A 55,635-nucleotide genomic window follows, 5' to 3' on the forward strand; every position below is an offset into this window, starting at 1 on the left:
ACTGAATGAGGCACGGGAAATCACCGGACGCTGGCTGATGGAATATAACAACGAGCGCCCTCATGAATCCCTGAACAACCTGACGCCGGAAGAGTGCCGGCTGATGGCTGAAAAACCGGAACTCTCAAAAAGTGCGTGGAACTAAAACGGGTGTGCTTACAATATAGCACAGGTTTATATAATCGCTTATTTTTCGTATTCTATTTTTTAATAAAATGGTTTTCTGGGGATATTACTGAACTACAAAGTTATGATAAAACAGCATTCGTTGGCAATAATCAACTCTGATTCGGCCCAGAAACAAATACAGCCCCGTTGGGCAGCTTTTTACTTTTGTTAAGGGCAGCAAAATCTGGGGCTGAGAACGACTACTATGAAAAGCCCAGGCGAGCTACAAACAAGAAAGTGTGAAACAGGAGAAAGGAGGGCAAAAATTTCCGGAAAGGTACTATAAGTTTGGATAGCTAAGGTTTGTATATCATAATGAAATTTCTAGCTATTGGTTCACATATCAGAACGAACGGTAATCATCTGATAACAAAACATTTTCTTCGGTGATGTTATTGAGTCTTTGTAAGCCAATACTATATTCAATTCTCCGGTCGTTTGTTGTCTTGGTTCTTATATCTTTTTCAACGGGATCATCCTGTACTTGTACTACTGTCTGGATATTTTTTTTCCCATGGGGCTGATGATTCAACCCAGTATTTAAGCCAGCACTGGTCGTTTTTGGAAACTTTGTATTCATAGCATACACCCTGCCTAATAGTTTACTTATACAGCTAGTATGAGACACTTCTGAGTACATCGCAATGAACAGAAGTGTCACGAATATGTGAGAGAAGGTTCCATATCATAACTGTTTTTGTTACGGGCAAACTTTATTGTCATTTCATAGGAATAAGCGATTAATTCTGCTGGCTAAAGAGCCGCAGCAGCATCTCCACCTGTTCGTCGAGCGGGGCTAAATCCCGTTTGACGATCAAATGCAGCGGCGTGGCGCGGCGTACGCCGTGGCTGAGCGGCAGTGTCTTTAAAATCCCCTGGGCCAGTTCGTTCTGAATTCTCTCCTCCGGCAGCCAGCCGTATCCCACCTGATACATCACCGCATCGATGGCTGCATCAATGGTCGAAAAGGTCCACGCATCGCGTTCGGCCTGTTGGTCAGCGTTGTTATCGGCAATGCGGATTAGCGGCCAGGCGCGAAGCTGCTCATCGTTGAGTGCGCCTTCGCTCTCGAAGAGAGGATGGTCACGATGGGCAACAGCGACAAAATCAATGTTCATCAACCATTCGCCGCGCCCGGTGATGTCCTGACGGCGGGTCAGCACCATCACATCTGCTTCAGCCTGAATGACATCGTTGCTGCTGGCATTCTCCAGCACTTCGGTTAAGCGCACCTGCGTTTGCGGATAGCGCTGCTGAAACTGGCGCAAAATAGCGAACAGCCGCTCGCGCGGGAAAATACTGTCGACCACTAAATCCAGCCGGGTGCGCATGCCCTCACGCAGCGTAGCGGCGCGCGTCTCGACCCAGGCGAAGGCCTTCAGTAGCGGTTTAACCTGAGCCAGCAGCAGTTCACCGGCGGGCGTTAATACCGCGCGGCGGCCTTCCGGAATGAGTAATGCCACCCCCAGACGTTCCTGCAGCAGCGCCAGGTTGTAGCTGACGGATGATTGGCTGCGATGGGTCTCTTCCGCCGCTTTGGCAAAGCTGCCGAGCTCAACTACCTTTTCCAGAAGTGCCCATTGTTCCAGCGTCGTTTTATGCATGATTAATTCAAAAATTAGATGATTTTCATTAAAACATAGCGTTATTCATTTATTTTTTAAAGCATTACTATTTCTGCATCAACACGAGGAGATTTAATCATGAGCAACTTTGATAAACACGATTTGAGCGGTTTCGTTGGCAAACATCTGGTCTATACCTATGACAACGGCTGGAACTACGAAATTTACGTTAAAAATGACAACACCCTGGATTATCGTATTCACAGCGGCATCGTGGCGAATCGTTGGGTGAAAGACCAGCAGGCGTACATTGTCCGCGTAGGTGAAAACATCTACAAAATATCCTGGACCGAGCCAACCGGTACCGACGTGAGCCTGATTGCGAATCTGGGCGACAAACTGTTCCACGGCACTATCTTCTTCCCACGTTGGGTGATGAACAACCCGGAAAAAACCGTCTGCTTCCAGAATGATCACATTCCGCTGATGAATAGCTACCGTGATGCAGGCCCGGCGTACCCAACAGAAGTCATTGATGAATTCGCGACAATTACCTTTGTTCGCGACTGCGGGGCGAATAATGACAGCGTAATTAACTGCGCTGCGAGCGAATTACCAAAAGATTTCCCTGCTAATTTACGCTGAGGTTTATCACCTTTATAAGTATTATTTATTACACTAATATTCAACGAATACTAAAATGTCCAGAAATAAAGGCTTTGTTTAGAAAGTGTTGAATTATGTGAGCCAAAGCCCAGTTGCAATGCAAACTGGGCTTTTTTTTACAAAAATCCAGTGAGAACAATGACCTTTATAAAGTATTGATTTTGTTTATTAATCATTTATTGTGTCAATGCACATTTCTTTCTTAATCTTATCCTAAGATAACACTGATACTTTTACTGCAATTCAATGTTGTAGGTTTAATTATTACGTCTATCTATTCCTGATTTTAACAACACCGCGATAGCACCGTTTTATTCTCGAATCAGGCGTACTCATTTGCGTTATAGGGTAAGGAACATTCATGAGTGATTTTCTGCCGTTTTCACGTCCCTCGATGGGCGAGGCGGAGTTCGCAGCGCTGAAAGAGGTGCTGCAATCGGGTTGGATCACCACCGGACCAAAAAACCAGGCGCTGGAAGAGGCGTTTTGCGCCCTGACGGGAAACCGTTTTTCAATTGCCGTGAGTTCCGCAACCGGCGGTATGCACGTGACGTTGATGGCCCTCGGCATTGGTCCTGGCGATGAAGTGATCACCCCTTCGCAAACCTGGGTTTCCACCCTCAATATGATCGTTCTGCTGGGCGCCAATCCGGTGATGATCGACGTCGATCGCGACAATCTGATGATCGCCCCAGAAGCGGTCGAAGCGGCGATTACGCCGCGCACCAAAGCGATCATTCCTGTGCATTATGCCGGCGCTCCGGCGGATATCGACGGGTTGCGCGCGGTGGCTGAACGCCACGGCATTCCACTGATTGAAGACGCGGCGCATGCGGCAGGCACTTACTACAAAGGCCATCATGTTGGCTGGCAGGGAACGGCGATTTTCTCCTTCCACGCCATCAAGAACATGACCAGCGCGGAAGGCGGGCTGATTGTCACCGATGACGAACAGCTGGCAAACCGCATTCGCAGCCTGAAATTCCACGGTCTTGGCGTTGATGCCTACGATCGCCAGACCCACGGTCGCGCGCCACAGGCGGAAGTGATTAGCCCCGGCTTTAAGTATAACCTGGCCGATATCAATGCCGCGCTGGCGTTGGTGCAGTTGGGCAAGCTGGGTCAGGCCAATCAGCGTCGTCACGATATCGCGCAGCGCTACGTGCAGGAACTGGCGGACACGCCTTTCCAGCCGCTGGCCGTACCGAGCTGGCCGCACCTGCACGCCTGGCATCTGTTTATTATTCGCGTAGATGAGCAGCGCTGCGGTATCAGCCGTGATGCACTGATGGAACAGCTCAAGGCACAGGGTATCGGCACCGGGCTGCACTTCCGTGCGGCGCATACGCAGAAGTATTACCGCGAGCGTTTCCCGGAACTCTCCTTGCCCAATACCGAATGGAACAGCGCGCGTATCTGTTCGCTCCCTCTTTTCCCGGATATGACCGATGACGACACCACCCGCGTCATTACGGCGCTCCATCAGTTAGCAGGCCGTTGATATGTTTGAGTACCCGTTAGTGAAGAAAGTCTCCGTCGTAATACCGGTCTACAACGAGCAGGATAGTCTGCCGGAGTTGATCCGCCGTACCGACGCCGCCTGCGCGACGCTAAATCGTGACTATGAAATTTTGCTGGTTGATGACGGCAGCAGCGATGACTCTGCGCGCATGCTGGTGGAAGCGGCAGAAGCTCCGGACAGCCATATCGTGGCGGTGCTGCTAAACCGTAACTACGGCCAGCACTCGGCGATTATGGCGGGCTTCAGCCACGTCACCGGCGACCTTATCATCACCCTCGATGCTGACCTGCAAAACCCGCCGGAAGAGATTCCGCGTCTGGTCGAAAAGGCAGATGAGGGCTATGACGTGGTCGGCACCGTACGCCAGAACCGTCAGGACAGCATCTTCCGTAAAACGGCGTCGAAGATGATTAACCGTCTGATCCAACGGACCACCGGTAAAGCGATGGGCGACTACGGCTGCATGCTGCGCGCCTATCGCCGCCACATCATCGACGCGATGCTCAACTGCCACGAACGCAGCACCTTTATCCCGATTCTGGCGAACACCTTTGCTCGCCGCGCCGTGGAGATCCCGGTGATGCACGCCGAGCGCGAATTCGGCGACTCGAAATACAGCTTTATGCGCTTGATCAACCTGATGTACGACCTGGTGACCTGTTTGACCACCACGCCGCTGCGTCTTCTGAGTGTGGTCGGCAGCGTCATCGCCGTGCTCGGCTTTGCTTTCTCCATTCTGTTAGTGGTGCTGCGCCTGGCGCTGGGCCCGGAATGGGCGGGTGACGGGGTGTTCATGCTGTTCGCCATTCTGTTCATGTTTATCGGGGCCCAGTTTATCGGCATGGGCCTGCTCGGGGAGTATATCGGCCGCATCTACAACGACGTGCGCGCCCGTCCTCGTTACTTTATTCAACGTGTTGTTCGCCAGGAAAATCTGGAATCTGAAGAGGAAAATCGTTAATGAAAGCTGTTGTATTTGCCTACCACGACATGGGTTGCACCGGTATTCAGGCTCTGCTGGACGCCGGATACGACATTGAGGCGATCTTCACTCACCCGGATAACGTCGGTGAAAACCATTTCTTTGGCTCCGTTGCCCGTCTGGCGGCCGAGCAGGGTATTACCGTCTATGCGCCGGAAGATGTGAACCACCCGCTGTGGGTTGACCGTATTCGTGCGATGGCGCCGGACGTGATTTTCTCCTTCTACTATCGCAACCTGCTGAGCGACGAAATCCTCAATCTGGCGCCGCAGGGGGCTTTCAACTTGCACGGTTCCCTGCTGCCAAAATACCGTGGCCGTGCGCCGCTGAACTGGGTGCTGGTCAACGGTGAGAAAGAGACCGGCGTTACCCTGCACCGCATGACCCATCGCGCTGATGCGGGTGATATTGTGGCGCAGCAGACCGTGGCTATTGCCGACTCTGACGTGGCGCTGTCGCTGCATCGTAAACTGTGTGCGGCTTCTCAGACGCTGCTGGGCGATGCGCTGCCGAAAATTCGCAGTGGTCAGACGCAGGAACGTGCGCAGGACGATACTCAGGCCACCTATGTCGGTCGTCGTACCCCAGAAGATGGTCGCCTGACCTGGGAAAAACCGGCGCAGGAGCTGCATAACCTGGTGCGTGCGGTGAGCGATCCGTGGCCGGGCGCGTTTGGCTATGTTGGCACCAATAAATTCATCGTCTGGAAATCTCGCGTGCGCACCGATATGGCCGCCGCGCAGCCGGGCACCGTACTGTCCGTTGCGCCGCTGGTGGTTGCCTGCGGTGAAGGCGCGCTGGAAATCGTCACCGGTCAGAGCGCCAACGGCGTTTACATGCAGGGCACTCAGCTGGCGCCAGCGATGGGTCTGGTCGCTGGTGCGCTGCTCTCCAGCCGTCCGTTTGTGGCGGTGAAGCGCCGTACCCGCGTGCTGATTCTGGGCGTGAACGGCTTTATCGGTAACCACCTGACCGAACGCCTGCTTGAGGACGATAACTACGAGATTTACGGTCTGGATATTGGCTCTGACGCCATCAGCCGTTTCCTCGACTGCCCGCGTTTCCACTTTGTGGAAGGCGACATCAGCATCCACTCCGAGTGGATTGAGTACCACATTAAGAAATGTGACGTGGTGCTGCCGCTGGTGGCGATTGCGACGCCTATCGAATACACCCGTAACCCGCTGCGCGTGTTCGAGCTGGACTTCGAAGAGAACCTGAAGATCATTCGTGACTGCGTGAAGTACAACAAGCGCATCATCTTCCCGTCGACTTCCGAAGTGTACGGTATGTGTACCGACGCGAACTTTGACGAAGACACCTCCAATCTGGTGGTGGGGCCAATCAGCAAGCAGCGCTGGATCTACTCGGTTTCCAAACAACTGCTGGACCGCGTGATTTGGGCCTACGGTGATAAAACCGGCCTCAAGTTTACCCTGTTCCGTCCGTTTAACTGGATGGGCCCGCGTCTGGATAACCTGAACGCCGCACGTATCGGTAGTTCCCGTGCGATCACCCAGCTGATCCTCAACCTGGTGGAAGGTTCGCCGATCAAACTAATCGAAGGCGGCAAACAGAAACGTTGCTTCACCGATATCAGTGACGGTATCGAAGCGCTGTTCCGTATCATCGAAAACAAAGATGGCCGCTGCGATGGGCAGATCATCAACATCGGTAACCCGGAGAACGAAGCGAGCATCAAAGAGCTGGCAGAAATGCTGCTCGACTGCTTCGAGCGTCACCCGCTGCGCGACCGCTTCCCGCCGTTTGCTGGCTTCCGTGAAGTGGAAAGCAGCGACTACTACGGTAAAGGCTATCAGGACGTGGAGCACCGTAAGCCAAGTATCCGTAACGCCAAACGTTGCCTTGACTGGCAGCCAACGGTAGAAATGCAGCAGACTGTTGAAGAGACGCTGGACTTCTTCCTGCGCACGGTTGAACTGACGGATGAAAAATCATCATGAAAAAAGTAGGTTTGCGCGTTGATGTGGACACCTTTCGCGGTACTCGCGAAGGCGTGCCACGGCTGATGGCGGTGCTCAAAAAGCACCGCGTACAGGCCAGTTTTTTCTTCAGCGTCGGGCCGGATAACATGGGGCGCCACCTGTGGCGCCTGGTAAAACCGAAGTTCTTGTGGAAGATGCTGCGCTCACGCGCGGCATCGCTGTATGGCTGGGATATTCTTCTCGCCGGTACGGCCTGGCCTGGACGACGCATTGGTGCGGCGAACGCGGACATCATCCGCAGCGTTGCGCAGGTACATGAAGTCGGTCTGCACGCCTGGGATCATCACCGCTGGCAGCAGTGGAGCGGCGTGTGGAAAGAGGAGCAGTTGGTCGCAGAAATCGGTCGAGGTCTACGGGAGCTGGAAGCGATTCTTGGTCGCCCGGTCACCTGCTCTGCGGTGGCGGGCTGGCGTGCGGATCAGCGCGTGGTGAAGGCTAAAGAGTCGTTCGATTTTCTCTACAACAGCGATTGTCGCGGCACGCAGCCGTTTCTTCCACAGCTGAGTAATGGGGATACGGCTACCGTGCAGATCCCCGTCACGCTGCCAACCTGGGATGAAGCGGTGGGCACCGTGGTTAGCGCGGAAGGCTATAACCGCTGGTTGCTGGAGCAGATCCGCAAAGATACTGGTACGCCGGTGTATACCATCCATGCAGAAGTTGAAGGCGGTGTCTGCGCCGAACAGTTCGATTATCTGCTGACCCTGGCGGCGCAACAGGAAATTCTGTTTTGCCCGCTGAGCCAGCTTCTTCCGGATGACTTCCGTCAGCTCCCGGTCGGGAAGGTGGTACGGGGAGAATTGGCCGGCCGTGAAGGCTGGCTTGGTCGCCAACAACTATTGAGCCCCGATGTATGAAATCCCTTCGCTACGGTATTTCGCTAGTTGCATTGTTCGTTCTTTACTATCTTTTGCCCCTCAATTTCCGGTTGCTGTGGCAGCCGGATGAAACCCGCTATGCGGAGATAAGCCGCGAAATGCTGGCCACCGGCGACTGGATTGTGCCGCATTTCCTCGGCCTGCGTTATTTTGAAAAGCCGATTGCGGGCTACTGGATCAACAGCATTGGTCAGTGGCTCTTTGGGCATAACAACTTTGGCGTGCGCTTTGGCGCCGTGTTTTCCATCACCGTATCAGCGCTGCTGGTGGCCTGGCTTGCCTGGCGTATCTGGCGCGACAAAAAAGTGGCGGTGCTGTCCGGGGTTATCTTCTTAACGGCGTTCCTGGTTTACGGTATCGGCACCTACACGGTGCTTGATCCGATGATCACCCTGTGGATGACCCTGGCGATGTTCAGCTTCTGGCTGGCGGCATCGGCGAAAACCACCGGTGAACGCTTCTGGGGCTACGTACTGCTCGGCATTGCCTGCGGAATGGGGGTGATGACCAAAGGATTCCTGGCGCTGGCCGTGCCGGTGATTGGCGTACTGCCGTGGGTTATCGTACAGAAACGCTGGCGGGAAGTGCTTATCTGGGGCTGGCTGGCGGTACTGGTATGCGTACTGACCGTGTTGCCTTGGGGGCTGGCGATTGCGCAGCGTGAAGGCGACTTCTGGCGTTATTTCTTCTGGGTTGAGCATATTCAGCGCTTTGCGCAGAGCGACGCCCAGCATAAAGCGCCGTTCTGGTACTATCTGCCGTTCCTGATTGCCGGGAGCCTGCCTTGGCTGGCGCTGCTGCCGGGCGCGTTAAAGCTCGGCTGGCGCGATCGTCAAGGGCAGGGCAGCGCGTTCTATCTGTTGGGCTGGATAGTGATGCCGTTCCTGTTCTTCAGTATCGCCAAAGGCAAGCTGCCAACCTATATTCTGCCGTGCTTTGCACCGCTGGCGATGCTGATGGCGCGCTATGCGCTGGATGCGGCAAAAGTGGGGACGAAGGCGCTGCGGATAAACGGCATCATCAACATCGTATTCGGCGTAATTGGCCTGGTAGCGGTGTTTGTTGTGTCGCCATGGGGGCCGATGAAGCATCCGGTGTGGATGCAGATTGAGCTGTATAAGTGCGTGCTGGCAGCGGTGGCGTTCTTTGTCTGGGCGCTGATGGGGTGGCTGTCAATCAAATCGGATGCGCAGCGTTGGACGTTGGCGGCACTCTGCCCGATAGGGTTAGCGCTGCTGGTAGGCTTTGCCATTCCAGACCGCGTGACCGACAGTAAGCAGCCGCAGTTCCTGGTGGATATCGTGAGTGAATCGCTGACGCCGAGCCGCTACGTGCTGAGCAACAGCGTCGGTATTGCCGCAGGGCTTGCCTGGGAGCTGAATCGCAGCGATATCATCATGTATGGGCAGACGGGTGAACTGAAATACGGTCTCTCCTATCCGGATGCTAAAGGGCGCTTCATCGCCGATAGCGATTTCCCACAGTGGCTGGAAGCACATCGCCAGGAAGGGCCTATCTCCCTGGTGCTGCAGTTGCCGCGCAATGCTAAAGTCGTGGATTTGCCGTTGCCAAAACCTGATGAGGTGTATGTGATGGGTCGTACTGCGTTTATTCAGTATCGTCCACAATGATAACCTGGGCCTGTTTGCTGCTTGCCAGCTTATTGAGCTGTGCCGGGCAGTTGTGCCAGAAACAGGCCACGCGCCCGGCGCCTTCCGGGCGGCGTGGGCGTCATCTGCTGACCTGGCTTGGGCTCGCGCTAGCGATGCTCGGGCTGGGGATGCTGCTGTGGCTGCTGGTTTTGCAGCAAATTCCGGTCAGCGTGGCCTATCCGATGCTGAGCCTTAACTTTGTCTGGGTGACGCTGGCGGCACGCACCATCTGGCGCGAGCCAGTGAGCCGTCGACACTGGGCGGGAGTGGCGCTGATTATTGTCGGTATTATGTTGCTAGGGAGCAGCGCCTGATGGGGCTTATCTGGGCATTAATGAGCGTGGCGCTGGTGAGTGTCGCTCAGTTGACGCTGCGGGTGGCGATGACCACGTTGCCTTCGGCGGAGCAGCCGCTGGTGTTCCTGCTGCATCTGCTGCATTTCGGCGACGGTACGCTGGCGCTTTTCCTCGGGCTGCTGGGCTATGTGGCGTCGATGGCCTGCTGGTTCTTCGCGCTGAAGCGGCTGCCGCTGGCAAAAGCCTACGCACTGCTGAGCCTGAGCTACATGGTGGTGTGGTGTGCCGCTATCTGGCTGCCCGGCTGGCACGAACCCTTCTCCTGGCGAGGCCTGCTGGGCGTCGTCGTCATTATCTCGGGTGTTATCACCATCTTCTGGCCAAACAAACCTCCCCATACCTCGTAGGCCGGATAAGGCAACGCCGCCATCCGGCAATCTGCGCCGTTCCGCCTGATGGCGCTTCGCTTATCAGGCCTACAATCTGTAGCCCGGCCAAGCGCAGCGCAGCGCCCGGGTGATAAAATGTGCAATAATGCCTTTTTCGTTGCATCTATAAGGGATTATCTATGCCTGCGGTCGACGCAGAGGGGCAGCTTAGCGGTCTGCGCCTCAACCTGCGTATTGTCTCCATCGTTATCTTCAACTTCGCCAGCTACCTCACCATTGGCCTGCCGCTGGCGGTGCTGCCCGGCTATGTCCACGACGTGATGGGGTTCAGCGCCTTTTGGGCGGGGCTGGTGATAAGCCTGCAATACTTTGCCACTCTGCTCAGTCGCCCGCACGCCGGGCGTTATGCCGACCTGCTGGGGCCAAAGCGTATCGTGGTGATGGGACTGTGCGGCTGCTTTCTCAGCGGGTTGAGCTATCTGCTGGCGGCAACGGGCAGCGACTGGCCGCTGGTGAGTCTGGTCCTGCTGTGCCTGGGGCGCGTGATCCTCGGCATCGGTCAAAGTTTTGCCGGTACGGGCTCCACGCTCTGGGGCGTTGGCGTGGTGGGCTCGCCGCACATTGGCCGGGTGATCTCATGGAACGGGATTGTCACCTACGGCGCGATGGCGATGGGCGCGCCGCTCGGCGTGGTGTGCTACCGCTATGTGGGCCTGGAGGGGTTGGCATTGGCGATTATGGCCGTGGCCGCCGTCGCTATCCTGTGCGCGCTGCCGCGCGCAGAAGTGAAAGCCCAAAAGGGCAAGCCGATGTCCTTCCGTGCGGTGCTGGGGCGCGTTTGGCCTTACGGCATGGCGCTGGCATTGGCTTCCGCTGGCTTTGGGGTGATCGCCACCTTTATCACCCTATTCTATGACGCAAAAGGCTGGGACGGCGCGGCGTTTGCGCTCACCCTCTTTAGCTGCGCATTTGTAGGCACTCGTCTGCTGTTCCCGAACGGCATTAACCGCCTGGGCGGTCTGAACGTGGCGATGATCTGCTTTTCGGTGGAGATTGTTGGCCTGCTGCTGGTGGGCGTGGCGGATACGCCGCTGATGGCAAAAATCGGTACCTTCTTTGCGGGGGCGGGATTCTCGATGGTGTTCCCGGCGCTGGGCGTGGTGGCGGTGAAGGCCGTACCGCAACAAAACCAAGGGTCGGCGTTGGCTACCTACACCGTGTTTATGGATTTATCACTGGGTATTACCGGGCCGCTCGCCGGGCTGATGATGGCGTGGATGGGGATTTCGACGATTTACATTGCCGCTGCAGGGCTGGTGGCGGTGGCGCTGCTGTTGGGATGGCAGTTAAAAAAACGGCCCCTGGCGTAAGCACGCGAGAGGCCGTTTAGCGGTCAGCAAAACTTAGTTGATGACCAGCGTATTGATGATTTTCTCAGCGTCAGATTGCGCCTGCTGCTGGTTGTCCGCTGGCAGCGTAACCTGCATCGTCAGCAGCTTGCCATCGATTTTACCCAGTACGACGGAAGAGTACGCGGTCTGCCCTTTTGCAGAGATGATGCTGTCGAGCTGTTGCAGCGTGTGGCCTTTCACCTCGATGGATTTATTGGTCACCACCTGCAGCTGAGGATCGCGGCTGCGCTGCTGATCTTCAAGACGTTTTGCCAACACCGCTAAATCTTCGCTGGTGTCGTCGCCAACGATGACGATGACCGCTTTCATGCCGGTGGCGTCAGAGTAGACGTGCATGTTATTGCTCTGGGTGCCCAGCTTACCGCTCTGGTCGGTCATCCCGGCCGGCAGCGTAAAGCTCAGCTTACCGTCTAACAGATTGATTGCCTGACCTGCGGCATCGCTTGCGGCAGCAGAACCTTGTGCAGGGGTGCTGGTGTCGCTGTTGTCACAGGCAGCAAGGCCCATCACTAGCAGGCCAATACCAGCATATTTCACCAATTTGCGCATTGACATCTTCCTTTCGATAAATAGCCATAACGGCTCATCTGCGTATCTTATCACAACCCGTGTAATGAACTCTCAACCTGGCTGCATCGCTGACAAATCAGATTTATCTGCCAGCTTTTTCAATAGCATATTCAGCAGCACGCCGTACATCGGCAGGAAGAAAACAATGCTGATCAGCACTTTAAAGCAGTAGTCGACGAGGGCGATTTCCACCCAGTGCGTGGCCATGAACGGGTCGGTGCTGCGCCAGAAGGCGATAAAGAAGAATGCCAGCGTGTCGCTGATGTTGCCGAACAGCGTGGAGGCCGTGGGTGCGAGCCACCAGTGGCGACTCTGACGCAGGCGGTTGAACACGTGCACGTCAAGGATCTGCCCCAGGGCATAGGCCATAAAGCTGGCGGCGGCGATACGGGCCACGAACAGGTTAAAGTGCGCCAGCGCGCCGAAACCCTGCCATTCGCCCATATAGAACAGTGACGAAATGACGTAGGAGATCATCAGCGCCGGGGCCATTACCGCGAAAACGATACGGCGAGCCAGCGGTGCGCCAAAGATCCGCACGGTCAGGTCGGTTGCGAGGAAGATAAATGGAAAGCTAAACGCGCCCCAGGTGGTGTGGAAGCCGAAAATAGAGACCGGCAACTGAACCAGATAGTTACTGGAGGTGATCACCAGCAGGTGAAATAGCGATAGCCAAACCAGCGCATGACGGCGCTGTATGGATGTAAAGGGAGTCATATTGTACCTTTTTAGTGGTTGGGGTGAGGGAACCCAATAAGTCTGCAAACCCATTGCAGGGGCGGAATGATACTGCTTTCGCGTTTCATTGCAATGGTTGTTTTTCGCGCAATCGTTAACCTGGTTGCGTTGAGGCAAGGTCAGCGTAAACTAAGCGCGTTTTTTCTGATGATGAGATTCTCATGACCGATTTGTTTTCCAGCCCCGACCATACCTTAGACGCGCAAGGGCTGCGCTGCCCGGAACCGGTAATGATGGTGCGTAAAACCGTGCGGACGATGCCCGTGGGGGAAACGCTGCTGGTGATTGCCGACGATCCCGCCACCACGCGCGATATCCCCGGCTTTTGCCGTTTTATGGAACATGAGCTGATTGCTCAGCAAACCGAGTCTTTGCCGTACCAGTATTTGCTGCGTAAGAGTCATTAGTCGATACCATACCCTGTAGCCCGGCCAAGCGCAGCGCCGCCGGGAATGGCATCGAGCCAACCCGGGGTCGGCGTAAACGCCTCGCCCGGGCTACAGGGTTACGCGCTAAACTTCCCGCGCAGCAGTCGCAGCGCGTTCAGCGTCACCAGCACCGTCGCACCGGTATCCGCCAGCACCGCCAGCCACAGTCCGGTCATACCGAGCAGCGTGGTGATAAGGAAAATCCCCTTCAACCCCAGTGCAATGGCGATGTTTTGTCGGACGTTGGCATGAGTCGCGCGCGCCAGACGAATCATCTGCACCAGCCCGGTCAGGCGGTTATGCGTCAGCGCGGCATCGGCGGTTTCCAGCGCCACGTCGGTGCCACTGCCCATCGCGATACCCATCGCCGCAGCCTTCATTGCCGGTGCGTCGTTAATCCCGTCGCCTACCATCGCCAGCGGGCCTTTGGCGTTCAGCGCTGTTACTTCAGTGACCTTATCGGCAGGCAGCAGGTTGGCGCGATAGGCCATGCCTAACTCATCGGCAATGGCGGCGGCAGCGCGCGGGTTATCCCCGGTCAGAATGATGCCCTGAATGCCCAACTCTCGCAGGCCATCGACCGCCTGACGCGCCTCCTGACGTACCGTATCGCGCAGCGCCACAATCCCCAGTAATGTCTCGCCGCGAGTCACCAGCACCACGGTGTTACCCTGGCTTTCCAGTTGCTGGATCTCAGCCTGATGATCGGGTGCCGGGAACTTGCCTGCTGCGCAGATAACTATGCGCTGCCCGTCGACGCTGGCTTCAATACCCGAACCCACAAGCGTACGTTGCTCAGTGGCTTGAGGAATGGTCAACCCATGCTGCTGGGCTTCGCGTACCACGGCTTGCGCCAGCGGGTGGGTCGAACCTTGTTCCACCGCGGCGGCCAGCGCCAGCAGGGTCTCTTCACTCAGCTCAGCCGTTGGGATAACTGTGGTTACCTGCGGTTTGCCGAGCGTCAGGGTGCCTGTTTTATCAAACGCCATCTGGGTAATGCGACCCAGTTGCTCCAGCGCCGCACCGCCTTTAACCAGCGCACCGTGGCGCGCAGCGGTGGCAAGACCTGAGGTAATGGCTGCTGGCGTCGAGATAACCAGCGCGCACGGACACCCAATCAACAGCAGCGTCAGCCCTTTGTAGATCCACTCCTCCCACGAGGCGGCAAACAGCAGCGGCGGCACCAGCGTCACCAGCAGCGCGACGGCCATAATCGCCGGGGTATAGATGCGGCTGAAACGGTCAATAAAGCGCTCGATAGGCGCGCGACGTTCCTCGGCCTCTTCAATCAGGCGCAGAATGCGGTCGATGGCGCTATCGCCAGGCTTTGAAATAACGCTCAGCTGCACCAGGCGGTCGGCGCTGGTAGCGCCTGCTGGCACGCTCTCGCCCGCGCTGCGCTCAACCGGAATGGATTCGCCGGTTAAGGCGCTTTCGTCAAAGCTGGCGAACGGGGTGATGAGCTTGCCATCGGCAGGCAAGCGCCCACCGGCGGCCACTTCAATCACATCGCCCGGCTGAAGATCCTTCTGGGCGACGATTTCTCGCTGGCCATCACGCACGCGCACGGCGGTGTCTGGCTTCAGCGCCATTAATGCACTCACGCCCTGACGCGCGCGGTTAGCCGCCCAGCCTTCAAGGCGTTCGCCGATTAAGAACAGCAGCAGCACCATCGCGGCTTCCGCCGTCGCGCCGATAAACAGCGCGCCGATGGCCGCGACGCTCATCAGCGTTTCAATGGCGAACCAGCTACCGCTTTTCATCAGGCGCAGCGCCTGGCGGGCGATAGGGTAGAGCCCGACAAGCGTGGTGGCGATAAACGCCAGGTTGCCCAGCGGATGGTTGAACTGCTCCAGACCCCAGCTAATCGCCATCATCACGGCGAGTGCGATAAGCGGTAGGTTTTCCCGCCAGCGCGAAGTGCTCTCCTCGGCCTTTGGTTCGCTGTCGCTACGCAGCGTATAGCCCGCGGCGCTCACGGCTTTCTCCACCTGGGTACGAATGTCGTCATCGGCATCAACCAGCAGTTTTTCAGTGGCGAACAGGACTTTAACCTGCTTCACGCCAGCCACCTGGCTTACTGCGGTTTCGACTTTTCGGGCGCAGGCGGCGCAGTCCATGCCGTTGACGACCCAGCTATAGCGGGCGTCCAGCGTTGGTTCTATTACGGGCTCAGCCGTTGCACATTGGCTTTCGCAGCAGCAGTCGTCCTGCGGCTGTGGCGCAGGCGCGAGCTTAAAGGATGAGAATTGGGGGGCTTTATTGTGACGAGTCTCTGGAGTCGACATCGTATCCTCCGATTAATGATCGTTGCTTCATTAAGCGCAGCATACACTCTGGAGTCGACTCCAGAGTCAAGCGGGAAATTACAGGTAAAGCGCGCGAACGATAAAGAAATGCCCGGCAAAATAGCAGGCGGCATAGATTGCCGTATCTGCCCGGAAGCGGCAGCGATATTTGCTCACCAGCCAGACGATATTGCCTAACAGCAGTAAACCTGCGCCGAAGAAGCCTGAAAGTGCCGTATCCGTCGGGCGCAGGAACCAAAGTTCACCCGCGACCCAGACCATCACCAGCGTCATGCCGATAAAGGCCAGCACCGGTAAACGCATCTCTTCGAGGCGCGTCCAGATAACGGCCAGCCACAGCGCGCCGATAACCAGCAGAATGACTGGTAGCGGCCAGAAGAAGGTGAAGGTCAGCTGTCCGGCAAACCAAATGGTGTACAACAAGTGCGAGAGGAAAAACGCGCCCACGGCGTACAGCATGCGCTGGCGCGGTAATAGCGTTAACGCATCGCCTATCAACGACGCACACAGACCCGCGAGTACGAGGTAGCTGATGGCGTTAAACATTGGCGCTTGCCAGGCGAGAAACAGCAGTAAGATTAGGGTGATAGGTTTGAATGCCCAGCGCTGCCAGGCGGGCCCACGATAGGCGGCATCAACGTAGAGCCAGCCTGAGAAGAATACTGCGATAAACGACCAAAGCATAATAAGTCCCTGTATCTGTTATCTTAATGGGTACTGTACCGCCCGTCCGAATGTCCAGTGTAGTAGCCACAGCCGTCAGATGACAATGGCAGACCGCACCGTTTACTATGATTTGCGTAAATTCTTAAGAGAACCTGAAATGAGCAAGATGCCGCTTTTTTTCATTATAGTCGTCGCCGTTATTGTGGTGGCGGCTTCGTTCCGCTTTGTGCAGCAGCGCCGGGAGAAAATGGACAACGACGCCGCCCCGCTGATGCAAAAACGGGTGGTGGTGAGTAACAAACGCGAGAAGGTGCTGAACGATCGCCGTTCGCGTCAGCAGACGGTGACGCCAGCCGGTAGCGAGATGCGTTATGACGTGAGCTTTAAGCCGGAGCAGGGCGGGATGGAGGTGAGTTTCCGCGTAGAAGCAGAGCAGTATCATCAACTGACGGTGGGCGATAAGGGGACGCTGAGCTACAAAGGTTCGCGCTTTGTCGATTTTAAGGCCGAATAGGGAGCGATATCGCCCATTGATGCGGTTGTGTCAAAGGGCGATAGTCTTTTTTATACTGATACTCGTAATACAACATACTCATATATTGAAATTAAATATCAATTCTTTTAGATGCATTATCTCTGACTGATATTTTAATTTGTTTTTTGTTGCAATTTGAAATATAGAGTTAGTCACCATTTGTTTTTTACGCTATAAATATCCTTGTTTTTTATTCGAGTTAAACAGTGCTTTTATTTCGTTTAATTATTATTCGCGCCTATGCATAAGGATATTATATGGCAAATACAATTTGGTTGACACTGAATGGTCAATCTCAGGGATTAATTTCGGCGGGCTGTTCTGCCGTTGATTCAATTGGGAATAAAGCTCAGTTGGTACACTGCGATCAGATTATGGTCATGGCAATTTCACATGGCATTCACCGTGAGCAGAACGTGAATCATCAGTCCATGACGATGGTGAAACCAGTGGATAAAGCTTCGCCATTGCTGGGGAAAGCTATCAATGATAATGAAGAACTCACCTGCGAATTTAGCTTTTACCGAACGAATCGGATGGGGTTTAACGAGCTTTACTACACGGTAAAATTAACGAATGCCAGAATTTCCAGCATTCATCTTAGCGTCCCACATACTATTGATGATAGCGCTGGGCAACCTGAGGAATCTATTGATCTGTGTTATGAGTCAATCAGCTGGGATCACCACATAGCAGGAACCAGTGCATACAGTATTTGGGAAGAACGTATTTTTTAAGGGAATGCAGATGGTTGGTTATGTTGATTGGATTAATCAAAACTCAAAGGACCTGCTTAGAGGAAACAATAGGGAACTTGTCAGGCGCTCTGAGGACGATATTCGGGCATTTAAGCAACGGCTAGATAAAGATGCACAACACGTCATGCTGCTGTCGCTGGAGGAGGCGCAGGGCGTCATTGACGATCTGCTAAAAAGCAACGCCATGTCGCAGGCCACCACCTATGCGGGAAATATTAGAGATGCTGCCGGTGGTGCGGTAAATATTGTAAAACTGATTTCTTATAAAGATGCCGGGAAGATTGTTTTTACGCTTAAAGGATTGGGGGTTAAGGCTGTTCAATACTCTTATGGCGGGAAAATGTATGTGAAAATTACCGGCTATCCTTCCTTGCGGCGAATTCTTAATGGGACCCGCTATCGCATCAATCACCCCAGGCTTCTGGAGTTAGGGATTGGTAAAGCTGGCGTTCAATTCGGCATAATTTCAGGAGCACGGTTTTGCATCTGGTTTTCAGCTTGCTGGCGGCTTGTCGAGTTAATTTTTAGATCTGATCACGATGTCGCGGCCTTTCTGGGAAATATTACTATGGATGTGGCTAAGGTGATTGTGACGGTTTTTGTTACTAAGGTGGTTGTGGGGGGAGTGGCATCACTGGCAACGGCATTTTCTGCAAGTTTGGTTGTGCCTATATGGGGAGAGATTGTTATTGTTGTTGTTCTTGGTTTTTTTATTACAAGTCTGTTAGATGTCTATGATGAAAATAATAAATTATCTAATAAGCTAATTGAGAGTATTCTTTCTGGACTTAAAGAACAAGAGCGTATTGAAGAATGGAATGCTAAACATGTTTCTGATTTTTCGCGTTCTATTTTACGAGGAGGATATTAGTATTGGATATTCATACCCATATAAAAAACAGAGCAAAAATATGTGTTGGGATGGTGGTGTTATCATATATTATCTATTCAACCTATGATATCTGCATTAAAGGTGTTATGGGGGTGGTAAACTTAAGGTGTATTATTTATTTTCGCTGGCAGGATGTGCCATTATTGCTTTTCATTCCGACCTGGATTTATTTTTTCCTTCTTTTTATGTCGGCTGTTTTTTCAAAAAATATAACACCTAATAATATATTGCATCGAGGTATGAATATTGCGCTTGGTTATGGAGGTATTGTTACTGTGCTTGGTTTTGTAACCTCACTTATCATCCCATTTTATCTTCTTAGCTCAGGTTATGTCTATTGCTATGGTGGCGGTCCGTTTTCAGGGATTTATTACACGAAAAACGAGGGCATTTGCGAGCAAACGAAAATTGCCTGGGATAACGGAGGCGTTAAGGAAATTAATAAACTAAACGATAAGCTTGATTTCATAATGTCTTCCGGAAAAAACTGACGAAAGGGATACGAATTTTGACATTTATACGCAGATAACAAACAGATGTATAATATTGACGGGTTCAGCAATTATCTCGCATGTAACTTATTCTATCTATAGTAGTTGTATCGTTGAGGTTATGAGTGCCGTAAACTTACGGTGTATTATATATTGTTGCTTCTAATCCCTGTCGTTATAACTTTTTGTGCCGACTACGGTCTATTTTGTTTTCCTTATTATGTCTGCTTTTTTTAGGGGAAGCTCCCAAAAAGATACTCCATCGAGGGATGAATGTTGCACTGGGTGCTGTTGTCTCAATAATCACTCCATTATTTGCGTAAATTCTTAAAGGCATCTGAAATGTGCAAGATTCCGTTATTTTTCATTATAGTCGTCGCCGTTATTGTGGGGGCCACACCGTTCCGCTTTGTACGGCAGACCGTTCGTATCAGCATGCGGTGACGCCTGCCGGTAGCGAGATGCGCTATGACGTGAGCTTTAAGCCGGAGCAGGGGTGGCTGGAGGTGTGTTTCAGCGTAGAAGTATCATCAGCTGGCGGTGGGCGATAGTATTTTTTATATTGATACGCGTAATACAACGATCACATATATTGAAATTTAATATCAATTAGTTCAAATGTATTATATCTGACTGATACTTTATTTTTTTGTTGATATTTAAAATTTAGAGTTAGTCATCATTTGTTTTTTACGCTATAGATATCCTTGTTTTTTAATGCAAATAATATGGCTTTTATTACGTGGGGTTATTGTTCGCGTTTATGCATAAGGATGTTATATGTTAAATTCAGTGTGGTTAACGCTGAATGGTCAATTTCAGGGGGTAATTTCGGCGGGCTGTTCTACCGTTGATTCTATTGGAAATAAAGCGCAGTTGGTACACGGCGATCAGATTATGGTCATGGTAATTTCACATGGCATTCATCTTCACGTCCCAGATACTATTGATGATAGCGCCGGGCAACCCGAGGAATCAATTGAGCTGTCTTATGAGTCAATCAGTTGGGATCATCATATAGCGGGAACCAGCGCATATAGCTTGTGGGAAGAACGTATCTTTTAAGGGAATGTATATGGTTGGTTATATCGATTGGATTGATCAAAACTCAAAAGACCTGCTTAGAGAAAACAACTGGCAGCTTGCCAGGCGCTTTGAGGACGATATCCGGGCGTTTAAACAGCGGCTAGATAAAGATGCACAACACGTCATGCTGCTGTCGCTGGAGGAGGCGCAGGGCGTTATTGACGATCTGCTAAAAAGCAACGCCATGTCGCAGGCCACCACCTATGCGGGAAATATTAGAGATGCTGCCGGTGGTGCGGCAAATATTGTGAAACTGATCTCATATAGAGATGCCGGGAAGATTGTTTTTACGCTTAAAGGGTTGGGGGTTAAGGCTGTTCAATACTCTTATGGCGGGAAAATGTATGTGAAAATTACCGGCTACCCTTCCTTGCGGCGAATTCTTAATGGGACCCGCTATCGCGTCAATCACCCCAAACTTCTGGAGTTAGGGATTGGTAAAGCAGGTGTCCAAGCCGGCATAATTTCAGGAGCACGGTTTTGCATCTGGTTTTCAGCCTGCTGGAGACTTGTCGAGTTAATTTTTAGATCTGATCACGATGTCGCGGCCTTTCTGGGAAATATCACAATGGATGTGGCTAAGGTGATTATGACGATTTTTGTTACTCAGGTGGTTGTGGGTGGGGGGGTATCACTGGCAACGGCATTTTCTGCGAGTTTAGTTGTTCCTATATGGGGAGGAATTTTTTTGTTGTTGTTCTTGGGGTTATTATTACTCGTCAGTTAGATACTTATGATAGAACTAACCAACTATCTAATAGATTGATTGAGTGTATTCGTTCCGGGCTTAAAGAACGACAACGTATCGAAGAATGGAATCATAAACATTCATCTGATTTCTCGCATTCTTTTTTTCGAGGGGGGTATTAATTTTGAATATTTACACTCATATAAAAAACAGATGTAAAATACTTTTTGGAATGGCGATATTCTCATACTTCATCTACTCAACCTATAAAATCTGTATTGTAGGTGTTATGGCTGTTTTAAATTTACGGAGTATTATTTATTTTTGCTGGCAGGATGTGCCAATATTACTTGTTATTCCTGTGGCTATTTATTTTTTTCTTCTTTTTATGTCTGCCATTTTTTCAAAAAACATAGCGCCTAACAAGATACTCCATCGAGGAATGAATGTTGCGCTGGGTTATGGATGTATTGTCTTCGTACTTGGTTTTGTAATCTCAATTATTATCCCATTTTATCTTCTTAGCTCAGGTTATGTCTACTGTTACGGTGGTGGTCCATTTTCAGGTATTTATTACACGAAAAATGAGTCGATCTGCGAGCAGACGAAAATTGCCTGGGATAATGGAGGCGTTAAGGAAATTAACAAGCTAAACGATAGGCTTGATTTTATGATGTCTTCCGGAAACGACTGACGAAAGGAACATTAATTTGAACGTTTACACCCATATAAAAAACAGATGTGTAATACTGACGGGTTCAGCAATTATCTCGTATGTAACTTATTCTACCTATAGTAGTTGTATCGTTGAGGTTATGAATGTCGTAAACTTGCGTAGTATTATATATTTTTACGTCCAATCCCTATCATTAGTACTTTTTGTGCCGACTGCGGTCTATTTTGTTTTTCTTTTTATGTCTGCTTTTTTTCAAGGAATCTGGCTCCCAACAAGATACTCCATCGAGGGATGAATATTGCACTGGGTTATGGAGGAGTAGCCCTTGTGTTAGGTACTGTTACCTCAATCATCACCCCATTTTATCTACTTAGCTCTGGCTATGTCTACTGCTACAGTGGAGGTCCATTTTCAGGTATTATGTACACAAAAAATGAATCAATTTGCGAGCCGGTGAAAATTATCTGGGATAGCAAGGATAAGGGCGCCAAAGAGATTAAAGAACTTAACGATAAACTTGACTCAATCCAGCCACATCAATAACAGCAACGCCACATTTGAAGCCCGATGAGTAAAATCGCATCGGGCAATTCTATTACTACTTTTTCTTCAAGTTAGCGCCGATTTTTTTCTGCCACACCAGCAGTTCAAACACGCCGAAGAGGAAGATACGCACTTTCTCGCCGCGGCTCATTTGCGGGCCATCTTTTGGCATCGTCGATTGCAGCAGCGCCATCTGCATGCCGTGCATCAGCACCATAAAAATCAGCGCAACGTTAACGAAAATGTTCAGCGGGCGCGGAAACGGGTGAACCAGGTTCAGCACCAGGAAGGCCCATACGCACAGCATCAGCGCGCGTCCAAGATTAATCAGCATCACTTTCTCCCTGCACTTCACGATGATAGAGACGGTAGGCAACCTGACCGGCGATTTTTTCCCGATGCAGATCCCAGCTGACCGGCACTGGAGGCAGACCGTTTTCGACTTCGCTTTCTACATAGATGAGTGCGTTATCGGCCAGCCAACCGTGGGTTTCCAGTAAGTTTAACGTCTCTTCCAGTAATCCCTTCCGGAATGGCGGATCGACAAAAATAATATCATGCGGCGTACCCGGTTGAGCGAGGAATGCGAGGGTGTTCGTATTCACCACTTTGCCCTGCGCGGCGTTTAGCGTCGCGAGGTTTTTTTGTAGCTGCTGCGCAACGGAACGCTCCATCTCCAGCAGCGTTGTGCTGGCAGCATAGCGGGAGAGCGCTTCCAGCCCTAACGCGCCGCTTCCGGCGAAGCAGTCCAGGCAGCGGGCATCCACCATGGAGGGAGCCAGCCAGTTGAAGAGGGTCTCACGCACGCGATCGGTGGTGGGTCTGAGGCCTGGGCTATCAGGAACGGGGAGTTTACGGCCGCGCCACTGACCGCCAATAATGCGGATCTGGCCCATGCCGCCGGAAGTTGGTTTTTTCATTTGCTTGCTCTGGTCGCTCTTTCGGCCTGCTATTCTAGCTTTCTGCCCTGCCGGGTGAAAGCGGTGAAGCCAGGGAAGTTAAGTGGTAGACTAACCGACTAATTTCATCATTATTTTAGCCTTCGCGTCGATTATGGCGAAGTGGCGCCATCAAAAACAGCGGGGAGTGTGGTTGCAAATGGCAAAAGAAAAAAAACGTGGCTTTTTTTCCTGGCTGGGCTTTGGGCAGAAAGAACAGGATCAGGTTGTTGAATCAGAAGAAAAAATTGAAGAGCAGCCGGTAGCTGAAACACCGACTGCTGAGCCTGAAACGGTCGCAGAAGGGACGCCGCGCGTCGAAGAAGCGCAAGCACCTGCTGAAGAAACCACTGAACCACACACCATCGCGGAAAGCGAAGCGTTTGCCGAGGAAGTGGTTGAAGTCACTGAACAGGTTGCTGAACGCGAAATCGCACAGACCGAAGCGGTTGAAGAAATTCAGCCAGAAGTCGTTGAGCCGGTTGCCGAAGTACAGCCAGAAGTGGTTGAAACCGTTGAGCCGGTTGTCGAAGTACAGCCAGAAGTGGTTGAAACCGTTGAGCCGGTTGTCGAAGTACAGCCAGAAGTGGTTGAAACCGTTGAGCCGGTTGTTGAAGCGCAGCCAGAAGTGGTTCAAGAGATTGAACCTGAGGCCGTAGACGAGTTAACCGACGAAGAACTGGAAGCGCAGGCGCTGGCCGCTGAGTCGGAAAATGAAGTGGTTGAAGAAGAGGCGGCCGTTGAAGAATCCGCGGACGATGTGCAGCAGGAGCAGGAAAAACCGACCAAAGAAGGTTTCTTCGCGCGCCTGAAACGCAGCCTGTTAAAAACCAAAGAAAATCTCGGTTCCGGATTTATCAGTCTGTTCCGCGGCAAGAAAATCGACGACGATCTGTTTGAAGAGCTGGAAGAGCAGTTGCTGATTGCCGACGTTGGCGTAGAAACCACCCGTAAAATCATCAATAACCTGACCGAAACCGCCAGCCGTAAACAGCTGCGCGACGCTGAAGCGCTGTACGGTCTGTTAAAAGACGAAATGGGTGAAATTCTCGCAAAAGTGGATGAGCCGCTTAATATTGAAGGCAAAACGCCATTCGTTATTTTGATGGTCGGTGTAAACGGCGTGGGCAAAACCACCACCATCGGCAAGCTGGCGCGTCAGTTCGAGCAGCAGGGCAAAACGGTGATGCTGGCGGCGGGCGATACCTTCCGTGCGGCCGCGGTTGAGCAGTTGCAGGTTTGGGGTCAGCGCAACAACATTCCGGTTATCGCGCAGCATACCGGCGCGGATTCCGCATCGGTCATTTTCGATGCCATCCAGGCGGCGAAAGCGCGTAACGTTGACGTACTGATTGCCGATACCGCAGGGCGCTTGCAGAACAAATCGCACCTGATGGAAGAGCTGAAGAAAATTGTCCGCGTGATGAAAAAGCTCGATGTCGACGCGCCGCATGAAGTCATGCTGACTATCGACGCCAGCACCGGGCAGAACGCTATCAGCCAGGCCAAACTGTTCCATGAGGCCGTTGGCCTGACCGGTATCACGTTGACTAAACTCGACGGTACGGCGAAAGGCGGGGTGATATTCTCCGTGGCGGACCAGTTTGGTATTCCGATTCGTTACATCGGCGTCGGTGAACGCATAGAGGACTTACGTCCGTTTAAAGCGGGCGATTTTATTGAGGCACTTTTTGCCCGAGAGGATTAATGAATGATTCGCTTTGAACACGTCAGCAAAGCCTATCTCGGCGGGAGACAAGCGCTGCAGGGGGTCACCTTCCACCTGCAGCCGGGCGAGATGGCATTCCTGACCGGCCATTCCGGCGCAGGTAAAAGTACCCTGCTGAAGCTTATCTGTGGGATTGAACGGCCGAGCGCGGGGAAAATTTACTTCGGCGGGCATGACATCAGCCGTCTGAAGAACCGAGAAGTGCCGTTCTTACGTCGCCAGATCGGCATGATTTTCCAGGATCACCATCTGCTGATGGACAGAACCGTGTTTGATAACGTGGCGATCCCACTGATCATCGCGGGCGCCAGCGCGGACGATATTCGTCGTCGCGTCTCGGCTGCGTTGGACAAAGTCGGGCTGCTCGATAAGGCGAAGAACTTCCCGATTCAGCTCTCCGGCGGTGAACAACAGCGTGTGGGCATTGCCCGTGCAGTGGTGAATAAGCCTGCGGTACTGCTGGCGGATGAACCGACGGGTAACCTGGATAACGCGCTGTCGGAAGGCATCTTGCGACTGTTTGAAGAGTTTAACCGCGTTGGGGTGACGGTGCTGATGGCGACGCACGACATCGGGCTGATTTCCAGCCGTTCTTACCGCATGCTGACGCTGAGTGAAGGTCACTTGCATGGAGGCCTGACGAGTGAATAAGCGCGACGCAATCAACCAAATTCGCCAGTTTGGCGGGCGGCTCGACCGCTTGCGTAAATCGGTCACCCCGGCGGGTGACGGCGGACGCAATGCGCCGAAGCGCAACAAACCGGCGCCAAAACCGAACTCGCGTAAAACCAACGTGTTCAATGAGCAGGTGCGCTATGCCTGGCAGGGCGCGCTGCAGGATCTGAAAAGCAAACCGCTGGCAACGTTCCTGACGGTGATGGTTATCGCCATCTCCTTGACGCTGCCGAGCGTCTGTTACATGGTCTACAAGAACGTGAATACGGCGGCTTCGCAGTACTATCCGTCCCCGCAGATCACCGTTTATCTGGAAAAAACGCTGGATGACGATGCGGCGGCGAAAGTGGTCGGTCAGCTACAGGCCGAGCAGGGCGTGGATAAGGTGAACTACCTTTCCCGTGACGAAGCGCTGGGCGAGTTCCGCAACTGGTCGGGCTTTGGCGGCGCGCTGGATATGCTGGAAGAAAACCCGCTGCCCGCAGTGGCGGTGGTTATTCCGAAAATCGATTTCCAGACCACGGATGCGCTGAATACGCTGCGTGACCGCGTGGCGCAGATTCAGGGCGTCAACGAAGTGCGCATGGACGATAGCTGGTTTGCGCGTCTGGCCTCGATTACCGGGCTGGTAGGCCGCGTGTCGGCGATGATCGGCGTGCTGATGGTGGCGGCGGTCTTCCTCGTCATCGGTAACAGCGTGCGTCTGAGCATCTTCGCACGCCGTGATACCATCAACGTGCAAAAGCTGATTGGTGCGACCGATGGGTTTATCCTGCGTCCGTTCCTCTACGGCGGTGCGCTGCTCGGTTTCTCCGGCGCGTTTTTGTCGCTGATCCTGTCGGAAATTCTGGTGATGCGACTGTCGTCGGCGGTCACCGAAGTGGCCCGCGTATTCGGTACTCAGTTTGAGCTGAGCGGCCTGTCATTTGACGAGTGCCTGCTGCTGCTGCTGGTGTGCTCGATGATTGGCTGGGTGGCAGCCTGGCTTGCCACGGTACAACATTTACGCCACTTTACTCCCGATTAAAAAAGTTCTGTTATACTCTTCCCCTGCGACGACTTCCGTCCGCAGGGGATGTGTTGTAAACCCCATCTTTCTGCCCTCGCGGCCTATCGCGTGTCACAATTTGTGCGTAATTTATTCACACTGTTGCATTGAACTTGTGGATAAACTCACTGTCTGATAAAAGAGCGGATGATATTCTCGTTGCTCATAGAGCCTGGCATGTTTGTTGCCTTCGGGGACAAGCCACCGCCAGTATGAAGTGAATTGAGAGGATTTGAATGACCAAAGAAATGCAAAATTTAGCGTTAGCCCCTGTCGGTAACCTGGAATCTTATATCCGGGCTGCGAACACATGGCCGATGTTGACGGCTGATGAAGAAAAGGCGCTTGCTGAACGGCTGCATTACCAGGGCGATCTGGAAGCAGCTAAAACGCTGATCCTGTCTCACCTGCGCTTTGTTGTTCATATTGCTCGTAATTACTCGGGCTATGGCCTGCCGCAGGCGGACTTGATTCAGGAAGGCAACATTGGCCTGATGAAAGCCGTACGTCGTTTCAACCCAGAAGTGGGTGTCCGTCTGGTGTCCTTTGCGGTGCATTGGATCAAAGCGGAAATTCACGAATACGTGCTGCGTAACTGGCGTATCGTGAAAGTGGCGACCACCAAAGCACAGCGTAAGCTGTTCTTCAACCTGCGTAAAACCAAGCAGCGTCTGGGCTGGTTCAATCAGGACGAAGTGGAAATGGTTGCCCGCGAGCTGGGTGTTTCCAGCAAAGACGTTCGCGAGATGGAATCCCGTATGGCGGCGCAGGACATGGCGTTTGATATGTCCTCAGACGATGACTCTGAAAGCCACGCGGTTGCTCCGGTGCTCTATCTTCAGGATAAATCGTCCAACTTTGCCGATGGCATTGAAGACGACAACTGGGAAGAGCAGGCAGCGAATAAGCTGACCGACGCAATGCAGGGCCTGGACGAACGTAGCCAGGACATCATTCGCGCCCGCTGGCTGGACGAAGACAACAAGTCCACGCTGCAGGAACTGGCCGACCGTTACGGCGTATCCGCCGAGCGTGTACGTCAGCTTGAAAAGAACGCGATGAAAAAACTGCGCGCGGCTATCGAAGCCTGATTTTTGGCGTCGTACCCAATGAACCCTCGAATGTGAATTCGGGGGTTTTTGTTTTGTAGGCCGGATAAGGCGCATCCGGCAATCTGCGTTGGTCCGCCCGATGGCGCTACGCTTATCGGGCCTACAAGTTCGTCCCTCTGATAATCCCTCCGTCATCACGCTTTCCTCTGCTTATTTGTTGTTTGTCGCTGGCGTTAATTCAGCCGATGGCAAAAACTGAATAGGCGCTACGTATTTTTCCGTCTTTCAACGGCAGGGGGTTTACCGTGAGTAACGAGTCACTGAATCATCGGCGTTTACAGGCCACGCCGCGCGGCGTGGGCGTGATGTGCGGTTTCTACGCAGAACGCGCAGAGAACGCCACGCTGTGGGATATTGAAGGGAATGAGTACATCGATTTTGCCGCCGGCATTGCGGTGCTGAACACTGGGCATCGTCATCCACAGGTGATTGCCGCCGTTGAGAGTCAGCTTAAGGCCTTCACCCATACCGCTTACCAGATTGTTCCCTATGAAAGCTACGTATCATTAGCAGAACGTATTAATAGCGTGGCGCCGATTACCGGGAATGCCAAGACGGCATTTTTCAGCACCGGGGCTGAAGCGGTCGAAAATGCGGTGAAGATAGCTCGCGCTTATACTAAACGTCCGGGACTGATTACCTTCGGCGGCGGCTTCCACGGCCGCACCTTTATGACGATGGCGCTGACCGGTAAAGTTGCGCCGTACAAAATCGGCTTCGGCCCGTTCCCCGGCTCGGTCTATCACGCTCTTTATCCGAATGCGGCGCACGGCGTCACGACCGATATGGCGCTCAAAAGCCTGAACCATATTTTCAAAGCTGATATCGCACCGGATCAAGTGGCGGCAATTATCCTCGAACCCGTACAGGGGGAGGGTGGTTTCAACGTCGCGCCGCCTGATTTTATGCAGGGGCTGCGCCAGCTTTGCGATACCCACGGTATTCTGCTGATTGCCGACGAAGTGCAGACCGGATTTGCCCGTACCGGCAAGCTGTTCGCGATGGAGCATTACAGCGTGAAACCTGACCTTATCACCATGGCGAAGAGCCTGGCGGGGGGCTTCCCGCTCTCTGGCGTCGTGGGGCGTGCTGAGGTGATGGATGCACCGGCCCCTGGCGGCCTGGGGGGAACCTATGCGGGTAACCCGCTGGCGATTGCGGCTGCGCATGCGGTGCTGGATGTCATTGAAGAAGAGGCGCTCTGTACTCGTGCCAATCATCTGGGTCAGCATCTGATTGAAGTGCTGAACAAAGCGCGTGAGAGCTGCCCGGCGATTGCAGACGTGCGCGGCGTAGGGTCGATGGTCGCGGTGGAGTTTGTCGATCCGCAGACGCGCGAACCCTCGCCGGAGTTTACCAAATTAGTCCAGGAACGCGCGCTGGCTGAAGGCGTACTGCTGCTGAGCTGCGGGGTGTATGGCAACGTCATTCGCTTCCTGTACCCGCTCACCATCCCTGAGAAGCAGTTCCAGCAGGCGCTGGAGGTGATTCGTCGGGCGTTAACTGAATAGACCTGAACTCTTCCCGGCGGCGCTTCGCTTGGCCGGCTACAGGACATCGTAGCCCGGCCAAGCGAAGCGCCGCCGGGAGCACACCCAATGCCCAAGCCACTCCGATGAGTGGCTTTTTTTTGTCATTTTTGCGTTACAAATCCGTCAAAATTAACGTTTCAAATCCATAAAAATGGGGTATGTTTTAGCAGAGTATGCTGCAAAAGCACAGGCAGTATCCCTTAATATTAATATCTTATACTTACCATGCGAGTGATATAAGAATAATGCGCTAAATAACAACATCACAACAAATGCAACAACCATAACAATGGGGAACCTCAGGATGAAAATGAAGGGTAAAGCGTTACTGGCAGGATGTATTGCGCTGGCATTCAGTAATATGGCATTAGCAGAAAATATTAAAGTTGCTGTCGTTGGTGCGATGTCCGGCCCGGTTGCGCAATACGGTGACCAGGAGTTCAGCGGTGCGACTCAGGCGGTTGCCGACATTAACGCCAAGGGTGGTATCAAAGGCAATAAGCTGGAAATCGTAAAATACGATGATGCCTGTGACCCGAAACAAGCGGTTGCAGTGGCGAACAAAGTGGTGAATGACGGGATTAAATACGTCATTGGTCACCTCTGCTCCTCCTCTACGCAGCCTGCGTCTGATATCTATGAAGACGAAGGCATTCTGATGATCACCCCAGCAGCAACTGCGCCGGAACTGACCGCGCGTGGCTACAAGCTGATTCTGCGTACCACCGGCCTGGACTCCGACCAGGGCCCAACCGCGGCGAAATACATTCTCGAGAAAGTGAAGCCACAGCGTATTGCCGTTGTTCATGATAAGCAGCAGTACGGTGAAGGTCTGGCGCGTGCGGTACAGGATGGCCTGAAGAAAGGCGGCGCGAACGTGGTCTTCTTCGACGGGATTACCGCCGGTGAGAAAGACTTCTCCACGCTGGTTGCGCGTCTGAAGAAAGAGAACATCGACTTCGTTTACTTCGGCGGCTACCACCCTGAAATGGGCCAGATCCTGCGTCAGGCTCGTGCTGCTGGCCTGAAAACCCAGTTCATGGGGCCGGAAGGCGTAGCGAACGTGTCGCTGTCTAACATCGCGGGCGATTCTGCGGAAGGTCTGCTGGTGACGAAACCTAAGAACTACGACCAGGTTCCAGCGAACAAACCTATCGTAGATGCTATCAAGGCGAAGAAACAGGATCCAAGCGGTGCGTTCGTATGGACTACCTATGCAGCACTGCAGTCCCTGCAGGCGGGTCTGAACCACTCTGACGATCCGGCTGAGATTGCCAAATACCTGAAAGCCAACACCGTGGATACCGTTATGGGTCCGCTGTCGTGGGATGAAAAAGGTGACCTGAAAGGCTTCGAATTCGGCATCTTTAACTGGCACGCTAACGGTACGGCGACCGACGCGAAGTAAGCGGTTATTGCGCTAAATGTAGGCCGGATAAGGCGTATGCCGCCATCCGGCAATGTGTGCAGCGTTGCCTGATGGCGCTGCGCTTATCAGGCCTACACGAGATGTAGCCCCGGTCGAGGCGTTAGCTGGCGCCGGGGCAAGCTCTACCCTCGAACCCAGCCCTCTGCATGCATCGTAAAGCCTAGCGCTTTGGCAAATGCGGCCATTTCCAGGCTCTCTTCCACGCCAGCTTTGCTCAACGTCCAGCGGCCGATCTGTGGGTTATCGCGCATCACTTCTTCAACCAGATACTGTCCCACGCCGCGACGGCGGGTCACTTCGCGTACGCACAAACCGTTAAGCACGCCCTGGCTATTGCCTAGCGTGACTTCTACCGCTGCTAGCAGTCGATCGTTAAAACGGGCGGCGTACAGGCGGTGAGTCTCATCAAGGCGCTGCTCGTCGGGGGACTGCGCAGGCCAGATTTTACCGAGGCAGATGTGGTCCTGGTCGCTCAGGGTTTCTAAACGAATGATGGTCAGCTTCATGGGCAGTTTGCTCAAATCTCGAAAATGGTGGTCAGTGTACTCAATTTATTCTGCCGGAAGCGTTCTCTTTTTTGGCTTGTTCAGTAGGGGATTAATTTTTCGTTATCTATGCAGACAGTCTGAAACATCATGGATCGAAAAATAGTCAGAACTTTAACCTGAAAACTAGCATTTTATTCGGCTTATTGTGTCGTTATTTTATGCTGCTGTGCGGGCTTTTTTTTGTTTATCTATGGCAAAAATCAGAATATTATCTTTTCTTAATAGACTGAAAAATAGAGAATTTAGTCTGTATTTCGCCAAAAAGCTGCGCTAACTCATTAAAGATAATGGCAAAAGTAGCGTTGTATATTAAAAGTACAGAGTGCTTTTTAACCATCAAACAACAAAATATATACACGCCACGACGTGTAAACACGACATCACGAATGGGGATCCCGAAGTATGAAAAGGAATACAAAAACAGTAATCGCAGGGATGATCGCGCTGGCTATGTCACACGCGGCGATGGCTGATGATATTAAGGTTGCCGTTGTCGGCGCCATGTCTGGCCCAGTCGCCCAATGGGGCGACATGGAGTTCAACGGTGCGCGTCAGGCTATTAAAGACATCAACGCCAAAGGTGGCATCAAGGGCGACAAACTGGTGGGCGTGGAGTACGACGACGCCTGTGACCCGAAACAAGCGGTGGCGGTCGCCAACAAAATCGTTAACGACGGCATCAAATATGTGATTGGCCATCTCTGCTCTTCCTCCACGCAGCCAGCTTCTGACATCTATGAAGATGAAGGCATTCTGATGATCTCTCCGGGCGCGACCAACCCAGAGCTGACCCAGCGTGGCTACCACTACATCATGCGTACCGCCGGTCTGGACTCCTCTCAGGGCCCAACCGCCGCGAACTACATCCTGAATAAAGTGAAGCCGCAGCGCATCGCCATCATTCACGACAAGCAGCAGTACGGTGAAGGTCTGGCGCGTTCCGTGCAAGAAGGTCTGAAGGCGGGCAAAGCCAATATCGTCTTCTTCGACGGCATTACTGCCGGTGAAAAAGACTTCTCCGCGCTGATTGCCCGTCTGCAAAAAGAGAACATCGACTTCGTTTACTACGGCGGCTACTACCCGGAAATGGGGCAGATGCTGCGCCAGGCGCGCGCTGTCGGCCTGAAAACCCAGTTTATGGGGCCGGAAGGCGTGGGCAACGCTTCGCTGTCGAACATCGCGGGTAACGCGGCGGAAGGCATGCTGGTGACCATGCCAAAACGCTATGACCAGGATCCGACAAATAGCGCTATCGTCGATGCCCTGAAAGCGCAGAAGAAAGATCCAACCGGGCCATACGTCTGGATCACCTACGCCGCCGTACAGTCTCTGGCGACCGCCATGGAGCGTACCGGTAGCGATGACCCGCAAGCGCTGATTAAAGACTTGAAAGCAAACGGTGCGAAAACCGTGATTGGGCCGCTCTCCTGGGATGACAAAGGCGATCTGAAAGGATTTGAGTTCGGGGTCTTCCAGTGGCATGCCGACGGCTCATCCACCGCGGTGAAGTAACCTTCATTTCCCCCTGGCGGGCGTAGATTCGCAGGGGTAGCAAAAGGCTAATATATGTCAGAGCAGGTTCTCTACTTTGTGCAGCAGATGTTTAACGGCGTAACGCTGGGAAGCACCTATGCACTGATCGCCATCGGTTACACCATGGTGTACGGGATTATCGGCATGATCAACTTCGCCCACGGCGAGGTTTACATGATCGGTAGTTATGTCTCCTTTATGATCATCGCCGCGCTGATGATGATGGGCATCGATACCGGCTGGCTGCTGGTCGCAGCCGGCTTCATCGGGGCGATTGTGATTGCCAGCGCCTACGGTTGGAGCATCGAACGGGTGGCCTACCGCCCGGTGCGTAGCTCCAAACGCCTGATTGCGCTGATCTCCGCCATCGGGATGTCCATCTTCCTGCAGAACTACGTCAGCCTGACCGAAGGTTCGCGCGATATCGCGTTGCCGAGCCTGTTTAACGGTCAGTGGATTGTCGGCAGCAGCGAAAACTTCTCCGCGTCTATCACCACCATGCAGTTGGTTATCTGGATTGTGACCTTCGTGGCCATGCTGGCGCTGACGCTGTTTATCCGCTACTCCCGCATGGGCCGCGCCTGTCGCGCCTGCGCGGAAGACCTCAAAATGGCGAGCCTGCTCGGCATTAACACCGACCGCGTGATTGCGCTGACGTTTGTCATCGGCGCGGCGATGGCGGCGGTGGCGGGCGTGCTGCTGGGTCAGTTCTACGGTGTTATCAACCCGTACATTGGCTTTATGGCCGGGATGAAAGCCTTTACCGCCGCGGTTCTCGGCGGTATCGGCAGTATTCCAGGGGCGATGATTGGCGGGCTTATCCTCGGTATCGCCGAAGCGCTCTCCTCTGCTTATCTCAGTACCGAATATAAAGACGTTGTGTCGTTCGCGCTGCTGATTGTGGTGCTGCTGGTGATGCCGACCGGTATCCTGGGCCGCCCGGAGGTAGAGAAAGTATGAAACCGATGCAATTTGCGATGGCGCTGCTGTCGGCGGCGATGTTCTTTGTCCTGGCTGGCGTCTTTATGGGCGTTCAGTTACAGCTCGACGGCACCAAGCTGGTGGTGGGCAGCGCGGCGGATATCCGCTGGCAGTGGATCTTTATCGGCACCGCGGTGGTCTTTTTCTTCCAGCTGCTGCGACCGCTGTTCCAGAAGGGGCTGAAAAGCGTCTCCGGGCCGAAGTTTATTCTGCCCGCGATTGATGGCTCGACGGTTAAGCAGAAGCTGTTCCTGGTGGCGCTGCTGGTTATTGCCGTGGCGTGGCCGTTTATGGTCTCGCGCGGCACGGTCGATATCGCCACGCTGACCATGATTTACATCATCCTTGGCCTCGGCCTGAACGTGGTGGTGGGGCTTTCCGGCCTGCTGGTGCTGGGCTACGGCGGTTTTTATGCCATCGGCGCTTACACCTTCGCGCTGCTGAACCACTACTACGGTCTCGGCTTCTGGACCTGTCTGCCCATTGCGGGTCTGGTCTCGGCGGCAGCAGGCTTCCTGCTCGGCTTCCCGGTACTGCGCCTGCGCGGTGACTATCTGGCGATTGTAACCTTAGGCTTCGGCGAAATTGTCCGTATCCTGCTGCTGAACAATACCGAGATTACCGGCGGCCCGAACGGTATCAGCCAGATCCCGAAACCGACCTTCTTCGGCCTGGAGTTCAGCCGCAGCGCCCGTGAAGGCGGCTGGGATACCTTCAGCAACTTCTTTAACGTTAAGTACGACCCGTCTGACCGCGTTATCTTCCTTTATCTGGTGGCGCTGCTGCTGGTGGTGCTGAGCCTGTTTGTTATCAACCGTCTGCTGCGTATGCCGCTGGGGCGTGCGTGGGAAGCGCTGCGTGAAGATGAAATCGCCTGTCGCTCGCTGGGCCTGAGCCCAACGCGCATCAAGCTGACCGCCTTTACCATCAGCGCCGCGTTTGCCGGTTTTGCCGGTACGCTGTTTGCCGCGCGCCAGGGCTTTGTTAGCCCGGAATCCTTCACCTTTGCCGAGTCGGCCTTCGTGCTGGCGATTGTGGTACTGGGCGGGATGGGCTCGCAGTTTGCGGTTATTCTTGCTGCCGTCCTGCTGGTGGTGTCGCGCGAACTGATGCGTGACTTCAACGAATACAGCATGCTGATGCTGGGTGGTTTGATGGTTCTGATGATGATCTGGCGTCCGCAGGGGCTTCTGCCGATGACCCGTCCGCAGCTCAAGCTGAAAAGCGGGAAAGCGAAAGAAGGAGAGCAGGCATGAGTCAGCCATTATTATCCGTTAACGGCCTGATGATGCGTTTTGGCGGCTTGCTGGCGGTCAACAACGTGGCGCTGGAGCTGCATCCTCAGGAAATCGTCTCCCTGATTGGCCCGAACGGCGCGGGGAAAACCACGGTCTTTAACTGCCTGACCGGCTTCTACAAGCCGACCGGCGGCACCATTATGCTGCGCGACCAGCACCTGGAAGGGCTGCCGGGTCAGCAGATTGCCCGCATGGGCGTGGTGCGTACCTTCCAGCACGTGCGTCTGTTCCGCGAAATGACGGTGATTGAAAACCTGCTGGTGGCGCAGCATCAGCAACTGAAGACCGGCGTCTTCTCCGGCCTGCTGAAAACCCCGTCGTTCCGTCGCGCGCAAAGCGAAGCGCTGGACCGCGCCGCCACCTGGCTTGAGCGTATCGGCCTGTTAGAGCACGCCAACCGTCAGGCCAGTAACCTGGCCTACGGTGACCAGCGTCGTCTGGAGATTGCCCGCTGCATGGTGACGCAGCCGGAAATTCTGATGCTCGACGAACCGGCGGCGGGCCTTAACCCGAAAGAAACCAAAGAGCTGGATGAACTGATTGCTGAGCTGCGTAACCATCACAACACCACTATCCTGCTGATTGAGCACGATATGAAGCTGGTGATGGGCATTTCCGACCGCATCTACGTGGTGAATCAGGGTACGCCGCTGGCGAACGGTACGCCGGAAGAGATCCGCAATAACCCGGACGTGATCCGCGCCTATCTGGGTGAGGCATAAAATGGATAAAGTGATGTTATCGTTTGATAAAGTCAGCGCCCACTACGGCAAGATTCAGGCGCTGCACGACGTCAGCCTGCATATCAATCAGGGCGAAATTGTTACCCTGATTGGCGCGAACGGCGCGGGAAAAACCACGCTGCTCGGCACCTTATGTGGCGACCCGCGCGCCACCAGCGGACGCATTGTCTTTGATGATAAAGACATTACCGACTGGCAAACGGCGAAAATCATGCGTGAAGCGGTAGCGATCGTGCCGGAAGGGCGCCGCGTCTTCTCGCGCATGACGGTGGAAGAAAACCTGGCGATGGGCGGCTTCTTTGCCGACCGCGATCAGTTCCAGGAGCGTATCAAGTGGGTGTATGACCTGTTCCCACGTCTGCTTGAGCGTCGTATCCAGCGTGCGGGTACCATGTCCGGCGGTGAACAACAGATGCTGGCGATTGGCCGCGCGCTGATGAGCCAGCCGCGCCTGCTGCTGCTTGATGAGCCTTCTCTGGGGCTGGCCCCGATTATCATCCAGCAGATTTTCGACACCATCGAGCAACTGCGTAAGCAGGGCATGACCATCTTCCTCGTCGAGCAGAACGCCAACCAGGCGCTGAAGCTCGCCGACCGCGGCTATGTGCTGGAAAACGGCCACGTGGTGCTGGAAGACACTGGTGATGCGCTGCTGGCGAACGAAGCGGTGCGCAGCGCGTACCTCGGCGGTTAATTCGCAGCAACAATGCCGGATGGCGGCGTAAACGCCTTATCCGGCCTACCCTTACCTGTAGGCCGGATAAGATGCGCCAGCATCGCCATCCGGCGTTTCTCTATACGTGTCACAGCTCCCACTTTCCCTTCTTAGAACCGTCACCGCCTTGCCATCCCTTTGTCGCCTTACTATCTTTTTTTTGTAATAAAAAAGTTATTTTTCTGTCATTCGAGCATGTCATGTTACCCCCGCGAACATAAAACGCGTGATATCGCGCATCCCGGCACAAAAAGAGAGATAACCGATGATATCGTTACGACATACAGCTTTAGGATTGGCAATGAGTCTGGCATTCGCAGGTCAGGCTATGGCGGTGACCACTATTCCATTCTGGCATTCCATGGAAGGTGAGCTGGGTAAAGAAGTTGACTCTCTGGCGCAGCGCTTCAACGCCGCCAACCCGGATTACAAAATCCAGCCGGTGTACAAAGGCAACTATGAGCAGAGCCTGAGCGCCGGTATCGCCGCGTTCCGTACCGGCAACGCCCCGGCAATTTTGCAGGTGTATGAAGTCGGCACTGCCACCATGATGGCGTCAAAAGCGATTAAGCCGGTATACCAGGTGTTTGACGATGCTGGTATCAAGTTCGATGAATCTCAGTTTGTGCCGACCGTTTCCGGTTACTACACCGACTCCAAAACCGGGCACCTGCTGTCCCAGCCGTTTAACAGCTCCACCCCGGTGCTGTACTACAACAAAGACGCCTTCAAGAAAGCCGGTTTAGACCCGAACCAACCGCCGAAAACCTGGCAGGATCTGGCGGCCTACACCGCGAAGCTGAAAGCAGCCGGTATGAAGTGCGGCTACGCCAGTGGCTGGCAGGGCTGGATCCAGATTGAAAACTTCAGCGCCTGGCACGGTCTGCCGGTTGCGACCAAAAACAACGGTTTCGACGGCACCGATGCGGTACTGGAGTTCAACAAGCCAGAGCAGGTGAAACACATCGCGCTGCTGGAAGAATTGAACAAGAAGGGTGACTTCAGCTACTTCGGCCGTAAAGACGAGTCTACCGAGAAGTTCTACAACGGTGACTGCGCCATTACCACCGCCTCTTCTGGCTCGCTGGCGGACATTCGTCAGTACGCCAAATTCAACTACGGCGTGGGCATGATGCCTTACGATGCCGACGTGAAGGGCGCGCCGCAGAACGCCATTATCGGCGGGGCGAGCCTGTGGGTGATGCAGGGTAAAGACAAAGAAACCTACACCGGCGTCGCGAAATTCCTCGAGTTCCTGGCGAAGCCTGAAATTGCAGCGGAATGGCATCAGAAAACCGGCTACCTGCCAATTACTACCGCCGCGTACGACCTGACGCGTCAGCAGGGTTTCTATGACAAGAACCCAGGTGCCGACATCGCCACCCGTCAGATGCTGAACAAGCCACCGTTGCCGTTCACCAAAGGGCTGCGTCTGGGCAACATGCCGCAGATTCGTACCATCGTGGATGAAGAACTGGAAAGCGTCTGGACCGGTAAGAAAACGCCTCAGCAGGCGCTGGATTCTGCGGTAGAGCGCGGGAATCAGCTGCTGCGTCGCTTCGAGCAATCGACCAAGTCTTAATCATTGACTAACCCCTCATCCTAACCCTCTCCCCATAGGGGAGAGGGGACTGTTCGGCACCGTCTGGTATTGAGTGCACCGAGCGGTATTTTCTCCCTCGCCCCTTTGGGGAGAGGGCCGGGGTGAGGGGAAACCAACGCAGAGTTTAACTATGTCATCATCCCGTCCGGTGTTTAAATCGCGCTGGCTGCCTTACGCATTGGTCGCTCCGCAGCTGATTATCACCGTTATCTTCTTTATCTGGCCCGCTGGCGAAGCGCTGTGGTATTCACTGCAAAGCGTTGACCCGTTTGGCCTCTCCAGCCAGTTCGTTGGCCTGGACAACTTCGTCACGCTGTTCCACGACAGCTACTACCTCGACGCCTTCTGGACGACGATCAAGTTCAGCGGCCTGGTAACGATAAGCGGCCTGCTGGTCTCGCTGTTCTTCGCCGCCCTGGTGGACTACGTGGTGCGCGGCAGCCGTCTTTACCAGACGCTGATGCTGCTGCCTTATGCCGTCGCTCCCGCCGTTGCCGCCGTACTGTGGATCTTCCTGTTTAACCCCGGACGCGGGCTGATTACCCATTTCCTCGGCGAGTTCGGCTATGACTGGAACCACGCGCAGAACAGCGGTCAGGCCATGTTCCTGGTGGTCTTCGCTTCGGTCTGGAAGCAGATAAGCTACAACTTCCTGTTCTTCTTCGCCGCGCTGCAATCTATTCCGCGCTCGCTGGTCGAGGCTGCCGCCATCGACGGCGCAGGGCCGATTCGCCGCTTCTTCAAGCTGGCGCTGCCGCTGATTGCGCCGGTGAGCTTCTTCCTGCTGGTGGTCAATCTGGTGTACGCCTTCTTCGACACCTTCCCGGTGATCGACGCCGCGACGGCGGGCGGCCCGGTACAGGCCACCACCACGCTGATTTATAAGATTTACCGCGAAGGGTTTGCCGGGCTGGATCTCTCGGCCTCTGCGGCACAGTCGGTGGTGCTGATGTTCCTCGTCATCATCCTGACCGTGGTGCAGTTCCGCTACGTGGAAAGTAAGGTGCGCTACCAATGATTGAGAACCGTCGCGGGCTGACGATATTCAGCCACACCATGCTGATCCTCGGGATTATTGTGATCCTGTTTCCGCTGTACGTCGCCTTTACGGCGGCGACGCTGGACAACAAAGCGGTGTTTGAAACGCCGATGACGCTGATTCCCGGCGGCCATCTGTTCGAGAACATGAAGGCGATTTGGGTCAACGGCGTCGGGGCCAATAGCGCGCCGTTCTGGCTGATGATGCTCAACAGCTTCATCATGGCCTTTGCCATTACCGTCGGCAAAATCGCGGTGTCGATGCTTTCCGCCTTCGCCATCGTCTGGTTCCGCTTTCCGCTGCGTAACCTGTTCTTCTGGATGATCTTTATCACCCTGATGCTGCCGGTGGAAGTGCGTATCTTCCCGACGGTTGAGGTCATTGCCAACCTGAAGATGCTCGACAGCTATGCCGGTTTGACGCTGCCGTTAATGGCGTCGGCGACCGCCACCTTCCTGTTCCGCCAGTTCTTTATGACCCTGCCGGACGAGTTGATTGAAGCGGCGCGTATCGACGGCGCTTCGCCGATGCGCTTTTTCCGCGACATCGTGCTGCCGCTGTCGAAAACCAACCTCGCGGCGCTGTTCGTCATCACCTTTATCTACGGCTGGAACCAGTATCTCTGGCCGTTGCTGATTATTACCGACGTGAACCTCGGCACTGCCGTGGCGGGCATCAAAGGGATGATCGCTACCGGCGAAGGCACCACGCAGTGGAACCAGGTGATGGCGGCGATGCTGCTCACCCTTATTCCCCCCGTTGTTATCGTTTTAGCCATGCAGCGTGCCTTTGTGCGTGGTTTAGTGGACAGTGAGAAATAAAAATGGCTGGTTTAAAACTACAGGCAGTAACCAAAAGCTGGGACGGTAAAACCCAGGTCATTCAACCGCTGACGCTGGATGTGGCAGACGGGGAATTTATTGTGATGGTCGGCCCATCGGGCTGCGGAAAATCGACGCTGCTGCGCATGGTGGCGGGGCTTGAGCGCGTGACCAGCGGTGACATCTGGATTGACCGCAAGCGCGTGACCGAAATGGAGCCGAAGGATCGTGGCATTGCGATGGTGTTCCAGAACTATGCGCTCTATCCGCACATGAGCGTGGAAGAGAACATGGCATGGGGGCTGAAAATTCGTGGCATGGGCAAAGCGCACATTGCCGAAAAAGTGCAGGAAGCGGCACGTATTCTTGAGCTGGATGGCCTGCTGAAGCGCCGCCCGCGCGAGCTCTCTGGCGGCCAGCGCCAGCGCGTGGCGATGGGGCGTGCGATTGTGCGCGACCCGGCGGTATTCCTGTTCGATGAACCGCTCTCCAACCTCGACGCCAAGCTGCGCGTGCAGATGCGACTTGAGCTGCAACAGCTGCATCGTCGTCTGAAAACCACTTCTCTCTACGTCACCCACGATCAGGTCGAAGCGATGACCCTCGCCCAGCGGGTGATGGTGATGAACAAAGGCATTGCCGAGCAGATTGGTACGCCGGTGGAAGTGTATGAGAAGCCGGCCAGCCGCTTTGTGGCGAGCTTTATCGGCAGTCCGGCGATGAACCTGCTGGACGGTCAGATTGATGAGTCCGGCTCGCGCTTCGTGCTGGAAAACGGCATGCAGTTGCCGCTGCCCGCTTCTCAACGTGAATATGCTGGTCGCCGCATGACGCTGGGTATCCGCCCGGAACATATTGCGCTAAGCTCGCAGGCCGAAGGCGGCGTGCCGCTGGTGATGGATACGCTCGAAATTCTGGGCGCTGATAACCTAGCCCACGGCCGCTTTGGTGAACAGAAAATGGTGGTGCGCTTGCCGCACCAGCAGCGTCCACCCGCGGGCACCACGCTGTGGCTGCATCTGCCGGACGATCATTTGCACCTCTTTGAAGGTGAGACAGGATTACGCGTATGAGCAATTGGCCTTACCCCCACATCGTCGCCCACCGTGGCGGCGGTAAGTTAGCCCCGGAAAACACCCTGGCGGCGATTGACGTTGGCGCACGCTACGGTCATACCATGATTGAGTTTGATGCCAAGCTGTCGAAGGACGGGCAGATTTTCCTGCTACATGACGACAACCTTGAACGCACCAGCAACGGCTGGGGGATCGCGGGTGAACTGAGCTGGCAGGATCTGCTGCGCGTGGATGCCGGAAGCTGGTTTAACAGCAGCTTTAAGGACGAGCCGCTGCCGCTGCTGTCGCAGGTGGCGGAACGCTGCCGTCAGCACGGCATGATGGCGAATATCGAAATTAAACCGACCACAGGCAGCGGGCCGCTGACCGGCAAAGCCGTGGCGCTGGCTGCCCGAGAACTGTGGGCCGACATGACCCCACCGCTGTTGTCGTCGTTTGAAATTGATGCGCTGGAAGCCGCCCAGCAAGCTGTGCCGGAACTGCCGCGCGGATTACTGCTGGATGAGTGGCGGGAGGACTGGCGTGAGCTGACGACGCGTCTGGGCTGCGTCTCGATTCACCTCAACCATCGTCTGCTGGATGAAGCGCGGGTAGAGGCGCTGCGTGAAGCGGGGCTGCGGATTCTGGTCTATACCGTGAATAACCCCCAGCGCGCCGCCGAACTGCTGCGCTGGGGTGTTGACTGCATCTGTACCGATGCGATTGATATTATCGGCCCTGATTTCCAGCCTTAATACGGCTTCAGCATGCCGCCGTTGCTATTGGGCAGCGGCTGCTGTTGCTGATTTAACATGCCCGGCTGCGACTGCTGCACGCGCTGCTGGTTGGTTTTGAGCTGGTTTTGCAGATGCTGCTGTTGCTGCTGCGTCTGCACCTGGCGCTGCTGGTTCAGCATGCCTTTTTGCTGCTGCTGTTGGTTGAGCATACGGCTCTGCATCCGCTGCTGGCTTGGGATCTCATAGCCCGGCTTATTCGGGTTGTTGTCGACGTTCAGCGGCGCGGCCAGCGCGGTGAACGGCAGCAACGCCGCCAGAATCAGTAATCGTTTCATCGTCTTTCCTCCTTGTAGGGGATTTCTTAAGTTTACTCCTTTCCCGCCGTAACGAGGATTATTTCAGCATTATGAACCAGGCTTAGTGGGGACCTTACTGCACTCTCTGGAGAATGATGATGATAATAATACCGACGTTTTTACGCCGGGTAGCCCTTGCTGCTCTGCTGTCAGGAAGCTGTTTTAGCGCGATTTCTGCGCCTCCACCGCCGCCGGTTTCTTACGGCGTTGAGGAAGATGTCTTCCATCCCGTTCGTGCCCAGCATGGCATGGTGGCCTCTGTTGATGCGGCAGCCACGCGCGTGGGCGTTGAGATCCTGCGCGAGGGCGGTAACGCCGTGGATGCGGCGGTGGCCGTGGGCTACGCGCTGGCGGTCACGCACCCGCAGGCGGGGAATATCGGTGGCGGCGGGTTTATGATGCTGCGTACCAAAGACGGTAAAACCACGGCGATTGATTTCCGTGAGATGGCGCCTGAGCAGGCGACTCGCGACATGTTCCTCGACGATCAGGGCAACCCAAACAGTAAAAAGTCGCTGACCTCGCACCTGGCATCCGGTACGCCGGGCACGGTAGCGGGCTTCTCGCTGGCGCTGGAGAAGTACGGCACGATGCCGCTCAATAAAGTGATTCACCCGGCGATTAAGCTCGCCAGAGACGGCTTTGTGGTTAACGACGCGCTGGCTGACGATCTCAAAACCTACGGTAGCGAAGTGCTGCCGAATCACGCCAACAGCAAAGCCATTTTCTGGAAAGACGGTGAGCCGCTGAAAAAAGGCGACAAGCTGGTGCAGACGAATCTAGCGAAAAGCCTGGAACGGATCGCTGAAAATGGGCCGGATGCCTTCTACAAAGGGGCGATTGCCGACCAGATTGCCGAAGAGATGCATAAAAACGGCGGCCTGATGAGCAAAGCGGATCTGGCAAACTATAAGGCGGTTGAGCGTACGCCGATTAGCGGCGAGTACCGCGGCTACGAAGTCTTTTCAATGCCGCCGCCGTCTTCCGGCGGAATTCATATTGTGCAGATCCTCAATATTCTTGAAAACTTCGACCTGCATAAATACGGCTTCGGCAGCGCCGACGCAATGCAGCTGATGGCCGAAGCCGAAAAGCACGCCTACGCCGACCGCTCTGAATACCTCGGCGACCCGGACTTCGTGAAGGTGCCGTGGCAGGCGCTGACCAATAAAGCCTACGCCAAATCGATTGCCGACCAGATTGATATCAACAAGGCCAAGCCGTCCAGCCAGATTAAACCGGGCAAACTGGCACCGTATGAAAGTAACCAGACCACGCATTTCTCGGTGGTGGATAAAGACGGTAACGCGGTGGCGGTGACCTACACCCTCAACACCACCTTTGGTACCGGCATCGTGGCGGGCAATACCGGCATTCTGATGAATAACGAGATGGATGACTTCTCCGCCAAGCCGGGCGTGCCAAATGTCTACGGACTGGTGGGCGGCGATGCCAACGCGGTCGGGCCGAAGAAACGCCCGCTGTCGTCGATGTCGCCAACCATTGTGGTGAAAGATGGTAAAACCTGGCTGGTCACCGGCAGCCCGGGCGGCAGCCGGATTATTACTACAGTGCTACAAATGGTGGTCAACTCCATCGACTTCGGTATGAACGTGGCGGAAGCCACCAACGCGCCGCGCTTCCACCACCAGTGGCTGCCGGACGAGCTGCGGGTAGAGAAAGGGTTTAGCCCAGATACGCTGAAGCTGCTGGAAGCGAAGGGACAGAAGGTGGCGGTGAAAGAGGCGATGGGCAGCACGCAGAGCATTATGGTAGATCCGGATGGCACGCTGTATGGGGCGTCGGACCCGCGTTCGCCGGATGATTTGACGGCGGGGTATTAATATCAATAATGGCCCAATAGTTTATTATTGGGCCATATTCACCACTTAAATATTAAGAACATTATTATTTGTTTTATCTAATTCTTTGTTCTCTTATTTTCTGATAAGCAATAATTAACCCCTTTATTTTGACGAGCAGCAGGAATGCATATCTTTTTTTTCATTACCTTTCGTACTTATCATGGAATGCATGGAGTGGGGTATGAGTGATATTGTCTATTTAACGCTTAGCGGGGAGTTCCAGGGTAATATATCTACCGGGTGCGGAACCCAAAAATCTGTCGGAAACCGATATCAACTCGGACATGAAGATCAGATCTTCATCTTTAGCCTGATGCAAAGCACCACAAGCACCGGTGCTGGCGCAAACCCTCAGGGAATTCGGTTTTGCAAAACGCTGGATAAAAGTTCGCCGCTGTTATCTAACACAATTAATAACAATGAATCGCTGAATATGGTTTTTGATATTTATCGCGTCAATCGTTATGGTCGAATGGAAAAATATTATGTGATTGAAGTTCGTGGCGCAAGATTAAATAGCATTCAGTCCCAGATAAAGGAGAATGCCATAGACTACGAATACATTTCTGCTGATTATGATTATATTCGCTGCAGCCACCTTGCGGCAGGCACGGAGTTTTACCATTTAGTGACGCCGGAAAACTACCAGCGGCTATTCCCACCTGCGCCTGTTCTGCCTGAATCCAAACCACCTGAGGAGCCTGTTGTGCGGCGCGTGACATTGGTGCTGGGGATCTTTTTTGATGGGACGGGAAATAATGCGGTGAATACGGCGAATATGCTGGCGGCGTGTTCGGCGGAGCACTTCAGGATTGATAGCCCGGATGCAGAAAGTATTCTTGAGCGAAATGCGGCTGAAAAGATGGGGATCAGTGGGATAGGAGCGGCGAGTTATTCGGGGTATTACACGAATGTTTATTGGTTGAGTGAATTGTATAGTCAGGCATTTTTGGCGACCGATGATTATCTACAAAAGGCTATTTACATTGAAGGGATTGGAACTCAAGCCGGTAAACCGGATAGCGTGATTGGTAAAGGACTCGGTATTGCCGACAGTGGGGTAATTGCGAAAACGGATGATGCAGTCCAGAAACTGAAGGCGGCAATAGTGTCATCATTGGACTCTCTGGACGAAAAATATAGTGTTAAAGCTCTACTTATCGATATCTTTGGTTTTAGCCGTGGAGCGGCGGCTGCGCGCCATTTCGCCAATCGTATTCAATCTGAGGATAGCGCTATTGTTAATGCGATTAAGGCTGGAATGGGAAGCCATACCTATAGTGGTTCACCCGCAGGTAAAACCCGTTTTATCGGCATCTTTGATACCGTTGCGGCTATTGGTACGCCCGCTAATGGGCTCAACCCACATAGCGCCGACACGGGTGAGGTCAATCTTTCTCTGCGCCCCGGCGTGGCCCAGAAGGTATTCCATATCACCGCGCAGCACGAGTGCCGTTATAACTTTGCGCTTAATAGCATCTCTCCTGCCTGGCCGGAGTTATCGCTGCCAGGCGTACACTCTGATATTGGCGGCGGCTACCTGCCGCAGACCCGCGAAGATCTCTTTCTCACTCGCCCGCTGGTGGAAAGACTGCCTGCCGACCAACCGAAAGGGCGTTCACGCGTCTATCGACAAACGATGGCGCAACTGCCGATATTAGAGCGCTCAGCCACTATTGCGCCCCTTATTCGCACCAACAACATTACGCCTGAGGTCTGGGAAGATGAGTTAGCACCGAGCGATCGCTACGGACAGATGCAAAAACGCAGTTTTGCTGCCCTGACGCTGCGCCAGCGAATCGTAAAGCATGATTGGTCGATGGTTACGCTACGGGTGATGATCGATGCGGCGAGGGAGGCGGGTGTTTTATTCGATGATGTTGAGCGCAAAAAAGGGACGGAACTGCCTGCTGCGCTTGATGATTTTTGTCAGAAAGCTATTGCAATGGGTAAAGCGGCTCGAACCAAAGCACCTACTCCGCAGTTTAGCCCTGAGGAAATAGACATTATTGCTGAGTTATATACCCACTGTTCTGCGAACTGGAATGCCGTTGCTGTCAATCAGGATGGGAATATAACAGGGGGTGCTGCAGTCTCTGAGAGCGTGAGCTTTGTTAATCGACCTGACGAAGAGTGGATCCGAACGGTGTATAACATGGATGGAGTAAAACAATGAGCCTCGCAAAAACTTTAATACTAGTACTGCTTCTGATTGCAGGCTGCAGCCAGCCGAAAATTCACCCTTTACAATCAAAACAGGCGGCTACTGGTGATTGGTCTTTGCCCTACGGAAAATGGAGTTTTTCTTTTATCACCCCCTGGCAACTTCCCGCAGATGTGACTCATGTCAGAGTACTTGATACTGACGGCTATCTATACATTTTCCGTATGCTAGATCCAACATCCCGGGATCCCAATTCGGCTACCGCCTGGACAACAACGCCACATGGCGGCGGCGTTAATTTTAATAAAGTGAAAATGCCGCCTCAGTACATGATCTTCTGCTGGGACTCCTTTATCGACAAGAAAACCTACGAAACCAGCGTGCTATTTTCCCCTGCCACGTGGCAGCGTATGAAGACACCTGCCGAGCACTTGTTCCGGGGCAAGGTTCTCTGGTACGACAATATGCTATTCGGCCTGTCACCTGGCGGCAACGTGAGGATCTGGTTGCCGGATGGGGGAGCTTATCCAGCTCCGGTTGTCACTCCGCAAAAAATCAGCACCGTTTCAGGCGCTGATCTCACCCTCTGCAAACAGGAAGGTGCAGACGGAGAGTTCCTACGCAAGTACCGCTACTCCCAGGAGATAGAAGACGGGATGAAGGGGAAAACGTACCCCTATGGTGAGTGGTGATGACAAGGATGGAAAAACAATGAACCTGGCAAGAATGCTGATACTGGTGCTGCTTCTGATTGCAGGCTGCAGCCAGCCCAAAACGCGACCTTTACAGTCTGAAGAGGCAGCCGGCGGCGACTGGTCGTTGCCCTACGGAAAATGGAGCTTCTCTTTTATCACGCCCTGGCAACTCCCTGCCGAGGTGACGCACGTAAGGGTGCTTGATACTGATGGTTATCTGTACATTTTTCGGATGCTTGATCAAACATCGAGAGACCCCAATTCAGTTACAACCTGGACCACAAAACCGCATGGTGGCAGCGTAAACTTCAACCTCGTAAAAATGCCGCCGCAATATATGATTTTCTGCTGGGACTCCTTTATTGACAGGAAAACCTACCAGACCAATGTAATGTTTTCCCCCGCCACGTGGCAGCGTATGAAGACTCCGGCTAACCATACACGTCCTTCTGGTGAACCTATCTGGTATCACAATATGCTGTTTGGCCTGTCACCCGGCGGTAAGGTGAGAACCTGGTTCCCGGACGTCGGTAGTCATCCAGCGATCCCTTTTACACCCTATAAAATAAGCACCGTTTCAGGCGCTGATCTCACTCTCTGCAAACAGGAAGACCCCGACAGTGATTTTCTGCGTAAATACCGCTACTCCCAGGAGATAGAAGACGGGATGAAGGGGAAAACGTACCCCTATGGTGAGTGGCGATGACAAGGATGGAAAAACAATGAACCTGGCAAGAATGCTGATACTGGTGCTGCTTCTGATTGCAGGCTGCAGCCAGCCCAAAACGCGACCTTTACAGTCTGAAGAGGCAGCCGGCGGCGACTGGTCGTTGCCCTACGGAAAATGGAGCTTCTCTTTTATCACGCCCTGGCAACTCCCTGCCGAGGTGACGCACGTAAGAGTGCTTGATACTGATGGTTATCTGTACATTTTTCGGATGCTTGATCAAACATCGAGAGACCCCAATTCAGTCACAACCTGGACCACAAAACCGCATGGTGGCAGCGTAAACTTCAACCTCGTAAAAATGCCGCCGCAATATATGATTTTCTGCTGGGACTCCTTTATTGACAGGAAAACCTACCAGACCAATGTAATGTTTTCCCCCGCCACGTGGCAGCGTATGAAGACACCTGCCGAGCACCTGTTCCGGGGCAAGATTCTCTGGTACGACAATATGCTGTTTGGTCTTTCACCGGGAGGCCACGTCAGGATCTGGTTCCCGGATGGGGGCTCATACCCGGCCCCCATTGTCACCCCACACAAAATAAGCACCGTTTCAGGCGCAGACCTCACCCTTTGCAAACAGGAAGACCCCGACAGTGATTTCCTGCGTAAATATCGCTACTCCCGGGAAATAGAAGACGGGATAAAGGGAAAAACGTATCCATACGGTGAGTGGTAACATTATTGCCAGAATAGCCTGAAGCATCAGGCTATCCTGCTTTCAGGCTAAGCCTTCACCCGCGCCATAAAATACGCATCCACATATTCCCCATTGCGCAGCCCATATCTCCGCCCCGTGCCTTCAATCTCAAACCCATGCTTCTGGTAAACCGCCACCGCCGGTGCGTTATCGACAAACACCGTCAGTTCAATGCGGTCGACGCGCAGCCAGTTGTCGCACATGTCAATCATGGTACGCATCAGCGCGCTGGCGACGCCGCGGTTCTGCCAGCGGGCGTCGACGCAGATACCGAAATCGGCGACGTGGCTGCGGCGAGGGCGCTGGGCAACGGCGATGCACAGGTGCCCGACCACCTGCTTATCAATACAGGCGACAAGCTGTTTAATACCGGGCTGGTCGGCTAGCCGCTCTTGCCACATATGGTTGGAAGGATGAGGGACCTGTAGCGTGTTGTGATACACCTCTGGCTGGGCGTGGATCTGACGGATTGCGTCGTAATCTTCAGGTTCAGCGTGGCGAATCACGATGTCACTCATTCTCTTTTCCTTTGTGGTTTAAAAGTCCCTTTTAACATCATTGATTTTGAAATGTGCGTCAATTAGCTTTTTTTGCAAAAAATGTTGGACAAGTGCGAATGAGAATGATTATTATTGTCCTGCATTCAGGGCGTCCTTGCGGAGAACCTGAAAGCACGACATTGCTCACATTGCTTCCAGTATTACTTTAGCCAGCTATTAGCTGGCTTTTTTTTGTCTGCAGTTACGCTATGGTGTTCAGCAACCATTTCAAAAGGACTGAACCATGACTCTGCACTGCGCCTTTATCGGCTTTGGCAAAAGCGCCACCCGCTACCATCTTCCTTATGTCCTCGAACGTAAAGCCGACTGGCACGTTGCCCATATCTATCGCCGCAGCCCGAAGCCGGATGAGCAGGCGCCGCAGTACGCGCATATCCATTTCACCAGCGAGCTGGACGATATTCTGAACGACCCGCAGGTGAAGCTGGTGGTGGTGTGTACCCACGCCGATAGCCACTTCGAGTACGCGAAAAAGGCGCTGGAAGCGGGCAAGAACGTGCTGGTGGAAAAGCCGTTCACCCCCACGCTTGCCGAAGCGAAAACGCTGTTCACGCTGGCGAAAAGTAAGGGGCTGACGGTGTCGCCGTACCAGAACCGTCGCTTTGACTCCTGCTTCCTGACTGCCAAAAAAGCGATTGAGAGCGGCAAGCTGGGCGAGATTGTGGAAGTGGAGAGCCACTTCGATTACTACCGTCCGGAATCGCCAACCCAACCGGGTCGCCCGCAGGACGGCGCGTTTTACGGTCTGGGCGTGCATACCATGGACCAGATTATCTCCTTGTTTGGCCGCCCGGATCACGCCTCCTACGATATCCGCAGCCTGCGTAACCCGGCCAACCCGGACGATACCTTTGAAGCGCAGCTTTACTACGGCAATCTGAAGGCTATCGTCAAAACCAGCCACCTGGTGAAAATCGACTACCCGAAATTTATCGTTCACGGCACCAAAGGGTCGTTTGTGAAGTACGGTATCGACCAGCAGGAAACCAGCCTGAAGGCGGGCGTTATGCCGGGTGAGGAGAACTTCGCGGCGGACGACTCCGTCTCTTATCTGGAATACGTCAACGATGCGGGCGATACGGTGAAAGAGCAGTGGCAGGCGGAACGCGGTGACTACGGTCGCGTGTACGATGCGCTGTACCAGACGCTGACAAACGGCGCGCCGAATTTCGTCAAGGAAACTGAGGCTCTGACCAATATGGAACTGCTGGAACGGGCCTTTGAGCAGCCTGCTCCTGCCACGATAAGCCTCACCAAATAAGCAAACCTGGCTCCTCCGTTCTTGTTCATATTTTTTGAACAGAGGAGTCAATTTTCACCCACTATCATCCTGACCGGTTTACGTCCAAACTTGTTTCATCGAAAACATGAGGGGGTAAAAAATGATTTTCTTACGCAAAGCAAATGAACGTGGTCATGCGAATCATGGTTGGCTGGATTCCTGGCATACCTTCTCGTTTGCCGATTACTATGACCCGAATTACATGGGCTTCTCGGCACTGCGCGTGATTAACGATGACGTAATTGACGCAGGCCAGGGCTTCGGCACTCACCCGCACAAAGACATGGAAATCCTGACCTATGTTCTGGAAGGCGCCGTTGAGCACCAGGACAGCATGGGTAACAAAGAGCAGGTTCCGGCGGGCGAGTTCCAGATTATGAGTGCGGGTACCGGTATTCGTCACTCTGAGTACAACCCAAGTGCCACTGATAAACTGCACCTGTACCAGATCTGGATCATTCCAGAAAAAACCGGCATCACGCCGCGCTACGAACAGCGCCGCTTCGACGCTCTGCAGGGCAAACAGCTGGTACTGTCACCGGATGCCCGTGAAGGCTCGCTGAAGGTGTACCAGGATATGGAGCTGTACCGTTGGGCGCTGGCGAAAGGCGAACAGTCGGTGCATCAGATTGCCGCTGACCGCCGCGTGTGGATTCAGGTAGTAAAAGGCGAAGTGAGCATCAACGGCACGAAAGCCACTACCAGCGATGGTCTGGCCATCTGGGACGAGCAGGCGATTTCTGTTCATGCAGATAGCGAAAGTGAAATTTTACTCTTCGATCTGCCGCCAGTTTGATCCGGCTTAAATAAATCGCGCAACCTCCCTAATCTTGCGGGGAGGTTGCGCCATCTCCGTGGTAAACTTCAGCAATATTTCACCTTTGCTTACCTTCGGACGATGAAAAAGAAAAGACCCGTACTTCAGGATGTTGCCGATCGCGTTGGCGTAACCAAAATGACGGTTAGCCGTTTTCTCCGTAACCCGGAACAGGTTTCCGTAGCGTTGCGCGGTAAAATTGCGGCGGCTCTTGATGATTTGGGTTATATCCCCAACCGGGCGCCCGATATTCTCTCCAACGCCACCAGTCGCGCCATTGGCGTGCTGCTGCCGTCGTTAACCAACCAGGTCTTTGCTGAGGTGCTGCGCGGCGTGGAAAGCGTCACCGATGCCCACGGCTACCAGACCATGCTGGCCCACTACGGCTACAAGCCGGAAATGGAGCAGGAGCGTCTGGAATCGATGCTCTCCTGGAATATTGACGGTCTGATTCTCACCGAACGTAACCACACTCCCCGCACCCTGAAGATGATTGAAGTCGCCGGTATCCCGGTGGTGGAGCTGATGGACAGCCAGTCACCGTGCCTCGATATCGCCGTGGGCTTTGATAACTTTGAAGCCGCGCGCCAGATGACGGCGGCGATTATTGCCCGCGGCCATCGGCATATCGCCTATTTAGGCGCACGCCTCGACGAACGTACTATCATCAAACAGAAGGGCTACGAGCAGGCGATGCTTGACGCCGGCCTGACGCCGTACAGCGTGATGGTAGAACAGTCGTCTTCTTATACTTCCGGTATTGAACTGATGCGCCAGGCGCGACGTGAGTTTTCGAATCTGGACGGTATCTTCTGTACCAACGATGACCTGGCGGTCGGCGCGGCGTTTGAATGCCAGCGCTTGGGGCTGAGAATTCCGGACGATATCGCGATTGCCGGTTTCCACGGCCATGACATTGGCCAGGTGATGGAGCCGCGTCTTGCCAGCGTGCTGACCCCGCGTGAACGCATGGGGCGCATCGGCGCAGAGCGCCTGCTGGCGCGTATTCGCGGTGAAGTCGTTACGCCAAAAATGTTAGATTTAGGTTTCACTTTGTCACCGGGCGGATCTATTTAGCCCTAACAAGTTTGAACTAGATCACACATATTCACTTAGAATTCACTTCAGGCACGAATGGTTATTGCTTATCCACTTGCCCAGCAGGACAATGTTACCGATAACTGTTACCCGTAACAATTAACCCAAATAAATTGCCAGTGCCCAACAGGAGGACGCCTTGAGCACGACTAACCACGATCACCACGTCTATGTACTGATGGGCGTATCCGGCAGCGGTAAATCCGCCGTCGCCAGCGAAGTCGCACACCGTCTGAACGCCGCGTTCCTTGACGGCGACTTCCTGCATCCGCGTAGCAATATCGTCAAAATGTCCTCCGGCGAACCGCTGAACGACGACGATCGCAAACCGTGGCTGCAAGCGCTGAACGACGCCGCTTTCGCCATGCAGCGTACTAACAAAGTTTCCCTGATTGTCTGCTCTGCGCTGAAAAAAGCGTACCGCGATATCCTGCGTGAAGGTAACCCGAACCTCTCTTTCGTCTACCTGAAAGGGGACTTTGAGGTGATTGAGAGCCGCCTGAAGGCGCGTAAAGGTCACTTCTTTAAAACGCAGATGCTGGTCACTCAGTTCGAAACCCTGCAAGAGCCAGGCGCTGACGAACGCGATGTCCTGGTGGTTGATATCGATCAGCCGCTGGAAGGCGTTATCGACAGCACGATTGACGTGATCAACAAAGGCCGTACCGCGTGACAACTTTAACGCTCGTTTTAACTGCAGTTGGCTCCGTTCTGCTGCTGCTGTTTTTAGTCATGAAGGCGCGTATGCACGCCTTCCTGGCTTTGATGGTGGTTTCTATTGGTGCAGGGCTTTTCTCCGGTATGCCGTTGATTAAAATCGCGGAAACCATGGAGAAAGGGATGGGCGGTACGCTGGGCTTCCTGGCTATCGTGGTCGCGCTGGGCGCGATGTTCGGCAAAATTCTGCATGAGACCGGCGCGGTCGATCAGATTGCCGTCAAGATGCTGAAATCGTTCGGTCACAGCCGTGCGCACTACGCGATTGGTATTGCCGGTCTTATCTGCGCGCTGCCGCTGTTCTTTGAAGTGGCGATCGTGCTGCTGATTAGCGTTGCGTTCTCAATGGCGCGCCACACCGGGACGAACCTGGTGAAGCTGGTGATCCCACTGTTTGCGGGCGTTGCCGCCGCTGCGGCGTTCCTGCTGCCGGGGCCTGCGCCGATGCTGCTGGCCTCCCAGATGCACGCTGACTTTGGCTGGATGATTCTGATTGGCTTGTGTGCGGCGATCCCGGGGATGATTATCGCCGGTCCGCTGTGGGGCAATTTTATCAGCCGCTACGTTGAGCTGAACATTCCTGATGACATCACCGAGCCGCACCTCGGCGAAGGCAAAATGCCGTCCTTCGGCTTTAGCCTGGCGCTGATCCTGCTGCCGCTGGTGCTGGTCGGTCTGAAAACCGTCGCTGCGCGCTTCGTGCCGGTGGGGTCAGAAACCTATCAGTGGTTTGAATTTATCGGCCACCCGTTCACTGCGATCCTGATTGCCTGCCTGGTGGCTATCTATGGTCTGGCGTTCCGTCAGGGCATGGAAAAAGACAAGGTGATGGCGATTTGCGGCGCGGCGCTGCAGCCTGCGGGGATTATTCTGCTGGTGATTGGTGCCGGTGGCGTGTTCAAACAGGTGCTGGTGGATTCCGGCGTTGGCCCAGCATTGGGTGAAGCCCTGACCGGGATGGGCCTGCCGATTGCGCTGACCTGCTTCATCCTAGCGGCGGCGGTACGTATTATTCAGGGTTCCGCCACGGTTGCCTGTCTGACCGCGGTTGGCCTGGTGATGCCGGTGATTGAACAGTTGCACTACAGTGGCGCACAGTTAGCCGCGCTTTCTATCTGTATCGGCGGCGGTTCTATCGTGGTGAGCCACGTGAACGACGCGGGCTTCTGGCTGTTCGGTAAATTTACCGGCGCCACCGAAGCGCAGACGCTGAAAACCTGGACCATGATGGAAACCATCCTCGGAACGGTCGGCGCCATTATCGGTATGATTGCGTTTACGCTGTTAAGTTAAAGCACCACCCGTTGTAGGCCTGATAAGCGTAGCGCCATCAGGCTGTCCGGCGCATATTGCCGGATGGCGGCGTAAACGCCTTATCCGGCCTACAGACGGTCTTGGGCCGGGCAATTGCCCGGTTTTATCCCTTCATCCACATCCGAATACCGTCCAGGAACATCTGGGTGGCCATCATCACCAGAATTAACCCCATCAGACGCTCCAGCGCGTTGACCCCTTTCTCACCCAGCAGACGCAGGAACAGCGACGACTGCAGCAAAATCACCACCGTACCGCCCCAGGCAATCAGCAGGGCAATCACCAGATGCGACAAATTATTCGGATACTGATGCGAAAGCAGCATTAAGGTCGCCAGCAACGTTGGCCCGGCCACTAATGGAATGGCGAGCGGTACAATAAATGGCTCTTCACCCGCTGGCAGCCCAGAACTATTTCCGGTGGCGCTAGGGAAAATCATCTTGATGGCAATCAGGAATAAAATGATGCCGCCGGAGATGGAAACCGTCTCAGCGCGCAGGTTTAAAAACGCCAGAATCTTCTCGCCAGCGAAGAGAAAAATCAGCATGAGTAGAAGTGCGATTAAAAGCTCACGTATCATGATCGCCTTGCGGCGCTTGGGTTCGGTGTGTTTTAGCACCGACATAAAAATGGGCAAATTTCCCAGTGGATCCATAATCAGGATCAATAAAACTGCGGCGGAAAAGATTTCACTCATCACTCAAATTCCCTGATAATTATTACGGACTTTCTGCTCTACGCATCACTCTGACCGCGTACTGTGGTAGGAGGAAATGCGTCCCCTATGGATGAGGGGATAAGTTGCACTTCTGATTGCTAAGCAATCATTGATTAATTTTGCTTGCGACTTTAGCTGCATTTTGTAATGTGAGGGGATGCTAGGGGCACTTATTCACATATACAGCACATATATCTGCAGGAAAACACGCTATGAAAAATGTTGGTTTTATCGGTTGGCGCGGAATGGTCGGCTCAGTACTCATGCAACGCATGGTAGAAGAGCGCGATTTTGACGCCATTCGCCCCGTCTTCTTCTCCACTTCCCAGTTAGGGCAAGCTGCGCCAACCTTCGGCGGCAGCGCAGGTGGTAAGCTTCAGGATGCTTTCGATCTTGAAGCGCTGAAGGCGCTCGACATTATTGTCACCTGTCAGGGCGGCGATTATACCAACGAAATCTATCCTAAGCTGCGTGAAAGCGGTTGGCAGGGTTACTGGATTGACGCCGCCTCTTCGCTGCGTATGGAAAATGATGCCATCATCATTCTCGACCCGGTAAACCAGCAGGTCATTACCGATGGCCTGAACAACGGCGTGAAAACCTTCGTTGGCGGTAACTGTACCGTCAGCCTGATGCTGATGTCGCTGGGCGGTCTGTTTGCCAACGACCTGGTAGAGTGGGCCTCTGTGGCAACCTATCAAGCGGCTTCCGGCGGCGGCGCGCGCCATATGCGCGAACTGCTGACCCAGATGGGCCAACTGCATCATCACGTCGCCAACGAACTGGCTGACCCGGCTTCCGCCATCCTCGAGATCGAACGTAAGGTCACCACCCTGACCCGCAGCGGCGACCTGGCGGTAGATAACTTCGGCGTTCCGCTGGCGGGCAGCCTGATTCCGTGGATCGACAAACAGCTGGATAACGGCCAGAGCCGCGAAGAGTGGAAAGGCCAGGCTGAGACCAACAAAATCCTCGCCACCTCTTCCGTGATCCCGGTTGATGGCCTTTGCGTGCGCGTCGGTGCGCTGCGCTGCCACAGCCAGGCATTCACGCTGAAATTGAAAAAAGATATTTCCATAAGTTCTGTAGAGGAATTACTGGCCGCGCACAACCCGTGGGCGAAAGTTGTTCCTAACGACCGTGAAATTACCATGCGCGAACTGACGCCGG

General features: G+C 54.0%; 57 protein-coding genes and 2 pseudogenes (1 of these 59 only partly in view). 47 read left to right on the forward strand and 12 right to left on the reverse strand.

Annotated elements, in window-relative coordinates:
- A partial coding sequence (locus tag ACH1XZ_RS19550; RefSeq protein WP_395596912.1) for an integrase core domain-containing protein occupies positions 1-145 on the forward strand: 145 nt, incomplete at its 5' end.
- Positions 146-511: 366 nt separating this feature from the next.
- Here ACH1XZ_RS19550 and ACH1XZ_RS19555 read toward each other — a convergent pair.
- Both ACH1XZ_RS19555 and ACH1XZ_RS19560 read right to left on the reverse strand, forming a co-directional pair.
- Entirely contained in the window at positions 512-748 is a 237-nt protein-coding gene (locus ACH1XZ_RS19555; RefSeq protein WP_395596814.1) for a hypothetical protein, read from the reverse strand.
- 160 nt (positions 749-908) lie between these two features.
- On the reverse strand, positions 909-1,772 hold the full coding sequence (locus ACH1XZ_RS19560) for a LysR family transcriptional regulator (protein ID WP_395596815.1): 864 nt from the start codon (positions 1,770-1,772) through the stop codon (positions 909-911).
- Positions 1,773-1,871: 99 nt separating this feature from the next.
- Between ACH1XZ_RS19560 and ACH1XZ_RS19565 the strand changes: the two genes are divergently transcribed.
- The 9 genes from ACH1XZ_RS19565 to ACH1XZ_RS19605 all read left to right on the forward strand — a co-directional run bounded on the left by ACH1XZ_RS19565 (position 1,872) and on the right by ACH1XZ_RS19605 (position 11,494).
- Entirely contained in the window at positions 1,872-2,378 is a 507-nt protein-coding gene (locus ACH1XZ_RS19565) for a phenolic acid decarboxylase (protein ID WP_395596816.1), read from the forward strand.
- A 382-nt stretch (positions 2,379-2,760) separates the two neighbouring features.
- On the forward strand, positions 2,761-3,900 hold the full coding sequence (gene arnB / locus ACH1XZ_RS19570; protein WP_395596817.1) for a UDP-4-amino-4-deoxy-L-arabinose aminotransferase: 1,140 nt from the start codon (positions 2,761-2,763) through the stop codon (positions 3,898-3,900).
- A gap of 1 nt (position 3,901) precedes the next feature.
- Positions 3,902-4,882 carry an undecaprenyl-phosphate 4-deoxy-4-formamido-L-arabinose transferase gene (arnC, locus tag ACH1XZ_RS19575; RefSeq protein ID WP_395596818.1) on the forward strand — a complete coding sequence of 327 codons (981 nt, stop codon included), beginning with the start codon at positions 3,902-3,904 and terminating at the stop codon, positions 4,880-4,882.
- Positions 4,882-6,867 (forward strand): bifunctional UDP-4-amino-4-deoxy-L-arabinose formyltransferase/UDP-glucuronic acid oxidase ArnA, encoded by a 1,986-nt coding sequence (gene arnA, locus ACH1XZ_RS19580; protein WP_395596819.1) that lies wholly within the window; start codon positions 4,882-4,884, stop codon positions 6,865-6,867. The genes arnC and arnA overlap by 1 nt, the downstream gene beginning before the upstream one ends.
- Entirely contained in the window at positions 6,864-7,766 is a 903-nt protein-coding gene (arnD, locus tag ACH1XZ_RS19585) for a 4-deoxy-4-formamido-L-arabinose-phosphoundecaprenol deformylase (protein ID WP_395596820.1), read from the forward strand. Before arnA ends, arnD begins: the two co-directional genes overlap by 4 nt.
- Complete coding sequence (gene arnT / locus ACH1XZ_RS19590; RefSeq protein ID WP_395596821.1) at positions 7,763-9,418, forward strand: lipid IV(A) 4-amino-4-deoxy-L-arabinosyltransferase; 1,656 nt, start codon at positions 7,763-7,765, stop codon at positions 9,416-9,418. The genes arnD and arnT overlap by 4 nt, the downstream gene beginning before the upstream one ends.
- Positions 9,415-9,753 carry a 4-amino-4-deoxy-L-arabinose-phosphoundecaprenol flippase subunit ArnE gene (gene arnE, locus ACH1XZ_RS19595; RefSeq protein WP_395596822.1) on the forward strand — a complete coding sequence of 113 codons (339 nt, stop codon included), beginning with the start codon at positions 9,415-9,417 and terminating at the stop codon, positions 9,751-9,753. The genes arnT and arnE overlap by 4 nt, the downstream gene beginning before the upstream one ends.
- A complete protein-coding gene (arnF, locus tag ACH1XZ_RS19600; RefSeq protein ID WP_395596823.1) occupies positions 9,753-10,142 on the forward strand; it encodes a 4-amino-4-deoxy-L-arabinose-phosphoundecaprenol flippase subunit ArnF in 390 nt (129 codons plus the stop codon). The genes arnE and arnF overlap by 1 nt, the downstream gene beginning before the upstream one ends.
- A 161-nt stretch (positions 10,143-10,303) precedes the next feature.
- Complete coding sequence (locus ACH1XZ_RS19605) at positions 10,304-11,494, forward strand: MFS transporter (protein WP_395596824.1); 1,191 nt, start codon at positions 10,304-10,306, stop codon at positions 11,492-11,494.
- Positions 11,495-11,527: 33 nt separating this feature from the next.
- Here ACH1XZ_RS19605 and ACH1XZ_RS19610 read toward each other — a convergent pair whose 3' ends face one another.
- Entirely contained in the window at positions 11,528-12,085 is a 558-nt protein-coding gene (locus ACH1XZ_RS19610) for a DcrB family lipoprotein (protein ID WP_395596825.1), read from the reverse strand.
- A 72-nt stretch (positions 12,086-12,157) separates the two neighbouring features.
- A complete protein-coding gene (locus ACH1XZ_RS19615; RefSeq protein ID WP_395596826.1) occupies positions 12,158-12,823 on the reverse strand; it encodes a 7-cyano-7-deazaguanine/7-aminomethyl-7-deazaguanine transporter in 666 nt (221 codons plus the stop codon).
- A gap of 182 nt (positions 12,824-13,005) precedes the next feature.
- On the opposite strand from ACH1XZ_RS19615, the gene tusA reads away from it, so the two are divergent.
- Entirely contained in the window at positions 13,006-13,251 is a 246-nt protein-coding gene (gene tusA, locus ACH1XZ_RS19620) for a sulfurtransferase TusA (protein ID WP_394764835.1), read from the forward strand.
- Positions 13,252-13,349: 98 nt separating this feature from the next.
- Here tusA and zntA read toward each other — a convergent pair whose 3' ends face one another.
- Together zntA and ACH1XZ_RS19630 are read right to left on the reverse strand one after the other, a co-directional pair.
- The gene (gene zntA / locus ACH1XZ_RS19625) at positions 13,350-15,560 is read right to left on the reverse strand and encodes a Zn(II)/Cd(II)/Pb(II) translocating P-type ATPase ZntA (RefSeq protein ID WP_395596827.1); all 2,211 of its coding nucleotides are present in this window, start codon (positions 15,558-15,560) and stop codon (positions 13,350-13,352) included.
- Positions 15,561-15,638: 78 nt separating this feature from the next.
- Positions 15,639-16,265, reverse strand: coding sequence for a lysoplasmalogenase (locus tag ACH1XZ_RS19630; protein ID WP_035894810.1), 627 nt, complete (start codon positions 16,263-16,265; stop codon positions 15,639-15,641).
- 139 nt (positions 16,266-16,404) lie between these two features.
- Here ACH1XZ_RS19630 and ACH1XZ_RS19635 point away from each other — a divergent pair, with 139 nt between their 5' ends.
- From ACH1XZ_RS19635 to ACH1XZ_RS19675, 9 genes and pseudogenes are all read left to right on the forward strand, one after another.
- Positions 16,405-16,761, forward strand: a complete 357-nt coding sequence (locus ACH1XZ_RS19635; protein WP_395596828.1) for a DUF2500 domain-containing protein — start codon at positions 16,405-16,407, stop codon at positions 16,759-16,761.
- A gap of 278 nt (positions 16,762-17,039) precedes the next feature.
- Positions 17,040-17,519 (forward strand): Hcp family type VI secretion system effector, encoded by a 480-nt coding sequence (locus tag ACH1XZ_RS19640; protein ID WP_395596829.1) that lies wholly within the window; start codon positions 17,040-17,042, stop codon positions 17,517-17,519.
- 10 nt (positions 17,520-17,529) lie between these two features.
- Positions 17,530-18,411: a hypothetical protein gene (locus ACH1XZ_RS19645; RefSeq protein WP_395596830.1), complete on the forward strand. Its 882-nt coding sequence runs from the start codon at positions 17,530-17,532 to the stop codon at positions 18,409-18,411.
- A 2-nt stretch (positions 18,412-18,413) separates the two neighbouring features.
- Entirely contained in the window at positions 18,414-18,923 is a 510-nt protein-coding gene (locus ACH1XZ_RS19650; RefSeq protein ID WP_395596831.1) for a hypothetical protein, read from the forward strand.
- A 342-nt stretch (positions 18,924-19,265) separates the two neighbouring features.
- A pseudogene (locus ACH1XZ_RS19655) lies at positions 19,266-19,447 on the forward strand (DUF2500 domain-containing protein); the annotation flags it as partial.
- A gap of 256 nt (positions 19,448-19,703) precedes the next feature.
- Entirely contained in the window at positions 19,704-19,988 is a 285-nt protein-coding gene (locus ACH1XZ_RS19660; protein ID WP_395596832.1) for an Hcp family type VI secretion system effector, read from the forward strand.
- A 10-nt stretch (positions 19,989-19,998) separates the two neighbouring features.
- On the forward strand, positions 19,999-20,736 hold the full coding sequence (locus ACH1XZ_RS19665; RefSeq protein WP_395596833.1) for a hypothetical protein: 738 nt from the start codon (positions 19,999-20,001) through the stop codon (positions 20,734-20,736).
- A gap of 250 nt (positions 20,737-20,986) precedes the next feature.
- Complete coding sequence (locus tag ACH1XZ_RS19670; RefSeq protein ID WP_395596834.1) at positions 20,987-21,391, forward strand: hypothetical protein; 405 nt, start codon at positions 20,987-20,989, stop codon at positions 21,389-21,391.
- A gap of 273 nt (positions 21,392-21,664) precedes the next feature.
- The gene (locus tag ACH1XZ_RS19675; RefSeq protein WP_395596835.1) at positions 21,665-21,916 is read left to right on the forward strand and encodes a hypothetical protein; all 252 of its coding nucleotides are present in this window, start codon (positions 21,665-21,667) and stop codon (positions 21,914-21,916) included.
- 55 nt (positions 21,917-21,971) lie between these two features.
- On the opposite strand, the gene ACH1XZ_RS19680 is transcribed toward ACH1XZ_RS19675, so the two are convergent.
- Both ACH1XZ_RS19680 and rsmD read right to left on the reverse strand, forming a co-directional pair.
- Positions 21,972-22,250, reverse strand: a complete 279-nt coding sequence (locus ACH1XZ_RS19680; protein ID WP_395596836.1) for a DUF1145 family protein — start codon at positions 22,248-22,250, stop codon at positions 21,972-21,974.
- Positions 22,240-22,836, reverse strand: a complete 597-nt coding sequence (gene rsmD, locus ACH1XZ_RS19685) for a 16S rRNA (guanine(966)-N(2))-methyltransferase (RefSeq protein ID WP_395596837.1) — start codon at positions 22,834-22,836, stop codon at positions 22,240-22,242. The genes ACH1XZ_RS19680 and rsmD overlap by 11 nt, the downstream gene beginning before the upstream one ends.
- A gap of 178 nt (positions 22,837-23,014) precedes the next feature.
- Here rsmD and ftsY point away from each other — a divergent pair, with 178 nt between their 5' ends.
- From ftsY to livJ, 6 genes are all read left to right on the forward strand, one after another.
- On the forward strand, positions 23,015-24,562 hold the full coding sequence (gene ftsY / locus ACH1XZ_RS19690) for a signal recognition particle-docking protein FtsY (RefSeq protein WP_395596838.1): 1,548 nt from the start codon (positions 23,015-23,017) through the stop codon (positions 24,560-24,562).
- Between the two features lie 3 nt (positions 24,563-24,565).
- The gene (ftsE, locus tag ACH1XZ_RS19695) at positions 24,566-25,234 is read left to right on the forward strand and encodes a cell division ATP-binding protein FtsE (protein WP_395596839.1); all 669 of its coding nucleotides are present in this window, start codon (positions 24,566-24,568) and stop codon (positions 25,232-25,234) included.
- Positions 25,227-26,285: a permease-like cell division protein FtsX gene (ftsX, locus tag ACH1XZ_RS19700; protein WP_395596840.1), complete on the forward strand. Its 1,059-nt coding sequence runs from the start codon at positions 25,227-25,229 to the stop codon at positions 26,283-26,285. The genes ftsE and ftsX overlap by 8 nt, the downstream gene beginning before the upstream one ends.
- 257 nt (positions 26,286-26,542) lie before the next feature.
- On the forward strand, positions 26,543-27,397 hold the full coding sequence (gene rpoH / locus ACH1XZ_RS19705) for an RNA polymerase sigma factor RpoH (protein ID WP_395596841.1): 855 nt from the start codon (positions 26,543-26,545) through the stop codon (positions 27,395-27,397).
- Positions 27,398-27,663: 266 nt separating this feature from the next.
- Positions 27,664-28,929 carry a 4-aminobutyrate--2-oxoglutarate transaminase gene (locus tag ACH1XZ_RS19710; protein ID WP_395596842.1) on the forward strand — a complete coding sequence of 422 codons (1,266 nt, stop codon included), beginning with the start codon at positions 27,664-27,666 and terminating at the stop codon, positions 28,927-28,929.
- A 325-nt stretch (positions 28,930-29,254) separates the two neighbouring features.
- Complete coding sequence (gene livJ / locus ACH1XZ_RS19715) at positions 29,255-30,358, forward strand: branched chain amino acid ABC transporter substrate-binding protein LivJ (protein WP_115073690.1); 1,104 nt, start codon at positions 29,255-29,257, stop codon at positions 30,356-30,358.
- Between the two features lie 143 nt (positions 30,359-30,501).
- Here livJ and panM read toward each other — a convergent pair whose 3' ends face one another.
- Positions 30,502-30,885, reverse strand: coding sequence for an aspartate 1-decarboxylase autocleavage activator PanM (gene panM, locus ACH1XZ_RS19720; protein WP_395596843.1), 384 nt, complete (start codon positions 30,883-30,885; stop codon positions 30,502-30,504).
- 444 nt (positions 30,886-31,329) lie between these two features.
- Here panM and livK point away from each other — a divergent pair, with 444 nt between their 5' ends.
- The 10 genes from livK (at position 31,330) to ugpQ (ending at position 41,470) form a co-directional block, all read left to right on the forward strand.
- Complete coding sequence (livK, locus tag ACH1XZ_RS19725; RefSeq protein ID WP_395596844.1) at positions 31,330-32,439, forward strand: high-affinity branched-chain amino acid ABC transporter substrate-binding protein LivK; 1,110 nt, start codon at positions 31,330-31,332, stop codon at positions 32,437-32,439.
- 54 nt (positions 32,440-32,493) lie between these two features.
- Positions 32,494-33,420 carry a high-affinity branched-chain amino acid ABC transporter permease LivH gene (gene livH, locus ACH1XZ_RS19730; protein ID WP_035892178.1) on the forward strand — a complete coding sequence of 309 codons (927 nt, stop codon included), beginning with the start codon at positions 32,494-32,496 and terminating at the stop codon, positions 33,418-33,420.
- A complete protein-coding gene (gene livM / locus ACH1XZ_RS19735; protein ID WP_395596845.1) occupies positions 33,417-34,697 on the forward strand; it encodes a branched chain amino acid ABC transporter permease LivM in 1,281 nt (426 codons plus the stop codon). The genes livH and livM overlap by 4 nt, the downstream gene beginning before the upstream one ends.
- Positions 34,694-35,461: a high-affinity branched-chain amino acid ABC transporter ATP-binding protein LivG gene (gene livG, locus ACH1XZ_RS19740; protein WP_395596846.1), complete on the forward strand. Its 768-nt coding sequence runs from the start codon at positions 34,694-34,696 to the stop codon at positions 35,459-35,461. The genes livM and livG overlap by 4 nt, the downstream gene beginning before the upstream one ends.
- Position 35,462: 1 nt before the next feature.
- Complete coding sequence (livF, locus tag ACH1XZ_RS19745; protein WP_081918523.1) at positions 35,463-36,176, forward strand: high-affinity branched-chain amino acid ABC transporter ATP-binding protein LivF; 714 nt, start codon at positions 35,463-35,465, stop codon at positions 36,174-36,176.
- Positions 36,177-36,462: 286 nt separating this feature from the next.
- Positions 36,463-37,779, forward strand: coding sequence for a sn-glycerol-3-phosphate ABC transporter substrate-binding protein UgpB (gene ugpB, locus ACH1XZ_RS19750; protein ID WP_220440226.1), 1,317 nt, complete (start codon positions 36,463-36,465; stop codon positions 37,777-37,779).
- A gap of 151 nt (positions 37,780-37,930) precedes the next feature.
- Positions 37,931-38,818 (forward strand): sn-glycerol-3-phosphate ABC transporter permease UgpA, encoded by an 888-nt coding sequence (ugpA, locus tag ACH1XZ_RS19755; RefSeq protein ID WP_395596847.1) that lies wholly within the window; start codon positions 37,931-37,933, stop codon positions 38,816-38,818.
- Positions 38,815-39,660, forward strand: a complete 846-nt coding sequence (gene ugpE, locus ACH1XZ_RS19760) for a sn-glycerol-3-phosphate ABC transporter permease UgpE (RefSeq protein WP_123650889.1) — start codon at positions 38,815-38,817, stop codon at positions 39,658-39,660. The genes ugpA and ugpE overlap by 4 nt, the downstream gene beginning before the upstream one ends.
- Positions 39,661-39,662: 2 nt before the next feature.
- Entirely contained in the window at positions 39,663-40,733 is a 1,071-nt protein-coding gene (locus ACH1XZ_RS19765; RefSeq protein ID WP_123650888.1) for a sn-glycerol-3-phosphate import ATP-binding protein UgpC, read from the forward strand.
- A complete protein-coding gene (ugpQ, locus tag ACH1XZ_RS19770) occupies positions 40,730-41,470 on the forward strand; it encodes a glycerophosphodiester phosphodiesterase (RefSeq protein WP_395596848.1) in 741 nt (246 codons plus the stop codon). Before ACH1XZ_RS19765 ends, ugpQ begins: the two co-directional genes overlap by 4 nt.
- 8 nt (positions 41,471-41,478) lie before the next feature.
- On the opposite strand, the pseudogene ACH1XZ_RS19775 reads toward ugpQ, so the two are convergent.
- Positions 41,479-41,787, reverse strand: a pseudogene (locus tag ACH1XZ_RS19775) (DUF2756 family protein); the annotation flags it as partial.
- Between the two features lie 122 nt (positions 41,788-41,909).
- Here ACH1XZ_RS19775 and ggt point away from each other — a divergent pair.
- From ggt to ACH1XZ_RS19800, 5 genes are all read left to right on the forward strand, one after another.
- Positions 41,910-43,652, forward strand: coding sequence for a gamma-glutamyltransferase (ggt, locus tag ACH1XZ_RS19780; protein WP_395596913.1), 1,743 nt, complete (start codon positions 41,910-41,912; stop codon positions 43,650-43,652).
- 202 nt (positions 43,653-43,854) lie between these two features.
- A complete protein-coding gene (locus ACH1XZ_RS19785; protein ID WP_395596849.1) occupies positions 43,855-45,849 on the forward strand; it encodes an Hcp family type VI secretion system effector in 1,995 nt (664 codons plus the stop codon).
- Positions 45,846-46,529: a DUF2931 family protein gene (locus ACH1XZ_RS19790; protein WP_395596850.1), complete on the forward strand. Its 684-nt coding sequence runs from the start codon at positions 45,846-45,848 to the stop codon at positions 46,527-46,529. The genes ACH1XZ_RS19785 and ACH1XZ_RS19790 overlap by 4 nt, the downstream gene beginning before the upstream one ends.
- Positions 46,516-47,238: a DUF2931 family protein gene (locus tag ACH1XZ_RS19795; RefSeq protein WP_395596851.1), complete on the forward strand. Its 723-nt coding sequence runs from the start codon at positions 46,516-46,518 to the stop codon at positions 47,236-47,238. Before ACH1XZ_RS19790 ends, ACH1XZ_RS19795 begins: the two co-directional genes overlap by 14 nt.
- Positions 47,222-47,938, forward strand: coding sequence for a DUF2931 family protein (locus ACH1XZ_RS19800; RefSeq protein ID WP_395596852.1), 717 nt, complete (start codon positions 47,222-47,224; stop codon positions 47,936-47,938). Before ACH1XZ_RS19795 ends, ACH1XZ_RS19800 begins: the two co-directional genes overlap by 17 nt.
- A 47-nt stretch (positions 47,939-47,985) precedes the next feature.
- Here the strand turns inward: ACH1XZ_RS19800 and yhhY are convergent, their stop codons facing one another.
- Positions 47,986-48,477: an N-acetyltransferase gene (gene yhhY, locus ACH1XZ_RS19805; RefSeq protein ID WP_395596853.1), complete on the reverse strand. Its 492-nt coding sequence runs from the start codon at positions 48,475-48,477 to the stop codon at positions 47,986-47,988.
- Between the two features lie 265 nt (positions 48,478-48,742).
- Here yhhY and ACH1XZ_RS19810 point away from each other — a divergent pair, with 265 nt between their 5' ends.
- The 5 genes from ACH1XZ_RS19810 to gntU all read left to right on the forward strand — a co-directional run bounded on the left by ACH1XZ_RS19810 (position 48,743) and on the right by gntU (position 53,726).
- On the forward strand, positions 48,743-49,780 hold the full coding sequence (locus ACH1XZ_RS19810; protein ID WP_395596854.1) for an oxidoreductase: 1,038 nt from the start codon (positions 48,743-48,745) through the stop codon (positions 49,778-49,780).
- Positions 49,781-49,901: 121 nt separating this feature from the next.
- Positions 49,902-50,597, forward strand: a complete 696-nt coding sequence (locus ACH1XZ_RS19815) for a pirin family protein (protein WP_035892157.1) — start codon at positions 49,902-49,904, stop codon at positions 50,595-50,597.
- A 102-nt stretch (positions 50,598-50,699) separates the two neighbouring features.
- The gene (gene gntR / locus ACH1XZ_RS19820; protein ID WP_123650883.1) at positions 50,700-51,695 is read left to right on the forward strand and encodes a gluconate operon transcriptional repressor GntR; all 996 of its coding nucleotides are present in this window, start codon (positions 50,700-50,702) and stop codon (positions 51,693-51,695) included.
- 160 nt (positions 51,696-51,855) lie between these two features.
- Positions 51,856-52,389 (forward strand): gluconokinase, encoded by a 534-nt coding sequence (gntK, locus tag ACH1XZ_RS19825; RefSeq protein WP_395596855.1) that lies wholly within the window; start codon positions 51,856-51,858, stop codon positions 52,387-52,389.
- Positions 52,386-53,726 (forward strand): gluconate transporter, encoded by a 1,341-nt coding sequence (gene gntU / locus ACH1XZ_RS19830; RefSeq protein ID WP_395596856.1) that lies wholly within the window; start codon positions 52,386-52,388, stop codon positions 53,724-53,726. The genes gntK and gntU overlap by 4 nt, the downstream gene beginning before the upstream one ends.
- A 124-nt stretch (positions 53,727-53,850) precedes the next feature.
- Here the strand turns inward: gntU and ACH1XZ_RS19835 are convergent, their stop codons facing one another.
- Positions 53,851-54,444, reverse strand: coding sequence for a YhgN family NAAT transporter (locus ACH1XZ_RS19835; RefSeq protein ID WP_035892151.1), 594 nt, complete (start codon positions 54,442-54,444; stop codon positions 53,851-53,853).
- 233 nt (positions 54,445-54,677) lie between these two features.
- Here ACH1XZ_RS19835 and asd point away from each other — a divergent pair, with 233 nt between their 5' ends.
- On the forward strand, positions 54,678-55,635 hold the 5' portion of the coding sequence (gene asd / locus ACH1XZ_RS19840; RefSeq protein ID WP_035892150.1) for an aspartate-semialdehyde dehydrogenase. Its footprint extends 149 nt past the window's final position; only the first 958 of its 1,107 coding nucleotides appear in the window; it begins with the start codon at positions 54,678-54,680; its stop codon lies beyond the right edge, outside the window.

The organism is Kluyvera chengduensis (assembly GCF_044197065.1).
Taxonomy (GTDB): Bacteria; Pseudomonadota; Gammaproteobacteria; order Enterobacterales; family Enterobacteriaceae; genus Kluyvera; species Kluyvera ascorbata_C.

Bases quoted from the DNA above. Each gene is read 5' to 3' on its own strand.
- ugpE (WP_123650889.1), top strand. From the start codon at position 38,815: ATGATTGAGAACCGTCGCGGGCTGACGATATTCAGCCACACCATGCTG.
- ACH1XZ_RS19605 (WP_395596824.1), top strand. From the start codon at position 10,304: ATGCCTGCGGTCGACGCAGAGGGGCAGCTTAGCGGTCTGCGCCTCAAC.
- ACH1XZ_RS19565 (WP_395596816.1), top strand. From the start codon at position 1,872: ATGAGCAACTTTGATAAACACGATTTGAGCGGTTTCGTTGGCAAACAT.
- panM (WP_395596843.1), bottom strand. From the start codon at position 30,885: ATGAAGCTGACCATCATTCGTTTAGAAACCCTGAGCGACCAGGACCAC.
- arnF (WP_395596823.1), top strand. From the start codon at position 9,753: ATGGGGCTTATCTGGGCATTAATGAGCGTGGCGCTGGTGAGTGTCGCT.
- ACH1XZ_RS19795 (WP_395596851.1), top strand. From the start codon at position 46,516: ATGGTGAGTGGTGATGACAAGGATGGAAAAACAATGAACCTGGCAAGA.
- ACH1XZ_RS19675 (WP_395596835.1), top strand. From the start codon at position 21,665: ATGAATATTGCACTGGGTTATGGAGGAGTAGCCCTTGTGTTAGGTACT.
- livF (WP_081918523.1), top strand. From the start codon at position 35,463: ATGGATAAAGTGATGTTATCGTTTGATAAAGTCAGCGCCCACTACGGC.
- ACH1XZ_RS19665 (WP_395596833.1), top strand. From the start codon at position 19,999: ATGGTTGGTTATATCGATTGGATTGATCAAAACTCAAAAGACCTGCTT.
- ugpQ (WP_395596848.1), top strand. From the start codon at position 40,730: ATGAGCAATTGGCCTTACCCCCACATCGTCGCCCACCGTGGCGGCGGT.
- ugpA (WP_395596847.1), top strand. From the start codon at position 37,931: ATGTCATCATCCCGTCCGGTGTTTAAATCGCGCTGGCTGCCTTACGCA.
- livJ (WP_115073690.1), top strand. From the start codon at position 29,255: ATGAAAATGAAGGGTAAAGCGTTACTGGCAGGATGTATTGCGCTGGCA.
- ACH1XZ_RS19765 (WP_123650888.1), top strand. From the start codon at position 39,663: ATGGCTGGTTTAAAACTACAGGCAGTAACCAAAAGCTGGGACGGTAAA.
- ftsE (WP_395596839.1), top strand. From the start codon at position 24,566: ATGATTCGCTTTGAACACGTCAGCAAAGCCTATCTCGGCGGGAGACAA.
- livH (WP_035892178.1), top strand. From the start codon at position 32,494: ATGTCAGAGCAGGTTCTCTACTTTGTGCAGCAGATGTTTAACGGCGTA.
- zntA (WP_395596827.1), bottom strand. From the start codon at position 15,560: ATGTCGACTCCAGAGACTCGTCACAATAAAGCCCCCCAATTCTCATCC.
- ACH1XZ_RS19660 (WP_395596832.1), top strand. From the start codon at position 19,704: ATGTTAAATTCAGTGTGGTTAACGCTGAATGGTCAATTTCAGGGGGTA.
- livG (WP_395596846.1), top strand. From the start codon at position 34,694: ATGAGTCAGCCATTATTATCCGTTAACGGCCTGATGATGCGTTTTGGC.
- rpoH (WP_395596841.1), top strand. From the start codon at position 26,543: ATGACCAAAGAAATGCAAAATTTAGCGTTAGCCCCTGTCGGTAACCTG.
- ACH1XZ_RS19785 (WP_395596849.1), top strand. From the start codon at position 43,855: ATGAGTGATATTGTCTATTTAACGCTTAGCGGGGAGTTCCAGGGTAAT.
- arnB (WP_395596817.1), top strand. From the start codon at position 2,761: ATGAGTGATTTTCTGCCGTTTTCACGTCCCTCGATGGGCGAGGCGGAG.
- ACH1XZ_RS19815 (WP_035892157.1), top strand. From the start codon at position 49,902: ATGATTTTCTTACGCAAAGCAAATGAACGTGGTCATGCGAATCATGGT.
- ACH1XZ_RS19810 (WP_395596854.1), top strand. From the start codon at position 48,743: ATGACTCTGCACTGCGCCTTTATCGGCTTTGGCAAAAGCGCCACCCGC.
- ftsY (WP_395596838.1), top strand. From the start codon at position 23,015: ATGGCAAAAGAAAAAAAACGTGGCTTTTTTTCCTGGCTGGGCTTTGGG.
- ugpB (WP_220440226.1), top strand. From the start codon at position 36,463: ATGATATCGTTACGACATACAGCTTTAGGATTGGCAATGAGTCTGGCA.
- ACH1XZ_RS19560 (WP_395596815.1), bottom strand. From the start codon at position 1,772: ATGCATAAAACGACGCTGGAACAATGGGCACTTCTGGAAAAGGTAGTT.
- arnD (WP_395596820.1), top strand. From the start codon at position 6,864: ATGAAAAAAGTAGGTTTGCGCGTTGATGTGGACACCTTTCGCGGTACT.
- arnE (WP_395596822.1), top strand. From the start codon at position 9,415: ATGATAACCTGGGCCTGTTTGCTGCTTGCCAGCTTATTGAGCTGTGCC.
- livM (WP_395596845.1), top strand. From the start codon at position 33,417: ATGAAACCGATGCAATTTGCGATGGCGCTGCTGTCGGCGGCGATGTTC.
- ACH1XZ_RS19670 (WP_395596834.1), top strand. From the start codon at position 20,987: ATGGCTGTTTTAAATTTACGGAGTATTATTTATTTTTGCTGGCAGGAT.
- arnA (WP_395596819.1), top strand. From the start codon at position 4,882: ATGAAAGCTGTTGTATTTGCCTACCACGACATGGGTTGCACCGGTATT.
- ACH1XZ_RS19680 (WP_395596836.1), bottom strand. From the start codon at position 22,250: ATGCTGATTAATCTTGGACGCGCGCTGATGCTGTGCGTATGGGCCTTC.
- livK (WP_395596844.1), top strand. From the start codon at position 31,330: ATGAAAAGGAATACAAAAACAGTAATCGCAGGGATGATCGCGCTGGCT.
- ACH1XZ_RS19790 (WP_395596850.1), top strand. From the start codon at position 45,846: ATGAGCCTCGCAAAAACTTTAATACTAGTACTGCTTCTGATTGCAGGC.
- tusA (WP_394764835.1), top strand. From the start codon at position 13,006: ATGACCGATTTGTTTTCCAGCCCCGACCATACCTTAGACGCGCAAGGG.
- ACH1XZ_RS19835 (WP_035892151.1), bottom strand. From the start codon at position 54,444: ATGAGTGAAATCTTTTCCGCCGCAGTTTTATTGATCCTGATTATGGAT.
- rsmD (WP_395596837.1), bottom strand. From the start codon at position 22,836: ATGAAAAAACCAACTTCCGGCGGCATGGGCCAGATCCGCATTATTGGC.
- ACH1XZ_RS19615 (WP_395596826.1), bottom strand. From the start codon at position 12,823: ATGACTCCCTTTACATCCATACAGCGCCGTCATGCGCTGGTTTGGCTA.
- arnT (WP_395596821.1), top strand. From the start codon at position 7,763: ATGAAATCCCTTCGCTACGGTATTTCGCTAGTTGCATTGTTCGTTCTT.
- ACH1XZ_RS19630 (WP_035894810.1), bottom strand. From the start codon at position 16,265: ATGCTTTGGTCGTTTATCGCAGTATTCTTCTCAGGCTGGCTCTACGTT.
- ACH1XZ_RS19800 (WP_395596852.1), top strand. From the start codon at position 47,222: ATGGTGAGTGGCGATGACAAGGATGGAAAAACAATGAACCTGGCAAGA.
- gntR (WP_123650883.1), top strand. From the start codon at position 50,700: ATGAAAAAGAAAAGACCCGTACTTCAGGATGTTGCCGATCGCGTTGGC.
- ACH1XZ_RS19635 (WP_395596828.1), top strand. From the start codon at position 16,405: ATGAGCAAGATGCCGCTTTTTTTCATTATAGTCGTCGCCGTTATTGTG.
- ACH1XZ_RS19555 (WP_395596814.1), bottom strand. From the start codon at position 748: ATGAATACAAAGTTTCCAAAAACGACCAGTGCTGGCTTAAATACTGGG.
- arnC (WP_395596818.1), top strand. From the start codon at position 3,902: ATGTTTGAGTACCCGTTAGTGAAGAAAGTCTCCGTCGTAATACCGGTC.
- yhhY (WP_395596853.1), bottom strand. From the start codon at position 48,477: ATGAGTGACATCGTGATTCGCCACGCTGAACCTGAAGATTACGACGCA.
- ACH1XZ_RS19645 (WP_395596830.1), top strand. From the start codon at position 17,530: ATGGTTGGTTATGTTGATTGGATTAATCAAAACTCAAAGGACCTGCTT.
- ACH1XZ_RS19610 (WP_395596825.1), bottom strand. From the start codon at position 12,085: ATGCGCAAATTGGTGAAATATGCTGGTATTGGCCTGCTAGTGATGGGC.
- ACH1XZ_RS19640 (WP_395596829.1), top strand. From the start codon at position 17,040: ATGGCAAATACAATTTGGTTGACACTGAATGGTCAATCTCAGGGATTA.